The 57671-nt window shown below is 68.6% G+C and carries 42 protein-coding genes, 1 tRNA gene and 2 pseudogenes (2 of these 45 only partly in view); 16 read left to right on the top strand and 29 right to left on the bottom strand.

Going from position 1 to position 57671, the window contains the following annotated elements; genetic code table 11:
- Positions 1-209: the final stretch of a hypothetical protein gene (locus tag AQJ67_RS47925; RefSeq protein ID WP_159058890.1), read on the top strand. The gene continues 688 nt to the left of window position 1, outside the view; 209 of the gene's 897 nt are visible here — the last part of the coding sequence; its start codon lies off the left edge, out of view; it ends in the stop codon at positions 207-209.
- Positions 210-440: 231 nt separating this feature from the next.
- On the opposite strand, the pseudogene AQJ67_RS35610 reads toward AQJ67_RS47925, so the two are convergent.
- The 10 genes and pseudogenes from AQJ67_RS35610 to AQJ67_RS35570 form a co-directional block, all read right to left on the bottom strand.
- Positions 441-2412: pseudogene (locus AQJ67_RS35610) on the bottom strand (ABC transporter ATP-binding protein).
- Complete coding sequence (locus AQJ67_RS50275; protein WP_279616915.1) at positions 2409-2531, bottom strand: hypothetical protein; 123 nt, start codon at positions 2529-2531, stop codon at positions 2409-2411. Before AQJ67_RS50275 ends, AQJ67_RS35610 begins: the two are co-directional and overlap by 4 nt.
- A gap of 81 nt (positions 2532-2612) precedes the next feature.
- Positions 2613-3659 carry a phosphotransferase enzyme family protein gene (locus AQJ67_RS35605; protein ID WP_062723563.1) on the bottom strand — a complete coding sequence of 349 codons (1047 nt, stop codon included), beginning with the start codon at positions 3657-3659 and terminating at the stop codon, positions 2613-2615.
- Between the two features lie 58 nt (positions 3660-3717).
- Positions 3718-4602: an aminoglycoside phosphotransferase family protein gene (locus tag AQJ67_RS35600; protein WP_079056390.1), complete on the bottom strand. Its 885-nt coding sequence runs from the start codon at positions 4600-4602 to the stop codon at positions 3718-3720.
- A 210-nt stretch (positions 4603-4812) separates the two neighbouring features.
- Entirely contained in the window at positions 4813-6240 is a 1428-nt protein-coding gene (locus AQJ67_RS35595; protein WP_079056375.1) for a glutamine synthetase family protein, read from the bottom strand.
- Positions 6240-7679, bottom strand: a complete 1440-nt coding sequence (locus tag AQJ67_RS35590; protein WP_079056389.1) for an amino acid permease — start codon at positions 7677-7679, stop codon at positions 6240-6242. The genes AQJ67_RS35595 and AQJ67_RS35590 overlap by 1 nt, the downstream gene beginning before the upstream one ends.
- A gap of 177 nt (positions 7680-7856) precedes the next feature.
- Positions 7857-8858, bottom strand: coding sequence for a hypothetical protein (locus tag AQJ67_RS35585; protein WP_062723558.1), 1002 nt, complete (start codon positions 8856-8858; stop codon positions 7857-7859).
- 207 nt (positions 8859-9065) lie between these two features.
- Positions 9066-9260 carry a hypothetical protein gene (locus tag AQJ67_RS35580; protein WP_062723556.1) on the bottom strand — a complete coding sequence of 65 codons (195 nt, stop codon included), beginning with the start codon at positions 9258-9260 and terminating at the stop codon, positions 9066-9068.
- Positions 9260-9700: a hypothetical protein gene (locus AQJ67_RS35575; protein ID WP_062723554.1), complete on the bottom strand. Its 441-nt coding sequence runs from the start codon at positions 9698-9700 to the stop codon at positions 9260-9262. Before AQJ67_RS35575 ends, AQJ67_RS35580 begins: the two co-directional genes overlap by 1 nt.
- 109 nt (positions 9701-9809) lie before the next feature.
- The gene (locus AQJ67_RS35570; protein WP_062723553.1) at positions 9810-11048 is read right to left on the bottom strand and encodes a helix-turn-helix domain-containing protein; all 1239 of its coding nucleotides are present in this window, start codon (positions 11046-11048) and stop codon (positions 9810-9812) included.
- Positions 11049-11468: 420 nt separating this feature from the next.
- Here AQJ67_RS35570 and AQJ67_RS35565 point away from each other — a divergent pair, with 420 nt between their 5' ends.
- The gene (locus AQJ67_RS35565; protein ID WP_062723551.1) at positions 11469-12197 is read left to right on the top strand and encodes an HAD family hydrolase; all 729 of its coding nucleotides are present in this window, start codon (positions 11469-11471) and stop codon (positions 12195-12197) included.
- A gap of 39 nt (positions 12198-12236) precedes the next feature.
- On the opposite strand, the gene AQJ67_RS35560 is transcribed toward AQJ67_RS35565, so the two are convergent.
- Both AQJ67_RS35560 and AQJ67_RS35555 read right to left on the bottom strand, forming a co-directional pair.
- Positions 12237-14279 (bottom strand): hypothetical protein, encoded by a 2043-nt coding sequence (locus tag AQJ67_RS35560; protein ID WP_062723548.1) that lies wholly within the window; start codon positions 14277-14279, stop codon positions 12237-12239.
- A 335-nt stretch (positions 14280-14614) separates the two neighbouring features.
- A pseudogene (locus tag AQJ67_RS35555) lies at positions 14615-16036 on the bottom strand (LacI family DNA-binding transcriptional regulator); the annotation flags it as partial.
- 563 nt (positions 16037-16599) lie between these two features.
- Between AQJ67_RS35555 and AQJ67_RS35550 the strand changes: the two are divergent.
- The 8 genes from AQJ67_RS35550 to AQJ67_RS35515 are packed head-to-tail and all read left to right on the top strand — an operon-like array spanning position 16600 to position 25327.
- The gene (locus AQJ67_RS35550) at positions 16600-17961 is read left to right on the top strand and encodes a glycosyltransferase family 4 protein (protein ID WP_079056372.1); all 1362 of its coding nucleotides are present in this window, start codon (positions 16600-16602) and stop codon (positions 17959-17961) included.
- Entirely contained in the window at positions 17958-18953 is a 996-nt protein-coding gene (locus AQJ67_RS35545; RefSeq protein WP_062723546.1) for a D-2-hydroxyacid dehydrogenase, read from the top strand. Before AQJ67_RS35550 ends, AQJ67_RS35545 begins: the two co-directional genes overlap by 4 nt.
- A complete protein-coding gene (locus AQJ67_RS35540) occupies positions 18940-20061 on the top strand; it encodes a radical SAM protein (RefSeq protein WP_062723543.1) in 1122 nt (373 codons plus the stop codon). Before AQJ67_RS35545 ends, AQJ67_RS35540 begins: the two co-directional genes overlap by 14 nt.
- A complete protein-coding gene (locus AQJ67_RS35535) occupies positions 20058-21158 on the top strand; it encodes a hypothetical protein (RefSeq protein WP_062723541.1) in 1101 nt (366 codons plus the stop codon). Before AQJ67_RS35540 ends, AQJ67_RS35535 begins: the two co-directional genes overlap by 4 nt.
- 15 nt (positions 21159-21173) lie before the next feature.
- Complete coding sequence (locus AQJ67_RS35530; RefSeq protein ID WP_062723539.1) at positions 21174-21986, top strand: radical SAM protein; 813 nt, start codon at positions 21174-21176, stop codon at positions 21984-21986.
- Between the two features lie 22 nt (positions 21987-22008).
- Complete coding sequence (locus tag AQJ67_RS35525; protein WP_062723537.1) at positions 22009-23736, top strand: carbamoyltransferase family protein; 1728 nt, start codon at positions 22009-22011, stop codon at positions 23734-23736.
- Positions 23733-24338 carry an HD domain-containing protein gene (locus AQJ67_RS35520; RefSeq protein ID WP_062723535.1) on the top strand — a complete coding sequence of 202 codons (606 nt, stop codon included), beginning with the start codon at positions 23733-23735 and terminating at the stop codon, positions 24336-24338. The genes AQJ67_RS35525 and AQJ67_RS35520 overlap by 4 nt, the downstream gene beginning before the upstream one ends.
- Positions 24335-25327 (top strand): glycosyltransferase, encoded by a 993-nt coding sequence (locus AQJ67_RS35515; RefSeq protein WP_062723533.1) that lies wholly within the window; start codon positions 24335-24337, stop codon positions 25325-25327. The genes AQJ67_RS35520 and AQJ67_RS35515 overlap by 4 nt, the downstream gene beginning before the upstream one ends.
- A gap of 11 nt (positions 25328-25338) precedes the next feature.
- On the opposite strand, the gene gltX is transcribed toward AQJ67_RS35515, so the two are convergent.
- The 3 genes from gltX to AQJ67_RS35505 form a co-directional block, all read right to left on the bottom strand.
- A complete protein-coding gene (gene gltX, locus AQJ67_RS35510; RefSeq protein ID WP_062723531.1) occupies positions 25339-26706 on the bottom strand; it encodes a glutamate--tRNA ligase in 1368 nt (455 codons plus the stop codon).
- 131 nt (positions 26707-26837) lie between these two features.
- Entirely contained in the window at positions 26838-27755 is a 918-nt protein-coding gene (locus AQJ67_RS47920; protein ID WP_159058889.1) for a hypothetical protein, read from the bottom strand.
- 134 nt (positions 27756-27889) lie between these two features.
- Entirely contained in the window at positions 27890-28447 is a 558-nt protein-coding gene (locus AQJ67_RS35505) for an ATP-binding protein (protein ID WP_062723529.1), read from the bottom strand.
- 738 nt (positions 28448-29185) lie between these two features.
- On the opposite strand from AQJ67_RS35505, the gene AQJ67_RS35500 reads away from it, so the two are divergent.
- Complete coding sequence (locus tag AQJ67_RS35500; RefSeq protein ID WP_062723693.1) at positions 29186-31051, top strand: hypothetical protein; 1866 nt, start codon at positions 29186-29188, stop codon at positions 31049-31051.
- 83 nt (positions 31052-31134) lie between these two features.
- On the opposite strand, the gene AQJ67_RS35495 is transcribed toward AQJ67_RS35500, so the two are convergent.
- Positions 31135-31389, bottom strand: coding sequence for an integrase (locus AQJ67_RS35495; protein ID WP_079056369.1), 255 nt, complete (start codon positions 31387-31389; stop codon positions 31135-31137).
- A gap of 90 nt (positions 31390-31479) precedes the next feature.
- Here AQJ67_RS35495 and AQJ67_RS35490 point away from each other — a divergent pair, with 90 nt between their 5' ends.
- From AQJ67_RS35490 to AQJ67_RS35470, 4 genes are all read left to right on the top strand, one after another.
- Positions 31480-32118: a helix-turn-helix transcriptional regulator gene (locus AQJ67_RS35490; RefSeq protein ID WP_062723525.1), complete on the top strand. Its 639-nt coding sequence runs from the start codon at positions 31480-31482 to the stop codon at positions 32116-32118.
- 1 nt (position 32119) lies between these two features.
- Positions 32120-33760: a tyrosine-type recombinase/integrase gene (locus tag AQJ67_RS35485; RefSeq protein ID WP_062723523.1), complete on the top strand. Its 1641-nt coding sequence runs from the start codon at positions 32120-32122 to the stop codon at positions 33758-33760.
- Positions 33761-34827: 1067 nt separating this feature from the next.
- On the top strand, positions 34828-35889 hold the full coding sequence (locus AQJ67_RS35475) for a hypothetical protein (RefSeq protein WP_062723521.1): 1062 nt from the start codon (positions 34828-34830) through the stop codon (positions 35887-35889).
- A 248-nt stretch (positions 35890-36137) separates the two neighbouring features.
- Positions 36138-37004, top strand: a complete 867-nt coding sequence (locus AQJ67_RS35470) for a hypothetical protein (protein ID WP_244190687.1) — start codon at positions 36138-36140, stop codon at positions 37002-37004.
- Between the two features lie 78 nt (positions 37005-37082).
- On the opposite strand, the gene AQJ67_RS35465 is transcribed toward AQJ67_RS35470, so the two are convergent.
- From AQJ67_RS35465 to bldG, 12 genes are all read right to left on the bottom strand, one after another.
- The gene (locus AQJ67_RS35465) at positions 37083-37664 is read right to left on the bottom strand and encodes a hypothetical protein (RefSeq protein WP_159058888.1); all 582 of its coding nucleotides are present in this window, start codon (positions 37662-37664) and stop codon (positions 37083-37085) included.
- Positions 37665-37975: 311 nt separating this feature from the next.
- Positions 37976-38049 (bottom strand) — tRNA-Thr (locus AQJ67_RS35460).
- A 241-nt stretch (positions 38050-38290) separates the two neighbouring features.
- Complete coding sequence (locus AQJ67_RS35455) at positions 38291-39952, bottom strand: alpha/beta hydrolase (RefSeq protein ID WP_079056368.1); 1662 nt, start codon at positions 39950-39952, stop codon at positions 38291-38293.
- 125 nt (positions 39953-40077) lie between these two features.
- On the bottom strand, positions 40078-41283 hold the full coding sequence (locus tag AQJ67_RS35450; RefSeq protein WP_062723517.1) for a DNA polymerase III subunit delta': 1206 nt from the start codon (positions 41281-41283) through the stop codon (positions 40078-40080).
- Positions 41284-41542: 259 nt separating this feature from the next.
- Positions 41543-44833 (bottom strand): dTMP kinase, encoded by a 3291-nt coding sequence (gene tmk / locus AQJ67_RS35445; protein WP_062723515.1) that lies wholly within the window; start codon positions 44831-44833, stop codon positions 41543-41545.
- A 175-nt stretch (positions 44834-45008) separates the two neighbouring features.
- Positions 45009-47840, bottom strand: coding sequence for a type I DNA topoisomerase (gene topA, locus AQJ67_RS35440; protein WP_062723513.1), 2832 nt, complete (start codon positions 47838-47840; stop codon positions 45009-45011).
- Between the two features lie 428 nt (positions 47841-48268).
- On the bottom strand, positions 48269-48466 hold the full coding sequence (locus tag AQJ67_RS49770) for a hypothetical protein (RefSeq protein ID WP_062723511.1): 198 nt from the start codon (positions 48464-48466) through the stop codon (positions 48269-48271).
- A gap of 364 nt (positions 48467-48830) precedes the next feature.
- Positions 48831-50357: a DUF7059 domain-containing protein gene (locus AQJ67_RS35430; protein WP_062723509.1), complete on the bottom strand. Its 1527-nt coding sequence runs from the start codon at positions 50355-50357 to the stop codon at positions 48831-48833.
- Between the two features lie 36 nt (positions 50358-50393).
- Positions 50394-50978 (bottom strand): hypothetical protein, encoded by a 585-nt coding sequence (locus AQJ67_RS35425; protein ID WP_062723508.1) that lies wholly within the window; start codon positions 50976-50978, stop codon positions 50394-50396.
- A 214-nt stretch (positions 50979-51192) separates the two neighbouring features.
- Complete coding sequence (locus tag AQJ67_RS35420; protein ID WP_062723506.1) at positions 51193-53598, bottom strand: sodium-translocating pyrophosphatase; 2406 nt, start codon at positions 53596-53598, stop codon at positions 51193-51195.
- A 309-nt stretch (positions 53599-53907) separates the two neighbouring features.
- On the bottom strand, positions 53908-54345 hold the full coding sequence (locus AQJ67_RS35415) for an ATP-binding protein (RefSeq protein WP_062723504.1): 438 nt from the start codon (positions 54343-54345) through the stop codon (positions 53908-53910).
- A gap of 121 nt (positions 54346-54466) precedes the next feature.
- Complete coding sequence (bldG, locus tag AQJ67_RS35410; protein ID WP_003975386.1) at positions 54467-54808, bottom strand: anti-sigma factor antagonist BldG; 342 nt, start codon at positions 54806-54808, stop codon at positions 54467-54469.
- 83 nt (positions 54809-54891) lie between these two features.
- On the opposite strand from bldG, the gene AQJ67_RS35405 reads away from it, so the two are divergent.
- Positions 54892-57531, top strand: a complete 2640-nt coding sequence (locus AQJ67_RS35405) for a DEAD/DEAH box helicase (protein WP_244190686.1) — start codon at positions 54892-54894, stop codon at positions 57529-57531.
- Here the strand turns inward: AQJ67_RS35405 and AQJ67_RS46030 are convergent.
- A protein-coding gene (locus tag AQJ67_RS46030; RefSeq protein WP_425264203.1) for an Rv3654c family TadE-like protein crosses the window boundary here: on the bottom strand, positions 57452-57671 show its 3' portion. It continues 293 nt past the right edge of the window; 220 of the gene's 513 nt are visible here — the last part of the coding sequence; the start codon falls outside the window, past its right edge — the gene reads right to left on this strand; the stop codon is at positions 57452-57454. The genes AQJ67_RS35405 and AQJ67_RS46030 overlap by 80 nt on opposite strands.

The raw sequence follows: 57671 nt of genomic DNA, 5'->3' as shown, positions 1-57671 counted from the left end.
TTAAGCTCGGTGAAGCAAAGAAGTGGGTTACCTACGAATTTCCCCTGCCGGATCACATGAGCTACTCGGTATCAAGGGGATTCGACGCGACACATATTGGCAAGCGTACGGTCTTCATTGTGAATGACAAGTACATGGCTGAGTTCTTCACGAAGGCGCTTGGCGTACAGGTTTCCGGGCATCCTCCGGTACCAAGTATTGACGGCTGAGCGGAAGGGGCGAGCAGTCAGTACAGCCCCGTACCGCAAGACCCTTAAATCTCGATCCCAGCTACGGTGGGGGTACGGCTACATAGCTGACGCGCCTTACGGAGATCGTTGCGCGCACTCGCCGTCATCGCGACCACTGTCCATCAGAGCAAAAGCGGATTGTGCTGCCACACGTCGGGTACGACGTTGTCTCTGCTCACGTCTGACGCCTTCTCGCTGGTGTCGAGTCGTTCAGAACAAGGCTGGCTGGTTCAACGGCACGTTCTCCTCGGAACCGGCCGGGGCGGGAACGCGACCGGTGCGTTCGTTCTGCAGATCCCACAGTTCTCGGAACAAGCCGCCATGCTGGGCCAACAGCTCGTCGGGGGTGCCGTGCTGGATGACGCGCCCCTTGTCCAAAACAACGATGCGGTCCGCGACGGTCACATTCGTGAGCCGATGGGTGACCAAGACGACCGCACGGTCGGCGGCGAGGCGGCGCAGTCCGGTGAAAATGCGGTGCTCGGCCCTTGGGTCGAGAGCTGCGGTCGGTTCGTCCAGGACGAGCAGTCCCGCCGGCCGGTGGAACGCTCGGGCGAGCGCGATCCTCTGCCACTGTCCGCCGGACAGTTCCTGGCCGCCCCACCATTCCTTGGCCAGCAGGGTGTTCAACCCGCTGCGCAGTCCGTCGACGACCTCGTCGGCACCCGCTGCCTGCGCCGCGGCGAGCACGGCGGCGTCTCCCTCCTCGGTGGCCTGACCGAGGGTGATGTTCTCCCGCGCCGAAAGAGGCCAGGCCGCATAGGACTGCGGCACGACGGCGACACGCGCCCAGGTGGCGTGCGCGTCCAGGTGCCTGGTGTCGGTGCCGTCCCAGGAGACGGCGCCTTGGTCGGGTAGGTACAGGGCCGAGAGGATCTTGCTGAGCGTGGTCTTGCCGGAACCGTTCTCGCCCACGAGTGCGACGACTTCGCCACGCCGGACCTCCAAGGAGACGTCGTCAAGGGCGGGCCGGTCGGCGCTCGGGTACTGGAAGGTGATGTTCTCCGCGCATACGACGGCGGGGACGGCCGGCGCCTGGGAGCCCCGGTCGATGCGGTGTCCGCCGGCCTCGTCGATGAAGTCCGCCCAGTCGTCCAAGAACATGCCGGTACGGAAGAGTTGGGCTCCGTAGCCGACGATCCCGTCCAGTCCCGCGCTGACGCGCCCCAGAGCGAGGAACGCGGTGCCGAGGGCGGCGACGGAGATCTGCCCGGCAGACACCAGGAGCGCGAGGGCCACCCACACCACCACGTGGGCGAGGCCTCCCGCGGCCCCACCCACCAGGGAGATCCTGGCGGAGCGCCATGTGGCCTGGTCGGTGGTCCTGTCGATCCGTGCCCCAGCCGTGCGGTACTTGTCGAGGAGGAAGGGTGCCATGGTGCCGGAGCGGACCTGGTCCGCGGTCTGCTTGTCGACCATGTACCAGCGCAGCATGCCCAGGAGCCGCCGGTCCTTCGACGTGGCGAGCGAGGCGATGTAGCTGATGCGCGCTGCGCGGACGCTGGCCAGGCCCTTCGGCAGGGCCGCCAGGACGAGCAGAGGTAGAAGAATCGGGTGCACGGTGGTCAGGACGCACGCCGAGGCGATCAACGATGCCGACGAGGCGAGGATGTACTGAGCTTGAGTGAGAAGGTCCCTGGAGACCTCCACCCCACGGTCGGCCGCGTCCCAGCGGTCGTTGTATCCGGGGTTGTCGTACGCGGCCAGTTCCGCCTTGGTCGCCGCGTCGAGGAGCTTGAGTTCGGCCTCCCGAGCGATACGCGGGGCCAACCGGGCCGACAGCGCAGTGGAGGCGATACCCAGCAGGGCACGGAGACCGATGGCGCCGGACAGGACGACAAGGGAAGGTACGGCGGAACGGAGCTGGTCACCGGTGATGTGCTGCGAGGCGATCAGCGGCTTGATCACCCCGGGTGGTGGCCATCAGTCCGAACGCCTCCAGGACCCCCGAGAGGAGCTGGACGCCGAGCAACGCGATGACTGCGGCGCGGTCGACCTGCCAGCCCAACGCGAGGGAGCGGCGGATCAGTTGGGGTAGACGCTTGGCCATCGAGCGGGTCGTGATCGCGTTGGCGGCCTCGATGCGGCGATCGCCGGGGATGACGAACTTCAGTTCCTCGTCCGAGACCTCCGCCTCGTCGGTCGGCCGGGTCGACTCTGTGGGCTTCGGGATCGTTGTCATCGGCTCCAGCCCTCCGTCGGCACCCAGTGCCCGGCCGGGGAGGCCGTACGGAACCCCAGCAGCGCGCGCTGTGCGCGGATGAGTACCGCGTGCGGACCGATCACGGTTTGATACGCCAAGACGTCCCCTTGTATGCCGTATGTGGTTGAGGCTGTCGTTCGTCAGCCGGTTCGTTCAGTGGGGCCGGAAGCCGCTGGAGGTCACGCCACACCTCCGCTCGTTCCGAGGGTGGCGAGTTCGTCTTCGAGGCCCTCCAAGTCATCGAACAGGCGTCGGATAGCGATCTGGCGCTCGTCCCAGTGCCGCTGTAGATCCGCCTCCGCCTCCCGCGGCAGGTCGTACTCCGCGGTGGTGGCGCGGTAGAAGCTGAACAGCATGTACAGCAGCGCGACCCGCGCGCAGGCCCGCACTTCCCGCATCGGGAGGCTGGGGTGCTCCGAGCGGTAGGCCCTGACCATGGCCAGGGCGCAAGTGGCCCACTCGGTGCTGGTGGCGACGGTGCGAGGGTCGAACGCCGCGCGCCCCAGCTCCCAGGCCGGCGTCGCGCTGGCGCAGCGGAAGTCGATGACGCCGGTGACGGCGTCGGCGAGGATGATCAGGTTGGTGCGGGTGAGGTCCGCGTGCAGCGCCTGTTCCACCAGCGTGTCGGGGACATGCTCCCGCAACTGGAGGATGTGGGCCCGCAGGTCCGCACGCCGCTGGTCGAGGTCGGCTCGCAGTTGATCCAGCCGGTCGTGGCCGTGGCGCGTGGCCCTGGCCATCACGATGTCGCACTTCGCCACGGCGTCCTCAACGGGCTCGGTCCGCCAGCGGGTGTGCTGCACGCGCCTGGGGAGCGGGTACGCGGCGAGCACACGGTGCATGCGCCCCATGACGACGCCGATGTGCTCGGCGAGGGGGATCGTCATCGCCGATGCCGTCACCCGGCCGGGAGCCTCGTCGACCACGGCCCATGCGCTGCCTCCGGCGATGGTGACCAGGTTGTCGTCGGCGTCAGGCCACACCCGTGGAACGGGAAGCCTCGCGGCTCGGCAGTACTCCGACATGTCCCACGCACTGCGTGCCGGGTCCAGGTCGGCCATCGAGCGGTACTGCTTGACGAACAGCCTCAGCCCGTCGTCCGTCAGGACTCGCCGGTTGATGGTGTCCGTGCCCATGTGCACCGGTTCCACGACGTCGGCGACCAGCCCGTACCGGTCTTCCAGCACTTCGGCGGTCAGCGTGTCGCCCCAGCCTGCTTCGTCCATACGGATCACCGGTCTCCGCGTGCGGACGGACGGGGAGCCGTGAGGACGGCGAAGGCGTTCACGCGCGCCACCCGCCCCACACGCTCCTGCCGGTCTCCCGGCGCAGGTTCTCCAACATGGTCTGCGCCTCGTCGACCAGGCCGATGTCGCGGTGCTTGATCCCCCAGTCCAGAGAGTCCAGGGCATCCAGTGCCGCGTATGCCTGGCACGCGCTCTGTTCCTCCTCGGTGAGGGGGCGGCCGTATCCGTGGTGGAAAGCAGCGTCGAGGTCGGGGCGGTGGCACAGGATCCGGTAGCGCAGCCGACTCATGTCGCGGTAGGCGGCGGACCGGAGTTCGGCCCGCTCGAAGTCGATGACCCGCAGGCGCTGCTCGGTCTCGTCCCACATCCAGTTCTTGGGCATGTAGTCGCCGTGCTGGGACACCTGGGGCAGGCGTGGAGGAGCTTCCTTGGCGAGCATGCGCACCATCGCGACGTCGTGCTCTGGCGCGTGCCCCGCCGTACGGTCCATCAGCCGGGCGACCTCCTCGTCCCATGACTCCTCGGTCGCTTCCGGCATCGGCTCGTCGGCTGCCGCGGTGTGGAACCGGGCGAGCAGTTCGCCGGCCTGCTCGTAGGCCACCCGTTCCTGCTCGGCCGGCAGGCGCAGCGTGTCGAGGCTGCGTCCTGGAACGGCGGTGACCAGGACGGTGCGCGTCTGCGTGTCCGCGGAGACCAACTCGGGTGCGCTGCCCGGGCCCAGCGCGACGGTCCAGTTCTGGTACGCGGTCACCTCGCGTCGGTGGAGCATCGGACCCGCGTGGACCTTCCCGAACCACCTTTCGCCACCAGGCCCGTTGACCTCCCAGACGGAAGGCCGGATGTCTCCGGGCCGAGGGTGCTCGGCGACCACCGCGTACGTGTCGGTCACCGACTCCACCAGGTGGTGGAGCGCGCTGGGCATGTCGGTCACGGTGTGCCCTTCCGCTCGCCGGGCCGCCCGAGCGCGCCACGATAAGTGACGCCCCGGACGCGCTCGGTGTCATGTTGTGGGTGAGTAGCTTGCCAAGGGCCACAGACAATGCGGCCTGAACTGGTCATCCTTTGTTGGGGACACGGTGGTCGGGTCGAGCGGGCACTCACGGGAACCAGAGATCCTTCCGGGAGGAGCAGGTCACGCACGCGCCAGCCACCGCTGCCGCTCAGCGTCAGTGACCAGGCCGTGATGGTGTTCGATCTCCAACTGGGCAAGGTGGGCGTAGTGGGCGACCACCTCGGCTCCGAGGGCGCCCTCCGCGAGCGCGCTGTTCCGGAAGGCGTGGAGCGCCTCCTGGAGAGTGGAGGGCACCTCTACGCCGTCCGCGTCGTGGGCGTTCCCGGTTGTGGCCGCGCCGAGGGCGAGCTGCTGCTCGACGCCGTGGTCGATGGCCGCCAGGGCCGCCGATAGGGCCAGGTACGGGTTGGCGTCCGCTCCCGGCACGCGGATCTCCAGGTGCAGGCGCTCGCCATGTCCGACGACACGGACCGCGCAAGTGCGGTTGTCGTAGCCCCACGTCATGGTGGTGGGCGCGCACGTGCCTGACACGAACCGCTTATAGGAGTTGATGTTCGGCGCGTACAGCGGGGCTAGCTCCGGCAGGGCGTCGACGAGTCCGGCGACGGCCTGGCGCGCGATTCGCGAAAGCCCGCCATCGCCGGGCTCGTTGAACTGGCTGATGCCGCCCCTCCACAGCGACACGTGCAGGTGGAGGCCGCTCTGTATGCCGGTCTCCGGAGACGCCATGAACGTGGGCGCCAGCCCCGCTCCTGCCCCCAGGACTCGGACCGCGTGCTTGAAAAGCAGGTGCCCGTCGCAGGCGGCGAGCGCCCCGCCGTACGGGAAGGTGACCTCCACCTGGCCCGGGGCACCCTCGGTCTTGATCGCCTCCAGAGGAAGGCCGGCCCCGGCGAGCGCGCGCTGTAGGCGGCGGAAGAACCGGTGGGCACCAGGCGGGTGATCAAGCGCGTAGTCGAGGTTCTCCGTCGTAAGAGGCCTCAGCCCTTGGTTCCCGGCCCCGGCGACCTCCGCGTACGTGCCCTGGTAGAGCACGAACTCGGTCTCTAGGCCCGCCTTGACATGCAGGCCGTGCCGGGCCAGCCGCGTAAGCTGCCCCTGGAGTATCTGGCGGGGTGCGACCTCGATCGGTGTGCCGTCATGGTGCACCGCGTCGCCCAGCACGACGGCGGTCCCCTCCATCCAGGGCAGTGTCCGCAGCGTCGACAGCGCCGGACTGACGGCCAGGTCCTGGTAGCCGGTCTCCCACGAGGCCAGCGCGAAGCCGGGTACGGGGTTCATGTCGACGTCCGTGGCGAGCAGGTACGCGCAGAACTCGGCCCCGTCGTGGGCGACGTTCCTGAGGAAGTGCCGAGCGTCGTACCACTTCCCCTTCAGCCTCCCCTGGAGGTCGGGGAGGGCCAGCAGTACCGTCCGTATCCGGCCCGCCTTGACCAGGTTCCGAAGGTCAGTCAGGGAGAGCTGACCTTCGGGGCGGCCGTGCGGCGAGGAGGTGCGCTTGGTAGCGAGGCGGGGGACGGACCCGTTACTCGAAGAGGCCTCGGTCATCAGACGACCTCGTCCTCGTACGCGCTCGCCGACCGGTCGAAGCTCTGGGCGGGCACCTCGTACGACCGCTTCCCCTTGAATCGCCATGAGATCCAGGCCAGGACGAGGACGGATACCAGCGCGATCGGCGCGTAGTTGAAGGAGTCGGCGCTCACCAACGCCTCTCCCTCGGGGCGGGTCTGCGGCAGGCAGAAGAGCACGGTCACGAACCCGACCCAGACGACGGCGGCCGTGCCGACCGTCACGCCCCACCGGCCGAGGTTCCATGGGCCGGGCCTGAACAAGTGCCGGTTCTTGATCCGGAGGTAGATCGGTATCGCGTAGGCCGGCGTGATGCCGATGACGTTGATGCTCGTGATCGCCGTGTACGCGGTCGTGCTGTACAGGCTCGGCAGGGCAAGTACGAAGGGCACCGCGACCGCGAGCCATACGGCGTGGACAGGAGTCTGGGTGCGGCGGCTCAGGCGACGCCAAGTGTTGGAGAAGGGCAGGGCGCCGTCCCGGGAGAACGCGAACACCATGCGGCTGGCGGAGGCGAGGCCCGCGTTCGCGCAGAAGAGCTGCGCCACGATGATCACCAGCAGGAGAGCCTTGGCGGCCGTCGGCCCGAGGGCGTCGAGGAAGATCTGGGCGGGCGGGACGCCGGTGGCGCTGCCCATGGTTCCGGCGTAGTCCTGGATCGCGAACAGCATCCCGGCGAGCAGTACGAAACCAACGACCCATGACCAGAAGATCGAGCGGACGATACCCCGGGCCGCGCTGACCTGCGCGTGCTCGGTCTCCTCGGAGAGGTGGGCGGAGGCGTCGTAGCCGCTGAAGGTGTACTGGGCGAGCAGGAGTCCCAACAGCCCGACGTAGAGGGGGTTGCTCCAGCCCGTGTGGTTGGTGAACTCGCCGAACACGAAGCTCGCCGGCTGGTGGTGGGAGGGGACGAGCGCCAGCGCCCCGACGATGACCGCGACACCGCCGAGGTGCCACCAGACGCTGATCGAGTTGAGGATGCTGACGAGTCGTACGCCGAACAGGTTGAGCGTGGCAAGCAGGAGCAGGATGATCGCGAAAATCATCAGCGTCCGCTCCGGGGTGGGGGTGAAGCCCCATTGGAGGTTGAGCCAGGCGCCGGTGAACAGGGCGGTGCCGTAGCAGCCGCCGGCCATTCCTCCCATCAGACCGAGGAGGTTGAGCCAGCCGGTGCCGTAGCCCCAGCGGGGACCGCCGAGCTTGTTGGCCATGAAGTACAGGGCGCCGGACACCGGGTAGGCGGAGGTGACCTCGGCGAGCGCGGCACCGACGACCAGCACCATCAGACCCACCAGGGCCCAGCCCCACAGCATGACGGCCGGGCCGCCCGTGACGAGGCCGAAGCCGAAGAGCGTCATGCACCCGGACAGGACGCTGATGATCGAGAAGCTGAGCGCGAAGTTCCCGAACGGCCCCATGCGTCGGGTCAGCACGGGCTCGTAACCGAGTTCCCTCAGGTAGGCCTCATCGGCCTTCTGTCGCTGGGCACGGTGGTGCGGAGTTGGGCGAGACACAGGTCAACCTCCGTAGGGAGCGAGAAACAACCGATTAGACAGGTGCATGCCAATTGACATTGAGCGGGCGTCAGCGGACGACTACGGGTGCGGCCCAGCGCGAGGCCTGCGCTTGCGGGAGAAGGAGAGAGACTCAGCGCGCGCCCGAAGCAGCAGCGCTTCCCCGGGGTCTGCCGCTGCCGCACCGTCATGCACGGAGGCCCAGGGCTCACGCGTCGCGTACGGGCCCATCGCCTCGAAGACCTCGGACGCTTCGAGGTACTGGTGACCAGCCCACAAGGCGTAAGCGAGATGGTTCAGGTCGGACACCGAGCACAGCCCGGGAGGCGCCTTGCGAAACCAGTCGTGGAAGGCGTTCAGTGTGTAGCCGAGCGCTGGATCCTCCGCCCACTGCCGCCTCCAGAGCGGATCCGTCCGGGCACGACGCTGCTCGATCTGCGCGTACGCGGGCAGAAGCAGCAGGGGCGAGCCGACCGGCCTCTGCCCCGCCACCGACCAGGCGAAGTCGACGACCGCCGCCAATGAGGAAGCCCGCAGACCATCGAGGGAAAGCAGGAACTGCAGTACGCGATGGTAGGCCTCGCGGTTGTACGGATCACGCTGGTTGACCTCGTAGAGGAGCCCCCAGGGTCCACTGGGGAGCATCGGCTCGGCGGACCGCATCCGGTGCTCCTGCCGTAGTTGCTGTGCGTCTACCTGGGCCAGGGCCAACAGGCACACCCACGGCACGGGATCGTACGGAGTACGACGAGCCGCCAGCAGCGCCGCACGCCGCGCCCGCGTCTCGAACTCCAGGGTTCTCGGGTGCTGTTGACGGTGAGCACGCAGCGTCCTCTCGACCGCGACACGTACAGCCATCAGCTGCGCGTCGTAGCTGTCGGGCTCCTCGGCGAGCCAGACGTCGACCACGTCGGACCGAGCGGCGGCCACGGCCAGTAACTGGGTGCGGGACGTTCGCAGTGTCCAGTGCGTGCCCGTCTTCCCCAGCAGTTCGCGTGCCGACTTCCAACGCCCCGCCTGAAGTTCGACCAGGGCCACACGTAGGTCGTCGTCGTGGCCGGCGGGATGGTAGACGAGACGCATCAGAGTCCCTCGCCGCGGACCAAGAGCGGCTGGCGATCGGGATCGGGACCCTTCGTCCGATGCGGACGGGCTGTGCGAGCGGACGCGCTCTCCGAGTTGGACGTGAATGTCATCAGGGCCTCAGGCAGGTTGGGGGAAGGGCCGCCACGTGGATGGGGCGGGCCGCCGGCCGAGCGGGGAAGAGGAATCCGAAGCCGAGTCGGGCCCCTAGAAGCGAATCTGTCCGATCATGTCGGCGACGCCGGTCATGAACCGGTTGATGCTCGGGGCCACGGAAGTGCTCGCCAGAAAGAACCCGAACAGCACGCACACGATCGCGGGTCCGGGTTTTACGGACTTGCCGCGGACCAGAACGATCACCAGGATGCCGAGCAGCAGCACGAGGGAGATACTCAGAGCCATCAGGAAGCCGCCTCCTCGGCGATCCCTCGCCGCTCCCGCCGAGCCTGGCTCAGCGCCCGGCGCAGAGCTTCGGGCCGTGTGAGAGTCCGCGGGCCGCGGGGGAAGACGTGCCAGTGCATCCCTGGAGGTGTCGTGCTCTCGGCGGAGGGTACGACGACGTGGCACTTCTGGCCCAGCGCGACGGTTCCCGGCTCCTCCCAGCGGGCCGCGGTGCCCACGGGAACCAGGAAGTACAGCCGGGGCTCCGGACCGCCGTGATCCAGGATCACCGGACCGACCGGCTCGTCACCCTCCTCAAGGATCTCGATCGCGCGCTGGCCCACGGCCTCCACGGCGCGTACGGCATCCCACCACTCCCCCGCCGAGCACAGCTCGGGCTCCTCGCCGATGGGCATCCAGCGCGGCGGGTTCGCGCGAGCCGCGGGATTGTCGTCGGACATGGAAAAGGCCTCCTCACCACTGCGTGTGAAGAGACCATTCCATTCCGCAAGCTGCCCTGCGCGGACAGCTTGTCCGTGGGCTCCGCTTACCAAAGCCCTTGACACAACCTCAGGTTGTGCTAATGCCCGTCCAACTACCGAACGCGGACAGCTCGTTGGAGGGATGGGCGTCCATCCTGAGCAGCGCCGCCGTGGTCTCACGAACGGAGGGGTGGAACCGCGTGTGGTTGGGCGCGACCTTCCGTGCGCGCTTGAGGTCCGCGAAGGCACCGTCCCGGTCGTTCTCCGCGAGCTTCGCGGAGGCCACGTCGATGAAGTGGTGGCTCGACCGCTCACCGACGGTCGTAGCGGGCGGCGCCCACTCACCGCCGGAAGTCGGAGACCATTCGACGAGACGGGCGAGGGCCTGCTCGGTGTCGCCCGTGTCGATCATCGCGTGCACCTCGTGGATGCGGATGTTCGTCGGGCCGAACGACATCTCGTACGCGAGCGAGTCGCGGTTACCCGCCATGGCCGCGACCTGCTCCGCCTCCCTCAGGTAGTCATCGGCGCGGTCGGCGTTGTTCTCGCGGGCTTCGAGAACTGCCAGTTTCAGCAGCAGGGCGCCGTCGACGGCGAGCGCGTCCTGGGTGAAAGAGCGTTCGGGCTGGACCCGCTCCAACTCGGTCCGCAGCCCGAGAAGTTTGCGGCGGGCTGGCGAGTACGCTCCCTGGCGCAGCATCGCACCGGCGACGAGGTAGCCGGCCGTGAACTGCATCAGCGGGTCGCCGGAGTTGTCGGCCGCCCAACGGACGCGTTCCAGCGCCGTGTTCGAGAGGTCGTGGTGGCCCATCTTGTGGGCCAGGGAGTTCACCGCGCGATAGGCACGTGCCAGATGCCAGAACGCCTTGGCTCGATCGCCGTTGTCGCCGGCGAGGGCCACGTGCGTCAGCTCGGTGATGATCGGCGGCAGCAGGGGGCCCATGGGCGCATAGCGGGCGTCGCGGCGCAGGGCCGCCACCTGGTCGACCTCCGAGGCGAGCACGGGAAGCGCCCGCGGGGCGATCTCCAGGTCGTCGGGGCTGTCGTAGCAGAGCAGGAGACGGCGGAGCTCGGGTATGACGGCGTGGACGCCGTCCTCCGCCTCCGGCTCGCCGTAGTACGGCTGGCCGGTCAGGACCTCGGGACCGAAGCGCAGCGCCTTGGCGAGAGCCAGTACCAGCGACGGTGAAGCCTTGCGCGCGCCCGACTCCAACTTCTGCACGTAGCTCGGGGAGACCGCGACCTTCTGTGCCAGTTGGGCGGCAGACAGTTTCCGTGTCCTACGAGCGATACGGAGACGGTCTCCCAGCGTCAGGTTTTCACTCATCGGTGGACCTGTCCCTTCGCGATGAAGCACTTCGATCAGAGTACGGATAATGTCCAAGCCTGCGCCCTTGGTCGCCAACTGTTAACAGAGCCGATGGCCCCGCGCCCATGACGTGGATCCGTGGCAGTGACCCGAAGCGGCTTGCGGTCGCTTCCTGAACCACCGATCACGTGAACGAAGCAGGGCATGTCGGGATGAAGTGGGCGCGAGATGAGTAGAGTCATCGCCCCGCGGTCAAGGGGTCGGCGTCGAAGTACCTACGGACAGATTGTCCGCGCGAATCCCGCACGTGCCGGAAGCCCGCCCTCGCCATCCGGCCGCGGACAGTAGCCAGGCGCTCACGGCGGCAGGATGGGCGCGGCTGCATCCCCGTACTCTCGCAGCCACAGTGTGGTCCCGGTCAAGGGCAAGGAGTCGGGAGTGGCTGAAGTCGAACGGTTACTCGTGTTGTGGGACATCGACCGCACGCTGCTGTACGTCGGTGAGATCGATCGGCAGGTCTACCGCGAGGCCTTCACCGAGATCGTCGGGCGCCCCGCAGAGCGGCTTCCGGCCCGGGGCACTGGCGTCACGATGCCCCTCGCGATCCGATCCCTGCTCCTGGACAACGGCGTGCCGGCATCGGACATCCCCCGGCTGCTGCCGCGCATGGTCGAACTCCTGCCGCAGCGGCTCGCCGCGCATGGGGAAGACCTGCGCGAGCAGGGCGTCCTCATGCCCGGCTCCGTGTCGGCCCTGAAGGCAGTGCGCGAGCAGACGCTCTGCGTGCCGACCGTCGTCACGGGGAACCTCAAGCCCAACGCGCTGTTGAAGCTCGAAGCCTTCGGCCTCGACGCCTTCCTGGACACCGAGATCGGCGGATACTCCTCCGACGACGAGCACCGGCCTGCCCTCGTCGCCGTCGCGCAGAAGCGAGCTCAGGCCAAGCTCGGTACAGCCTTCGCGAGCTCCAACACCGTCATCGTCGGAGACTCCCTCGAAGATGTCCGCACCGGTATCGAAGGCGGGGCTTCGGTGATCGGCATCGCGTCCGGCAAGACCACCGCCCGCGGACTGGCCGCAGCGGGAGCCGACGCGGTACTCGACAGCCTTCAGGACTCACCGCGGCTCTTGGAAGAGATCATGAAATTGGCCTGCTCCAAGAGCTGACGACTAATCAATCGTCGTCCAAAAAGGCAAGGCCATCGCTCAACTGGACGGCAGTCCCAATTTGTCGAAGAACGCTCGGTTCCGCTCGGTGGCCGCGTTGACCAGACGGTTGAAGTTTATGACCTCGATGTAGGCCTTGTTCGGTTCGTTGAAGCCGAAGTAGCCCATTCCGTCGTGAGTCGCCCGCAGGTTCGCGTACTCACAACGGCTCACCATCTTCGGCGTGAGGTCGGCGACGATATAGCAGAACGCGGGCGGCTCTTTGGACGGGGGGATTGGACGACCGAACGCGGTCCGCACTCCGCCCTCCCGTACCCGTTTCACGTAGTCAAGGCATTGCTGGATCGGGTCCTTGTCCTCTGACGCGTCGTTCCGCATCGGCCTCTTGATCTCGACTACGACGATGGACGGTAGCGGTAGCCTCTCGCCCTCCGCGGCCAGCAGCGGGTGGTCAACGAGCCGAGTCGCGAGTACGTCGGGCTCCCTGGTCGACTCGGATCCGGTGATGGGCATGCTCTTGAGCGTCTTGTCGGAGGCAAGGTATTCGTGGAACGCAAGCCGCTCGTCGATGATCCAAAGATTCGAGGCGTCGGTGCCGATCTTGTTGGAGTCGGTCCGCATCGGGATGAGCAGTGAGTGGATGGCGTCCTCCCTGCTGTAGTTTCCCTGGTCGTCGGACCTGATCAGTCTGTCGAGGTGATCAAGGATCACTCGTCGGCGGGAGACGTACGCGGCCAGGTCTGACTGGTTGATGTCGGTCACTGTGTCGAGATATCGGGCGAGCCGTTCGGCATAGTCCTCCGGCGGGGTGGAGCCGTCTTCGGCGAACACGGCTTGGCCCTCGGCGATCGCGTCGGCTTCGAGCTTCTGCAGCTTGCCATGCAGCAACAACTCAAGGTCCTGGTCCTTGATGGACGGATCCACGGTCACGTCCAGCGACTCCAGCCGCGACAGAACAGGCCGGTACCTCGGCGCACGGTTGCTCACGAAATCGTTGACCCGGGCCTTGCCCTCCTCGCGCGCCGCGCTGAGCGGGACGGCCAGGATCCTCTCGACTTCCTCCAGCACGCCCGCGCGAATGTCGTCCAGCGATACGTCTTCGGTTAGCGTCGCGCCCTGCACGTGCTCGGCGATGTCGAAGGCCGTGCGGTCAGCGCGGACGTGGTCGTCAAGGAAGTTGGAGGACAGGTAGCAGGCATATGTGAACTCCGCGGACGCTTCGTCCTTGAGCTTCCCGTAGAGCCCCGGCACCTTGCTCGTGAGGTTCTCCTCCATGACCACGCGGCTCGCGGCGCACCAGTGCAACCGTGGAGCGGGATTGCGCGTTGAGGACTTGAGGCAGAGGTTGACCATGTCGAACTTCTCGCCCTTGACGTCGATCGTGGTCGCCGGCATCTCGGAGTACACGAACTCGGCCATGAGGTTGTTGAGTGAGACGGTCTCGTCGCCGTCGGTCACCGTAACGTCAGGCGCGCCGCCTGGGCGAAGGAAGTACCAGATGCAGTGCTCGAACATCTCGCGAGCGATGGCGTCGACGGTCTTCAGCGCACTTTTCTGGAACGGCTCCTTGAACCCGTCGAGGCTCACAATCGTGCCGACGCCGCCGAGGCCGTCCGCTTCCCCGTCCGGCTCAACGTCCCGCTCGACCGAGAACCGGAACTGCTGTCCGTGGAGGGCTCCAGCGTCATCCTCATACGTGCTGCGGATCGAGACCCTGTCGAACGCCTTGAGCCAGAGGAGGCGTCCCACACCGCGGCAGCCGATGGTGGCCTTGTGGTCGCTGTCCAGTGTCTCGAACGACGTCATGTTCTCCGGGGTGAAGCCCTCCCCGTTGTCCTCGACGAGGAAGCCGACGATAGGCTTCAGCGCCACCCGACCGGGGCCAACGGGGCCAAGGTCTAGTTCCTCCTGCGGGCTGCGCTGGATCCTGACGCTCAGACGGCCATGCTCGACGTCGTCGCCGAATCGGGCGTCGATCGCCTGAATGCCGTTGACGACAGCCTCAAGGAGCGGCAAGAGGGCATGGCTCTTAGGCAGGCTCGTGTTTCGGACCCGGCCAGCCAGCGACGTGGTCAGCGCCATGGTTTTCCTCCTCGCTCCGGCGCCGCCAACCCTATCCGTGGGCGCGTTGCGGAGCGCGCTCGGCGACGAAGATGCTCACGGAGTGACCTCCTCGTGGTCCTCGCCTTGGGACCAGAGGACAGCAGGCTGCCCCGATGTGCGCCGGGCGCAGCTGGGACGCATCCTGGCCGTTCTCCGAGCGCGATGGCCAGTGAAACGGCTAGTGCCCGGGCAGCACGGCGAGGGAACGGCGCGCTACTCGGACTCGGCGGCGCCTTCCTCGATAACGGTGCAGACGATGCGCGCACCATCGTGGGTCCTCGATGGTGACGGGCCACGAGCCGTCTCAAAGATCCTCATCGCCATCGCGATCGGCAGCAGGATACGGGTCGCCGGCGAGGAGATCGCACCATGGAGGCCCGGACGCACAGGAGATCGTTGAGCACCCGCACCGGAGACGTCGGAGACAGGGCCAGCCGCGCGTCGAGCGCTGTCTCCCACTGTTGGGTCAACCCGAGCATCAGACGCTGGCGCATGCCCGGGGTGACGTGGGCGTAGCGCGCCGAGACGGAGCCGTCGATGTGGCCCATCCTTTGGTCCATGAGGACCCTCTCCGTGCCGAGGTCCTCCATCACGGTCCGGTGGGTGTGGCGGAGGCCATGGGGCGTAAGGCCCTTGGCGATCGGGAGCCAGCAGGCCTCGGCCCGGTCGGCGGCCGCCCGCCCTCGGGCCGGAACGCCAGGCCACGGCTCGCCGAGCAGCGGGACGGGGCGGGATTCTTGTGGTGCCTTCTTCGGGTACCAGCCCGAAACCGCCGGGGTGAACAGCCACGTCGCGAAGCCGTTTCGGCGCCAGTGGGCCGCATACTCCGACGCCACGCCGCCCCGCACGAACCGCAGGTCGGAAATGGCCTGCTCGACCCTCAACCGCTTGGCTTCGGTGACGCGGTCGGGATGGTTGAGGACGTTGGACACGGTGCCCGTGGAGACTTCGGCACAGCGTGCGACGTCGACGAGCTTCGCGCCCTGGTGGCCGCCGGTTCGGGTAGTGCCCTGGCCACGGAAGACGTAGGTCTTGCCGTGACAGAGGCAGGGTTTCGGCTTCGTTCGGGCGACGTGCTTGGCGACCAGTGCCGCAAGCCAGTCCATCGAGTCGATGGTGCGGTAGCTGTCGTCCTTGGGCGGGCAGCGCACCAACTCACCGGTGTCGAGTTCGTACAGCTGCCACTCGACACGGACGGAGCTCGGACGGGCGAATTCCGTTTCCAGGCCGACGATTTCGCCCCACCGCATGCCGGTGTACCCCTTCAGGACGACGGCGACGAACTCGTCATCGCGGCCGGAGAGGAGAGCGGCCCGTTCGGCGGTCAGCAGGATGCCGAGTGCGTCGGTGACGACCTTCTCCGGGCCGCGGTTGCGGGAGCGGCCGGCTCGCTTGCCGCGTCCGCGCCGTCTGGCGGCAGGGTTGGTCGTGATCAGACCCTCGTAGATCGCGTCTTCGAAGATCACGTGGAGCGTCGCGCGCCACGTTCTGACGCTGGAAGCCGCGTAGACGGCGTTCTCCTTCTTTTCCCACAGGTCGACGTCCGTACGCAGGATGCTGGCGAGCGCCTTGTCCGCAAACTCGGGGAGCAGGTGCCCCTCGATGTGGCGCTTGTAGTTCTGCATGGTCGAGGCGGCCAGGTCCTGTGCCTCGCACCAACGGTTCGCGTATTCACCGAAGGTCTCCTGACCGAGTGATGGCTCGGGCCGGCCACCGCCCCGGTCCTTGCTCTCGGCCACGGCCGTAGTCCGTCGCACTTCGCCCTCGTCCCTGACGATTCCGAGCGCGGGCATCTACGTCCTCCTCCCGCGCGAACTCATGGCTCACGCAGGCTCCCCGCGGAACTCGAAGGCCACCTCGACACACCGTAGAAGATCACGCGAAGAGACCGAACAAGGTCACACGAAGGGTGTGGAGATCAGCGGAGCGGGTTTGCGACGGTCCCAACACGCTCCGCCATTGACTCCCAACCGCCGTTCGCCAGGCCGCCCGGCAAAACCTCGTCGCGTCTCCAGGGCGCATCTGTAAGGGGGCAGCGAATGTACGGCCCGAGCAACCTCCACCAGCCTGACGCCCACGCCCCTCAACTCGCCTTCAAACAAAGCCTGTTGCTGTCAATAGGTCGGCGGCGAATTCCTGCGGACACTTTGTCCGCTCGTCGCACTCGCGTAGTGGAATCGTCTCTTCACGCTCCGTTGCACGAGTTCCCGACGGACCGCGCCACTTATGCGCGACCCAGGTGTCTCACCGTCCGAGTCAGCGTTCTCCCCCGCCCATCCCGTACTGGAGGAGTGTTCCCATGGCAGCGCGCATACGCAGCTCAGAGGACGTGGCCCCCGTTCCGGCCAGCGAACCGGTCCCCCTCCCGCGGCAGAAAGGTGCGGAAGGAACCGCCGGGCTGTCCACGACCGCTCTCTCGCCGACGATCGCCGTCGCGCTGCATGACGGCTACTACGGGTGCACATCGGGCACGGGCTTCAGCAACAGGGCCTTCCTTGAGGTACTCGCGCGAGCACTTCCGCGTGGACGCCTCCTGGTCATGCCCGTTCACATCCCACGCTCCGACCCCAGTTACGACCCCGTGTGGGTGGCCGAGACGGAGGGAATGCTGCGGCAGGCCGGGGCCGAGGTCGTTCCGGTTCCAGGTGGCCGAGCGGCGACCGCCGCCCTCGCGGGCTGCGAGGCACTGTGCGAGCGGGTCGCGGATACCGCCCGGGCGCGCCTTGCCGATGCGCCGATGGCCCAACTGACCTGCCTGGACATCCCCTTCCTCGGGCTCGGACTCCATCAAGGCGCCGACGATCCGTTCAGCCTCCTTCTCCTGCCCCGGTCGACGAGCGAACTCGCCTCGCCGGAGGACCGGCGACGCATCCGCTGGGAGCACGAGGGCCTGACAGCGGCGGTGCGTGGCGGTGCGCTCGTCGGCGCCATCTCGCACCACATGCGCGGCCATCTTGAGCAGGTCTACGGCGTCCCGCGACGTGTGGTGGTCGACCTCCCCAACGGCCTGCTCCTGAGCGACCACGAGGACGTGGTGCCCGCCCCGCTGCCGCCGCGAGCCGAAGCGGGATTCCTGCTGGCCATGGGCCGGGCGGTGGAGAGCAAGGGCTTCGAGGACCTGCTGGAAGCTGTCCGCATCCTCGGTACGCGGGGCGATCGGGTGCCGCACCTCCTGCTCGCACCCACGACGCACACGGAGACCCTGACCAGCTACCAGCAACGACTCCAGGCGATGGTCCGGGACTACGCGATCGACGCGACGTTCCTGCCCCGGTTCTCCCCGCAGTACCGCTCGTGGTTGCGGAGCCCGGCCCTCCGGGGAGTGGTGGTGCCTTCCCGAGCCGAACCGTTCGGAAGGATCCCCCTCGAAGCCTTCGCCTCGGGTGCCGCGCCGGTGGTCGCGACTCGGGCCGGCGGGCTCACGGAGACCGTCGTCGACGGACTCACCGGGTTCACGGCGGAAGCTCGTGACCCCATGGGCCTCGCTCACGCGATCAGGCGGGCGCTCCACATCAGTGTCCAAGAGCGTGAGCGGATGCGTGCGCGCGGCCGAGCACTGCTCACGGCCCGGCACGACTACGAAGGCACGATCCGCTCCTACCTGCGCCAGCACGTCCCTTGGGCGATGGCACCCAGCACCTCCCTGGGGAGCGGAGCGTGACAACAACCACGGCGCTGCTCGCCCTCAACTCCCATTACCCCTTCTGGCGGTTATCCGACCGACACGCCGGACAGTTACAGTCCGCCTTTCCCGACGTCCGCTTCCGGGTCGCCCACGAGCACGACATCCCTGTCGAGATCCGCACCGCTGACGTCTATTTCGGCTGGTCCTTCGGCCAGGAGTGGCTCGATGCCTCCCCAAGGCTCCGCTGGACGGCCACCCCGTCCGCCGGTATCGATCACTGGCCGGTCGCCGCGCTCGATGCCGCGGGCGTCACGGTCACCCGCGGGTACGGTTACCACGGAAGGCCGATGGCCGAGCACGCGATCGGCCTGCTTCTCGGCTTCTCGCGGGGCCTGTTCACGAGTGCACGGCTCCAGACCAGGTCCACCTGGTGGAAGGACGACCTCGCCAGCAGCTTCTTCGACCTGTACGGCGAGACACTCACGATCGTCGGCTGCGGCTCCGTCGGCCTCCGCCTCGCCGAGGTGGCGCAGGTCGTCGGCATGCACGTCATAGGCGTACGGCGTAGGCCCCCGCGCTCCGAACCCGGCGGGATCGAATGGGTGCCGGCACACCGCGTTGATGAAGCACTCCCGCGCTCACGCGCCGTCGTCAACCTGCTTCCCGCGACCGCCGAGACGCACGGCTTCTTCGACGAGAGCGCCTTCAAGGCGTGCCGCCCCGGCACGATCTTCATCAACCTCGGACGGGCCAGCACCGTCGACCACGACGCGCTCCTCGACGCCCTCGACCAGGGCCCGCTGGCCGGTGCCGCCCTCGACGTGCAGCCGCGCAAGCCACCGGCGCTCGACGACCCACTCCGCCACCACCCGCGGATCCTGCTCACGCCGAAGAGCGCCGTCTTCAGCCACACCTACATGGACGAGGCGGTCGCCTTCTTCGTCGACAACCTCCGGCGTTTCCTCGCCGGCCAGCCCCTCAACGGTGCTGTCACCCCAACCCACGGAGGGACACATGCCCCCCACTGACCAGCAGTCCGCCAGGACCGACCTGCTCCGGCGGTTCGCCGAGTCGGGTCGGAACCACCCCTACCTGGCGTTCACGCTCAACTCCATCTGCAACCTCGACTGCGTCTTCTGCAAGCCCCGGTGCATGCCCGACTACGGGCACAAGGACAAGACGCTCACGGTCTCCGACTACGCGGGCATCGCGAACGAGGCCGGCCTCTGGGGCATCCGGAAGGCTCACTGCTCGGGCGGGGAACCGACACTGCGTGCCGACATCCTCGACATCATCAGCGCGCTCTCCGAGGGGCTCGGCGACAAGGCGACCGTCGGCATGACCAGCCACGGCAACCTGCGCCGCGGCCTGACCGTGGACGCGCTGCACGATGCCGGGCTCACGTACCTGAACATCAGCCTGCACAGCCTCGATCCCGCGCGGTCCACCGAGATCATGGGCGGCGGTGACCCACGAGTCTCCCGGGCCACGATCGACCGTGCACTCGAACTCGGCCTCAAGGTCAAGATCAACTGTGTGCTCCAGCGGTCGTACCTGGACGACGCCTTCGGTGTCGCCGAACTCGCCAAGCGACTCCCCATCGCCGTACGGCTGATCGAACTGCAGCGCATCGGGCCGGCGGAGGCCCTGTTCCCCACCGAGTTCGTGCCCGAGGCGGAGGTCCGCGAACGCCTCCACGCCTGGTTCGAGGAGGCCGGCGAGATCTCCCGTACCGAGCTCGGAGTGCGAAGCCCGGGACGGTACCTGCAGCCGACCGGCTGGGCAGGTTCCATCGGATTCATCTCCAACTCTTCCTGTGCAACCTGCTCCGACGCCAACCGCATCAAGGTCACTCCCACCGGCATCGCCCGGCCCTGCATCCTGCACAACCGTGACATCCCCCTGAAGCCGCACCTCGCGAACGGCACCATGGCCGACGCCTACGCCCACCTCTTCAACGCCATGCTCGAACGGGACAGCAACGATGCCTGGCAGGGCTTTCACTACGTCGACTACGACCTGCGCTGGGACCGCATGGAACGGCCGGAAGGCGTGCCCGTGCTTCCCCTGCTGCCTGTGGCCAGCGGTACGGCTGGGGGCTGCTCGCTTCGCCGACCCGGCGGTGAGTCCGAGTGACCACGGTCCGTTCCACCACGTCGTACACGCGGCTCGGTGCCATCTACGCCGAGCAGTTAGCCACCCAAGGCGTCACCGCGAGCATGCTCACGCACAAGTGGCAGGCCGGCGATCTCATCGCACCGCACTCGGACATCGACATCCGCGTCATCCTCGACCAGGCCCCCGGCTCGTGGTGGGAGTGGAACGAGCAACTTGCCGCCGCCCATCACCGGGCGGTGCTCCTGGACCCGGCTCACAGCCGGCTGCTCGAACATCCGCCTGGGTTCGCGTTCACCGTCGGTGAGCTCGACCGGAACCAGGTGTCACCGGCCGAGATCTCCACCTGGAGCCTGGTCACGGGGGACGCGGCCATTCTCGGGCGGTGGCAGTCCCGTGCGCGGACGATGCCGTGGAGCCGCGCGGACGAGAGGTTCTACCGAGGAATCCTCGACGCACGGATCGGAGGCCGCTACGAACTCGACAAGGACAGCACCGACAACGTCCACCACGATCTCGACGGCTACCGAAGACACTGCGTCGCCTGGCACTACGTCGCGCCGTGCTGGTTCGCGTCGGCGGCCCTGGCCACGCGCACCCGCTGCCCCGGGAAGACCGCGGCCCTCGACCAATGGCACCCCGGCGAACTCGAAGTCCTGGCCAAGGAGTTCCTTCGCCTGTCCGCCACGTGCTCGGATACGGAATCGCCTCCCGCGGACCTGCTGCACTCGGCCCACGTAGCCGTGGACGCCGTACTGCGCCGCACACCGCGCCCCAGGTCTCTGCCGGAGGCATCGGAGGCGGAGGCGGCAGCGTGGACCACGACCGCCGGCATGCTCCGCGTGCGCGTCGCACGCTGGATCTACTACCTGGATCCTCCGCCGGAGACCGTGACCGGTTACCTGATAGCGCGCGAGGAGAAAGAACTCCGTTCCGCTCGGAACACCTTGACCCGCCTCGCCGACCGAACCTCCGGGGACGACGCGCTGCTAGTGAAGGCCATGACGGAGCTGCTGCCACCGGGTCCGACCACCGCGAGCACTCTTCACGACCTCCTCGCCCTGTGGAGTCGTCACCGCTCCGTCGTCGAGGACTTCCTCTCCGCCAACTCCGCGTGACCAAAGGGGCTCTCTATGACCTCCTCCGTGCTGTCCGGCGCGCCCAGGACCCTCAAGACCGCGAAAATCAAGATCACGACCAAGTGCAACCGCCACTGCGACTTCTGCATCTTCGCCGAAGGCGGCCAGGGCGAGAACATGCCTCTGGACACGTTCAGGCAGGTCCTCGACCGCCTCGGACAGATCCCGTTCCGGCAACTGCACATCAACGGCGGAGAACCCACCGTCCACCGCGACTTCGCCGAGCTCAGCGGCCTGGCCCGCGACCGTTTCCCGGATCAGGTCATGGTGCTCGGCTCCAACGCGATCACCCTGGCCCGCAACGAGCGTCTCCTCCAGGCGACCCTCGCGCACTACGACCAGGTCCTGATCGGCTGCGACGAGGAGCACGACAACTACGACGAGGTCAGCGCAGTCATTCCCGTGCTCCGGGAGGCCGGAAAGACCGTCGTCATCAACAGCGTGCTGGAAGCCATAGCCCCGGACCGCCTGAGTCAACTGGCCGCCCTGTGCGACAAGTACGGCGCCATCCACGTCACCAACCACGTCCACCACATCGACGTCGGCCAACCCGCCAACGACCTCGGTGGACTCTGCGACCGCAACGTCGACCAACACCTCATGATCGAGGTCGACGGCGACTGCTACCGGTGCTTCAACGCCATGGCCAAGAACGACAGCGAGTTCACGGTCTGGGACGACGACTTCGCCACCAAGGTCTTCGCACCGCGCCGCGAGCACTACGACTTCTGCCTGAAGTGCCATGAGTACAGGGACTCGGGCCTTCAGGTCGTCCCCTCCCTCACCCGTCGCACGGCTTCCCTCTGACCACTCCCTTCCGGAGGTCCCCATGCCCGCAGCGCTCGGTCTGAACTTCCACCACGACACCTCCGCCTGCCTCGTCGTCGACGGCCGTATCTACGCGGCCGAGGAGGAGCGGTGGAGCGGCGTGAAACACAACCGCACCACACGCAAGGGCGTCCTCACCGCCCCCACCCATGCCCTCGACTGGTGCCTGCGGTCCGCCGGCGTCACCGTCGAGGACATCGACCACGTGTGGACACCGTCCATGCGTCCCAGCCCTCGGCACGGATCGTGGGCGTCCACCGAGCAGGGCGAACTCGCCGCCCTGCTCCCCGGGGTGCTCGGGCGGCGGCTGAAGCTCATCTCACACCACACCGCGCACGTCCTGTCCGGCTATCTGCTCTCCGGCGAGGAACACGCCGCCGGACTGGTCATCGACGCGGGCGGCTCCGCCCTCGGCACGGACATCGCGTCGGGACGCGAACGGATCACCGGCTACGACCTGACGCCGGACAGCATCGACCGAATCCACCAGGTCACACCAGCCATCGCCCCCGGCCCGTCCGGGCCGGTGCGCACCCATCCGTCCCTCGGCCACTTCTACCGCAACCTGGCGCTGCGGGTGATTCCGCCGGGCAACGAGGCCGAGGGCAGCATGATGGCCCTGGCCGCCTTCGGTGACCCGGACCGCTACTACAAAGAGCTCCGCGACCTCGTCCATCTGGGCGAGAACGGGGGCGTACACATCGCGGCGCCGTGGGGGTCGTACGACGCCGAGACCCCGCTCGGGATCGAAGGCGCGGTCTGGACCGCGCGGTCCGCCGACTCGAAGCCGCTGGAGGCCCGGGTCGACCTGGCCGCGGCGGCGCAGCGGGTCTTCGCCGAGGCGGTCGTCCACGTGGCCCGCCACCTGCGTCATCTCACGACCGCCCGCACACTGGTGTTCTCCGGCGGCTGCGCGCTGAACTCCCACGTCAACGGCACGCTCGCCGAGGAGTCCGGCTTCGAGAACCTGTTCGTCGCCCCGGCGCCGCACGACGCCGGCACCGCGGTCGGCGCCGCGCTGTACGCCTGGAACTACGTCCTCGGACAACCCCTCCTGCCGACACCCGAGGACGCCGACTGGGGCCCGCTCGCCGGCGCCCTGCCTGACGGAGGGCTCGCGGGCGGCTACCGCGCTGTCTCCGGCCTCGGTGAGCGGCTGATACCCACCGTCGCCGCGCTCCTCGCGGACCACCACGTCGTCGGCTGGGTACGGGGCGGCATGGAGTTCGGGCCGAGGGCCCTCGGTCACCGCTCGATCCTCGCCCACCCCGGCAAGGCGGAGACCAGGACCCGCTTGAACGCCCTCAAACAGCGAGCTGACTACCGCCCGTTGGCGCCCCTGGCCCTGGCCGAGGAAGCCGACGCGTGGTTCCTCGGAGAAGGCGACCCGTTCATGAATCGCGTCGTACGCGCCCGCCACTGCAAGTCCGACCGGATGCCCGCGGTGGTCCACCACGACGGAACCGCCCGTCTCCAGACCGTGAGCCGAGGGCACTCCGGCGTTCGCCCGCTTCTGGAGGAGTTCCACCGGCTCACCGGCGTTCCCGTCCTCCTCAACACCTCCCTGAACTTCAAGGGAACCCCCATCCTCCGCACCGCCGAACAGGCTGTCACCGCCGCGGTCGAGCTCGGCCTCGATGCCCTGGCCGTCGAGGACACGTTGGTCCTCGCCCCACACGTGCGGCTCGACACAGTCCTGACGGTCCCCGACCGAACGGACCGCGCATGACAAGCACTCCCACCCTGACGGACGAACTCGGCTTCAAGGACTGGCCGGAGCCGGAACGAGCCCGCGGCCGGCTCGCCGCGACCCTCGCCACGACGATCTACGCCGGTCACGTCCGTGACCAGGGATCGCCCTATATCAACCACCCAGTGCGCGTCGTGACCGTCCTCAAGAACGAGCTGAACGTCACCGATCCCGAACTGCTCATCCTCGGCCTGCTGCACGACTCGCTGGAGATCTCGCCGGCGGCGGAGCGCCTCATAGCATCCAACCTGGGCCCAGCCCTCACCCAACGCCTGCGTTCCATGACCCCCGACCACCGTCTCGAACAGCGCCCCAGGCAGCCGTGGGACTCCGACGTCTGGCACAACAAGATCAGGTGCCTCGGCCCTGAGGAACTGCTGGTCCGTCTCGCCGACCGCATCGACAACCTGCGCGACCTTCGGCACTCACCGGACCCCGCCCGTCGGGCGCGCTTCCTCGACGGCCTGACCAACACCTACCTGCCGCTCGCCGAGGAGTCCCGGGACGTGAGTGCATCCCTACGAGCCGCGTACGAGGTACTCCACACCGAGTACCGACAGCAAGCGGAGGCGGGCAGGTGAAACCGGTCGTCCACTCCATGTCGCCGCAGGGCCGCACCGGAGGCCGCGTCTACCTCCGCATGATCCACGAGGTAACAGCAGGCTCGATCGAATGGCGCACGGTGCCGGACTACAAGCGCGCCTACACCGTCCGCCGAGGCCGGAAGGTGCGCCACCTCTCCCGCCTCGCGCCTCAGATCCGCGAACTCAGAGACGAGCGGGGCGCGTTCCTCTGGGACGACCTCAGCATCTTGTTCTTCACCCCGGAGATGCGGGCCCGGACCGTCTTCGTCTTCCACCACTACGAGCCGCTCCAGTTCGACTCCTGGCCCCTCGAACCGCTGCTGTGGCGCAGGCTGTTCGCGGTTCTGCCCCAGTGCCGCGCGGTCGTATGTGTCGCCCCGTCCTGGGCGGCGTTCCTGCGGGAGCACGGGGTGGACAACGCCCAGGTGATCTACAACGCCTTCGATCTCGCCGAGATCGACAGAGTCCGCGGTATGGACCCGGCCGAATGCAAGGACCGCCTCGGTCTCCCCCAGAACGAGATCACGGTGTACGCGGGCAAAGCCGTGCACTGGAAGGGCGTCGAGACGGTCGCCACGGCCGTCGAGGGCGAACCCGGGCTCCGTCTCGTGACCACCGGGAGCAACACCATCGGCTCCACGGGACTCCACTTCGACCTGCCCCGTCCCAGATACCTCGAACTGCTGAGAGCCTGCGACGTCGGGGTCTTCACTCCGCGCATGCGGGAAGGGTGGAGCCGATGTGCCGCGGAGGCGCTGCTCCTGGGCATGCCTTGCCTCATCCAGCCAATCGCCGGACTCGGCGACCTCGCGCGTCTGACCGAACAGCCGCACCCTGATCCGTGCCGGCTGGCCCAGCAGATCAGGGAACGGGCGGATGCGGCGCCCGACGAGCGGAAGGCGGTGTACGAGACGCTGGCTCGCTTCGACACCGCGTATTTCGGCGACGCCTGGTCCCGCCTCCTCGCACAGGTGACGGGACCATGATCACGGAGTGATCAGCCGGCGAGCTTCGCCAGCGCGGCGTCGATCCGGGCGAGCGTGCGGTCCTTGCCGAGGACCTCCAGGGACTCGAAGAGGGGCAGACCGACCGTGCGGCCGGTGACCGCGACGCGCACCGGGGCCTGGGCCTTGCCCAGCTTCAGGCCGTGCTCCTCACCGGCGGCCAGGACGGCCTCCTTGAGGGACTGGGGGCTGGTCCAGTCGGCCGTCTCCAGCTTGGCGCGGGCCGTCGTGAGGAGGGCCACCGGGTCGCCCTTCATCGCCTTGTCCCAGGACGCCTCGTCCTCCACCGGCTCCTTCAGGAACAGGAAGTCGACGTTGGCCGTGATGTCCGAGAGGACGGCCACACGGGTCTGTGCGTGGGGGGCGATCGCCTCCCACGCGGCCTGGTCGAAGTCCTCGGGCGCCCAGTTGGCGTACGGGGCACGCAGCCACGGCTCGCAGGCCGCGACGAAGGTCTCCAGCGGCAGGGCGCGGATGTACTCGCCGTTGAAGGCGGTCAGCTTCTTGATGTCGAAGAACGCCGGCGAGGTGTTCACATCCTCGACGCGGAACTTCTGCTCCAGCTCCTCGTACGGGCGGATCTCGACGTCGTCCCCGGGGCCCCAGCCGAGCAGCATCAGGTAGTTGGTCATCGCCTCCGGCAGGAAGCCCTCGGCGAGGTAGTCCTCAAGAGCGACCTTGTCCCGGCGCTTGGACAGTTTCTGCCGCTTCTCGTTCACGATCACCGGCAGGTGCGCCCACACAGGGGCCTTCGCGCCGAGCGCCTCCCACAGCAACTGCTGCTTCGGCGTGTTCGACAGGTGCTCGTCGCCACGGATGACCAGGGTGATGCCCTCGTCGAGGTCGTCGACCACGTTGGCGATCAGGAAGACCGGGGAGCCGTCACCGCGGGCGATGACGAAGTCCTCGATCGCCGAGTTCGGGAAGGACGGCTCCCCCCGGATGAGGTCCACGACGACCGTCTCGCCCTCGGTGGGCGTACGGAACCGCAGCGCCCGGCCCTCGACGTACTCCAACCCCCGGTCCCGGCAGAAGCCGTCGTAGCCGAGGTGCTGCGAGCCGGTCCGCTCCTGGAGCTGCTCACGGGTGCAGTCGCAGTAGTACGCGCGGCCCTGCGCGTAGAGCTGCTGGGCGGCCTCGGTGTGACGGCTGGCGTTCTGCGACTGGAAGTACGGCCCCTCGAAGGCGGGATCGTCCTTGGAGATCCCGATCGACGCGAGCGCACTGATGATCCCGTCGATCCACTCCGGCTTGTTGCGGGCCGCGTCGGTGTCCTCGATACGCAGGACGAACTTGCCCCCCGACTGTCGTGCGACGGCCCAGTTGTAGAGAGCCGACCGGGCCCCGCCAACATGGAACATTCCAGTCGGGGACGGGGCGAAACGCACGCGTGTGGAGGCTGTAGACATGCGCGTAAGCCTACCGATTCCAGAAGGCCGCTCGACCGCACCTGCCGGAGCGTCCCGCCCCTCCTGCTCTGGGATCCCGTGCGTCACAAGGCTTCCACAGAGCGGTCCTCCTCAGCCCGGGCAGTGCGGCGACGATTGCAGACGTGCCAGGCCGTGGCCTCACTGACCCCGAACTCGGCGCCGAGTCGGGCGTACGTGGCCCCACTCTGCTCCCGCATCCGCACGAGATCATCTTCCTGTTCGCTGGTGAGTGCATTCCGTCCGCCTCGTCCGGTGGCCGGCACAGGAGGCGGATCAGTGAGATGGCGCCAGGTCACCCCTTGTACGGCGGCTCGAACCGTCGCGTACTCCAGATGGAACTTGTCAGCGAGTGACCGCAGGGAAGCACCATCGGCATGCGCACGCCGCATCTCTCCGACGGTCGCGGCGGTCAGGAGCACGCCTGGCCGGCGAAGCTCCCTGGCGCACTCCTCGGGCGTCTGATCGTCGACATGCGCCCAGGTAACTCCTCGAACAGCATCGTGAACGGTGTTATAGGGGAGGCCGTTCCTCGTCGCGAGATAGCGCACAGAAGCTCCAGCGGCGTGCTCGCGCCTCAGCCTGCGCACATGATCTTCGTTCAGAACGGTGGTACTGGGCTGATCCGGATCAGCTGGTCGGGGCCGGCTGATCGGCGGTGGATCGTCCACCTGTCGCCAGGTGGCGCCGTAGACCGCCTTGGAAAGCGCCCTGCCGCTCACGCCGATCACGCGTGCGAGGTGCTCTATCGATGCCCCGTTTCCCACCTGCCGCCGGGCGTCACGCACCAGTTCCGCCGTGAGCACTCTTCGACCGCCACGGTGCTCGCGTGTCGGATCGCTGGAAGGCGTTCCCGAACCACGTGACGACACGCAGACCTCTCCACTCTCAGCACCTGAGCCGGGCAGGCCGACCTCGGTCCACAACAGCATCACCTTGGAGAGCAATGTACGGGGCGCCGTCCCCGCCGCGATCAGATGCACGCGCAGACAACGTCCACAGCTGGCTGCACCCGCGTCCGTGTCCTACCCACGGTCAGCCACCCTGCTCGCGGTGGGCGCGTTTGCCGACGCTTCTTCCAAGGTCGTAGTGGGGTCGGTCGTTGCGACCCAGGGCCTCAGGCGGCTCGCTGCCGTTCCTCGGCACCCGCCTGGACGGACGGTGTCCGCGACTTGGCCTGCGGTTCTATGCCGTCCTGTCGATCAGTCCGTCGCATGGCAGCCGCGCCCGAGGACTGAGCACATGTGGAGTCGTGACGCAGGTTCTCGGTCAAAGACTCTGGTGCGATCTCGAACCACGTCGTCTTGCCTGGAGGCTCCGGCTGCACTCCCCAGGCGTCCGCCAAAGCGTCAACGAGCAGTAGGCCCCGGCCGCACTCGTCGTTCGGCCCAGCCTCGACAACGCTCGGCAGCGACGGGGCGATGTCCGTGACTTCGACACGGAGCCGTTCGTCGATCCGCGTCACGGTGACGTCGCACGGAGCATCTGAGTACAGGACGGCGTTGGCGATCACCTCGCTCGCCAACAACTCAACGGTTTCCAACATCTCTTCCGAGACAGAGAAGCCCAATTTCCCGACCACTACGGCGACTTGGCGACGCGCGGACGGGACGGCCTCGGCAGCAGACGCGACCGTGAATTCGTGCCTCGGACGTTCGGGATCGCAACGCTCCATGACGACACCTCACCTTGGTAGCGACCTCAGTGAACGGAAGCCTTCCATCCGACAAGTGCCGTGTGAGGACAGTCTGTCCGTAGGCAAAGCCTGGCAAGGTGCTTGACATAGCGGTCAGTTGCAGCACGAATCAGCAGTTGAGCCTCTCCCCACAGGCCAGTGGAGTACCAGTGCTCGGGAGTCCCTCGGTACCCATACCCTGTGAGTCCTTGTGTCAGGCGCCATCCTCTCGAATCACGACTGCAATTTCAGCGTCGTCCTCCTTCCGCCGACACACAGGTGGCGTCCTCGCAGTGGAAGCGCGCGGTGTGCGCCCTGCCAGCGCTGGGACCTCCGAGCACGTCGAATTTCGTGAGCAGTGAGCAGTCGGCATTCCGGCGAGATCAGGGCCGCCATCCCGAGCGACGTACTGATGGCCTTCGCTCAGCCTCCCTGACGGGCCTTCGATGCCTGTACGAAGCGTTCCGGTAGGTGTTGGAGACCGGCAGGGCCCTAACCCCGTCCACCAATCGAGTGATCAGCGCGTCGTGCAGCTGGAGCCCGACGGGCAGATGGGCTAACTTGCTCTCGCCTGGCCTCGGACGCGGCCAGTTCTGGATGCCTGCCCCGACCTCAGAGGGCATTGCCCGGAGAACCTACGTCGCTTGACCCTCATCTCGCTTTCTGTCTGCTGTCGCTGTGTTGACACGCGCCTTCGCTGCCCAGGTCGGGGGGCGGCTTCTGCGGAGGGAGCGCGTCATGTACAACCTCGACCAAATCAGTAACGCCGCCGCCCAGCTCACCGGTGAATCTCTGGAAGGCGCGCGGCAGCGCCTCGGCGCACTTCAACGTTTCGACCAGTTGATCCCTGCTGCTTGGGCGGGACAGGCCCTGTTGGAGTCCGTGCTCGTCTCCGCACTGAGCTCCGTGACTGGGCAGAGCCGGCCGTTCGGGGTGCGCGAGGCAAAGCCCGTGAACGAGGGCCTGGTGCTCCGCGTGGAGCGACCCGAGGATGTGCAAGCCCTGTTCGAGCTGCTGCCGTACCAGCCGAAGAGGGGGCCATGGCGCGGGGTGCGCGGACTGGTCGTCCAGACCGACGTCAAGCGGCTGCGGTTCGGATTTCGTACCTGGGTGTACGAGCGGTCGTGGCGGGCTGCCGAGCCAGCGGTGTGGGTGACCGGACCACACGGGGTGGACCTACCCGCGCTGATGGCCGCCCACGAAGAGCGAATCCGGACGGCTGGGCACAGCGCACAGTGGGATCCTCAGCGTCCGGAACCTGGGCCCCAGCGGAGAGAACCGGCTACGCGCAGTCTGGTGCGCCAGCTCAGCGCCTCCTCCGCGATGGGCAGTGCCCTTCTGCGGCGTCCGCGCCTGTGGGACAGCCTGGCGGGCTACGCCGGGGTGCGGATGGCCACCCAGATGACCGACTACGGACTCGACTGGATCCTGGAACGCCAGGTGGCCGGACCGCAGTTCGACGACGCTCGGCTCATCGAAGTGCTGACGGACAGCATCGTGGGCTGCGGCCTACGAATCCTGGACCACGCCTGCGGCACCGAAGAGTGCACGGTACGACTGGCCCCGCGGCCCGGGACGTGGGACTGGAGGGGTGTATTCACCGTACGCAGCCATAGGGCCGCGTCCCTGCCACACGTTCAGGCGCCCGGTCCGCGGCCCCTGACCGCGATCGGTGATCGCCTCAGCGTTAGCCGTCCGGTCACCAACCTCGACGGTCCAGATCGCGGCGTCCAGGACCGCGACGGTGTCACCATCCAGCTCACAGGGGTGCCGCACACCGGCGGCCTGCACCGAGATGACCTGTCCTGGGTGGCGGAGCAGATCGCGGCCGTATGGACAACGCAGGGACTGGTCACCGCCATCATCCTGGCCCGGGACCGGGACGGCTGGATCGGCTTCCGTGACCATGGGAAGCCGGCATGGGCCACGGCCCCGGTCCCAGGCGCAGTCGAGGGGTGGCGGCGACTTCGTATCGCCCCGCCACCTGGAGAACTCTGGTCGCTGAACGTCTCCGATGATGATGAAGAAATCGTCGGCGCGCTTGCGGAGGCTCGACGCCGCTTCGACCGCGTCTTCCTGATCAAAAGGAACGACGACTGGCGCTGGGAAGAACACTCCCTCGGCCGGCTCACCGACGTACGCATCCTCGTGCACCGGGCAGAGCCCTACGAGCGGCGTCTCCTGCTCCCCGCCGAATCCGGACAGGACACCGACGCCGTGATGCTGACACCCGCAGAATCGGCAATGCAGTGGCGACAGCAGGAACTGGGCCGCTGGACCTCGAAACGCCCCCTGTCCGGGATGCTGCTCGTCAACCCCGCCTCCCAGGACGTACAGCCCGACAACTTCGACGTGGCCGTCGAGAACGAGCTCGCCCGTTACGGGACACCTATTCTCGGGCGCTTCCCCGCCAACCGGCCAATCGCTCACGGCCCCGGGCTTAGCCCGCACCCGCCCACCGTCCTGGATCCACAGACCGATCAGCCCACCCACGCCCAGATGGTCACTGCGGCGAACGCTCTCGCCCGCCGCCTGTGGCCTGACTCCCGTCTTGCCAGTGAGCCGCCCAAAGCCCCGACTACTCCCGTGACTTCACCCAGTTGACGATCCATACGACAGCGGGGCCAAGGAAGGCATCCGGCTCCGCTGCCGCCCCGTCCATCGACTTCCCGTTGGAGCGCGCCAGGCTAGGCACACAGCTGCCCGCGCTCGGCCTCCTGCTCCTGGTCTACGCCGAGAATCCGATGCAGCTCCGCCGTGACCACGCGATACGCGTTGCCCAGCCTGAGGACGGAGACCGGGTACTCACCCCTCTTCGCCAGGGCGTATCCCGTGCTGCGGCCGATGGTCAGCGCCTTGTTGGCCGTATCGAGGTCGACGGCAACAGGCAGAGCGAGCAGTTCGTCGCGGGTCATCCCCCGGGCGGCCATAGATGTTGCCATGATGCATTCCGATCGCCGGTGCGTGCAGTAACAGCAGAACGTGTACCACAGATGTTGCAGCCACTCATTTTCACAACGTAAGTTGTAGCCATGACGAATCGAGGCTGGTCGCCAAGCTTCACCGCCCGCGTAGCCGAGCAGATGCGCCAAGCCCGCAAGGCGGCCAGCCTCACCGTGGTGGAGGCCGCACAGGCGTGCGCCGATCTGGGCCTGGCGGTCCCCAAAACGACGATCACGAATCTGGAGACCGGGCGCCGCACCTCGATCGATCTGGCGGAGTTCCTCGTGCTCGCCGAGGTCTACAAGGTGCCGCCGATCAGCCTGCTGTTCCCTTTGGGCACGGACAACGCCGTCGCCGTGCTTCCCGATCGGGAGGTCCCGACCTGGGAGGCCGTCGCCTGGTTCACCGGTGAGACACCGTTGACCGAGCCCGCGCCGCAGGGCTCCGCCCGGGAAGTGCTGGACACATTCCGCACCCACAGCGATGCCGTGGCCACGGCTGCCGCGTCCACCCGCCTTGCGAAGGACCGGCGGCGGAAGGCCAGCATCACGCTTGACTCCGGTCGGCGCGAGACTCTCCTGGAAGCTGCTGCCTCGTACGAGCAACTCGCCTTTGACGACTGCAGAGAGCTACGGGAGTTCCGCCAGGTGATGCGGGAACGCGGGCTGGTTCCGCCCGCCCTCCCCGCCGATCTCTCGTTCGTCGACGATTCCGACCCACAGGACTAGCGTGACCAGCACCACCTCCTCCGGCGGCGCAACCACCCGACGCTGCTCGTGCCGCAACCCTGAAACCGGCAAGAACTACGGCAAGTCGTGCCCCAAGCTCGCCAACCGACGTCACGGCACCTGGGCGATACGACACGAGCTGACGAACCGGTCCGACGGCACCCGCCGGGAGTTCCGTCGCAGCGGTTTCGAATCCTCGGCTGAGGCGACCAAGGAACTGAACAAGGTTCGTGCACTGCTCGCCATACCCGAAGAAGACGATCCAGCAGGCCATCTCACGATCAGCGACATGCTGGAAACCTGCTCCAAGAACAAGGAGCCGCTGCCGGACTACGACGAGACGCGTCGGCGGCTCGCCGCCGGGCAGGCCCTCAACCCGAGGATGTCGGTGTCCGAATGGCTCGACCTCTGGTTGGGCGGCAAGAAGCGCCTCCGCGTGGGCGGCCAGAAGCGGTACGAGAGCGACATCCGGGTCCACCTGAAGCCCCACCTCGGGGAAGTACGACTCGACAAGCTCAACGTCCCGCACCTGGACCGGATGTTCGACGCCATCAACGAGGCGAACATCGAGATCCAGGAGCAGAACGCCCAGAGGCGTGCGGCTCTCGACGAGCTCAAGGCCATCCCCTGGAAGGGCGCCGAGAACCGCGCCCACCGTAAGTGGCTCAAGGCCGCCATCGACCAGATGCCGCCCTTCCGTCGGGTGACCAGCGTCAACACCCAGCACCACATCAGGGCCACGCTTCGCGCCGCACTCAACACCGCTATCGCCCAGCGGATCATCCCGAACTACAACGCGGCCGAGCACGTCGAGATGAAGCCCGGGACCAAGCCCAAGGCTCTCGTCTGGACCGAGGAGCGGGTGGCCCACTGGCTGGCTACTGGCGAGAAGCCCAGCCCGGTGATGGTCTGGACTCCGGAGCAGACCGGCCAGTTCCTGGATCACGTCGAGGGTGACCGTCTGGACGCCATGTGGCGTCTGATCGCATTCCGCGGCCTGCGCCGAGGCGAAGGATGCAGCCCTCGCTGGATGGACTTCTCCAAGAGGACGCGCTCCTTGGAAATCGCCACTCAGCTCGTCCAGGACGGCTGGGAGGTCCTCGAAGGTCTTCCCAAGACCAACAGCGGCATCCGGTCCGTCGCCCTCGACGAGGAAACGGTAGACGCGTTGGAGCGACGCAAGCTCCTCCAGCAAGAAGAAAAGTGCAAATGGGGCGACGCGTGGAAGGACACGGGTCGCATCTTCACCGAGGAGGACGGCTCCCTCCTCCACCCGGGCAAGATCTCCGACCTCTTCGAGCGACTCGTGGCGGAAGCCGGACTCCCGCCCATCCGCCTCCACGACCTGCGTCACGGCGCCGCGACCCTCATGCTCGCCGCCGGCGTCGACATCAAGGTGGTCTCGGAGACGCTGGGCCACAGCGACAGCCGTATCACGCGCGACATCTACCAGTCCGTCCTCGACGACCTCGCACGGGCGGCGGCAGAGGCCGTCGTCAAGCTTGTGCCTCGCGCCCCCCGCGCAATCCGCTCGGTGATCGAACAGCGTGCAGCCCGGCCTGCTCTCGCCATCGCCGTCTCTCCCCGCTGTACGTGCGAGTGCACGTGCGGTGCCGATGACGGCGAAGCGCTCAAGGCATAGCCAGGCGCCCGTTTTTCCGTCCCGGGGTACAAGGTCTCTACTTCCTACGCCCGGGGCTCCACCGAGGCCGCATCACTTTCGAGGCGAGCCGGAACCACCAGCTCTCCTACCGCAATCGGGCGGCTACTACTTAGTACGAACGCAAGCCCGAGCCTGGGGGAGCAGTCCGCGACTGTCCTAGCCATGACGAACCACAAAAAGGATCTTGGGCTGTCTTGAGCGCCCAGCCGTTGCTCCGGGGCGGCCATGATGGCCGCCCCGGAGCAACGGCTACTGCTGACGCTTACTCACGTGCGACGCGGCGGTCATGCCAGCGCCGTAGGTGAAAGCAAGGACGGCTCCGCCAGACGCTACGGCGGTGAGGGGAGTCTGGCCAAAAACGACGCAGCCGATCCCCGCAACCAGCCCGGTGATGACAGAGACCAGAGCAACGACGACCACGTGATACACGCGGTGGTCGCAGGTAGAAGTGGTGGCAGACAAGTAGGGCCCTCCCATACTCCGTCGGAGCGCCGTCACCTGAATCAGGGCAGGATGCAGCACCTGCGCTGGAATCACGTCACAGCGTCGCCGCCCAGCGGGCGTCGCAACAGGAGAGCGCCGGCCAGGCGCGCCTATTGCTCTTGGACTGGAGCGCTGTAGCGGTTGGCCACCATCACCGAAGCACCATGCCTTTCAACTATCTCGTCGACCACGTTCATAGTAGCCAACACCACTGACATCCAGATGAGTTGGTGCATCCCGCGACGGCAACAGGGAGCGCTGACGTCGCTCTGGTCACGGACGTGCAGCCCTTCTCCATGGACCATGTCCCATCCGCATCACTGCACGGGACACGGCCCGATGGGTGATTGCGCTGGCGTGTCACGCGACACCGGCTGACCGCTCAGGCATCGTCAGCAATGCCTTACGGGAGGCCTCTCCTGGCACCGCCCGACCGCGGTGTCACCCGCGGAGAAAGTAGTCGAAGTCTGCTCCACCCGTGGCAGTTCCCACAGCACCGTGCCGAAGCAGTCTGCTCTCGTATCTGCCGTGCTGGGTCGGCAGCTCGTGCGAGAAGGACAGACATGCCGCACGGATACGCCGGCCGCAACGCCAGGCAGCTTCACCACTACACAGGCCTCACCCATGCGCAGGCACGCCAGTTCCTGGCGAGCGAGCCCGTCAGTCGGCCGCGCATCGCAGAAGCCGCTGGCGCCCAACACCTCCTCGAAGCCCTGGTGTTCGAGCACCTGCGGGGAGACGTCGACTACTTCGCGCATCCCATCGGAATCGGTTCAGTCATCCCACGCCACGACAGCATCGTCCTCTCACTCGATGCCTCCTCGACCCGACACGGCTATCCCCTGGTGGCACATGCCCTGGAAGGGTTGTTGCCAGCAGAACTTCCCGAGGCGGAACAAACGGATGCCGACGTACGGGTGCTCGGTGTACCGGGTGTTCGGATCACGAGGGCCAGCGGAGAAGGCTTGCATCTGTCACTGGCCGGAACAAAGGCGAGCGTGATCCTCACATGCGACGGCATCAGCGACTGGGCGTCCCTGGTTGCTGGTCGCCGGGCAATGCTGGAAGCGGACGGGTACAGGCCATGCTGGCACGAAGCTGAGCTGACTGAGCCAGAGAGGGCCTTCCACCAAGAGCATGCCGAAATGTCCCAGGCTGTCGCAGAGGCGTCTTGGCTGCCAAGCGGCCTGCTGCGCCGGGCCGGGCTGTTCCACGAGGTGAGTAACGCGTACTGCACGCGTTACTGGGTGACGTGGAACGACTGGCGGGTCGAACTCAAGCACGATCCGGGAGTCAGGCCTGCACACGACGCGTTCGTCGACCACCTGACGGACCCGAAATGGGGCATGGGCCTGGCAGTCGACAAGCTTCACTGCGAATGCGACGCGCCGTGGGCAGATCCCCGCTACGACCGGCAGTGCACCGTCGAACTCAGCGGTCCCGCAGGCCAGCCTGGTTCGCTCCAGGTGCGGTTCCGAGCCATGGGCACCTGGTGCGACTCACAGGACACCTATCGGGCCCTACAACGTGCCGGTGCCGATCCGATCTGGCTGGGCCGCGTGATGCCGCAACACCACAGCAGGTACCGATCAGACCACCGAACTGGACTCCCTCAGGGGAACTGACGGTCCGTTAGCCTGAAAGGGTTGCTCTATCCGCGGCAAAGGCCGACTGCGGCCGACGATCGGTTAGATTCTTCTCTACGGGCTGGGACAGCCCACAGGCTGGCGGTCTGCCCGGGCGGACCTGCGGATAGGTCTCTAGGGTGCGATGCCCAGTCCCGCGCTTATGCGCTTCCTCCATCTTGTCCTGTACGGCCCTGTGACCAGCGGTCGAGTTCAGCCCGGGTGATCGGCCGCGGAACGGGTTTTCCGTGTCCCCGCACAAGAATGACCGCGCCCTGCGCAAGGTCCTTGAGGACTACCTCTATTTGGACCAGCGCGCGATCGAGCGCGATGTCGCCGGCCGCCCGGTGCTCGACAGCGCCGGGTCCGGTCAGCAGGTCTTCCAGGCCATGCTGGCCACGTGTCTGATGAGCAACTCCAGGGCGCGACACCCGTTCGACTCGCTCCCAGGGGTGTGCCTTTCCGGCGTCTGTAGTTACGCGAACGCAATCGTGTCGCGTCCCGATCAACTCGACGTCCACACCAACACCGCCTGTCGCATCGCCTCGAAGCTGATGCCGCTGCTCCACGGCGAGGGGCAGGTGTCCGGGATCCCCGGGCTCCGGCTGGAAGACTTGAACAAGCGCCGACTGCGCTTCGTGCATCTCCCCACCGGTGGCCGTCTGGATCTCATCGACTCCCACGCTTCCAACGGCCGCACGCGCCGAGACTTCCGGCAACGATTCAGGGGCGAGACGCGATGGCACACCGACCCAGAGGTGAAGGAGATCCTGTGGACTCGCACCGAGATTTCCTGCGAAGAAGCCGCCTTCGCCGCTCACTGGGCAGCCCGGCGGTGTGCTCCGTTGCGTAGCGCGTTGATGACCCGCGCGATGGTGCTCTGGTACAAACTCGGCATCCGGCCAGCGTGGAACGAACCAGTCCCCGGCCGGAAGTGGCCGCAATTGACGTGGCAGGCGAAGCGAGACCAGACCGACGCCTCTGACTTGGCAAGCATCCTGACTCGATCACCGGTACGGATTCCGGGAGCCGATTACGAACCCCACGGAGCATCCGCCGGCCTGCTGGTCCTCAATGACGCGGCGGTGCTGCTGAAGTCATCACCCTTCTCGTAGCGAGTCCAGCACCTTCTCAGGCGCCGGTTCTGACCCATGCAGGCTCTGCGCTGGCCCCGTCGCCGCTCGCTCGCGAGGCTAGCGACCTGCCTGCTCCCGGAGGCCACGGGCCAGAGCGGCATGGTGACGCATGACCCGGACCGTGCCGACATCCACGCGACGTTGGTCGTGGTCCTCGCCGCAGGGACAGATGCTCCAACCACTTGTCTCGACATGGTCAGCCACGGTGTCCACCAACTCGGCCAGTTCATCGAGCACACCTACCGAGATCTCCGCTGCCCCGTCGGCGTGGTTCTTCACGAGGGCCGCGCCGATCTCAGTAGCGAGATCCAGGAGGTGGGCCGAAGCTGCTCCGTCGTCGTTGAGGCCGGCGTACTTGCCGGCCTGCGAAGCAGCCATGACCAAGTGGCCCAGCGACTCGACGGGTGCACTGACCGTACGGTCATCGATCCGCACCGGCCGCACCGCGTGCGGGCCAGAGGCCCCTTGGTCGTCTTCGCTCGCCGCCTTCATGATGATCTCCGCGACAGCCTCTGGGGTCACCAGATGGACGGCTTCCTCGTGGTCCATGCCCACCTGCTGGGCCATGACCTCGACGAGGTGCTCCGCAACGCCCCGCACCGATGTCGGCTCGACCTCGACTCCGTGCGTCAGCAACACGGCACTCGCCTGCGTCACAAGGGTCTTGAGCGGGAGGGTGCCCGATCGATCTGCCACGGGCCCAGCCTAGAAGTTCGGACTGGAGTATCTCCACAAAACCGGTCTGCCCGCCGAGAGTCCTCGCCCCGCCTTTCGACGGCGCCCTCGTGTCGGCCCTTGCGCACCCCCGCGCACAAGCTCTGCGCTGATGCGCTCCCCTCGCGCACCCCTTGGATTTGGCGGCACAGACCGCCGGGTCCGCCCAGACCAGAACCGCACTCTAAAACGCGAGAAAGCCCAGGTCAGCGGCGTCTGACCCGGGCTTTCACAAGAGCCGCCTTCGGGATTCGAACCCGAGACCTACGCATTACGAGTGCGTTGCTCTGGCCATCTGAGCTAAGGCGGCGCGCTGTCCGCACTATGGTGCGATCAGCAACGTCGGTAAGTCTACACAGTTTCGAAGGCGCTCCGTACCAACCCCTCCCGGGCTCTCCAGGGCGCACTCCCAGCGCCGCCGGCCTCGCCCCGGAGCCCCGGAGCGAGGTGCTCCGGGGCAGTTCAGGGGCGCTGCCGGCGCCGCGGTCAGGGCCCGCCGTCAGGGGCCGCCGTCAGGGCCCACCGTCAGTGTCCGCGGGCAGCCACAGCCCTCAGCACCGCTTGTCCCGCGTCGGCGGCGTCCCCCGCAGGAGGTAGGTGTTGATCGTCCTGTCGATGCAGGTGCTCCCCCGCCCGTACGCGGTGTGGCCGTCGCCCTCGTAGGTGAGGAGGCGGGCGGAGGTGAGCTGGCGGGAGAGGGCCTGGGCCCAGCGGTAGGGGGTCGCCGGGTCCCGGGTGGTGCCGACCACGACGATCGGGGCCGCGCCCGCCGCCTCGATGCGGTGCGGCCCGCCGGTGGGCGCCACGGGCCAGTACGCGCAGTTCAGGGTGGCCCAGGCGAGGCCCTCGCCGAAGACGGGGGATGCCTTCTCGAAGGCGGGGAGGGACCTGCGGACCTCGTCGGGCGTGGAGAAGGCCGGCGGCAGGTCCAGGCAGTTCACCGCCGCGTTGGCGAACATCAGGTTCGTGTAGCGGCCCTCGGCGTCGCGCTCGTAGTAGCTGTCGGAGAGGACGAGGAGGCCCTCCCCGTCGTTCTCCCGCATCGCCGCGGACAGCGCGTCACGCAGATGCGGCCAGGCGCCCTCGTCGTACATGGCCGCGATCACGCCGGTGGTGGCGAGGGATTCGCCGAGCCGACGGCCGTCCGCGTCACCGGTCGGGATGGGGCGCGCGTCCAGCTTCTCGAAGAAGGCCTTGAGGTTTCCGCCGACATCGCTCACCTTCGTGCCCAGCGGGCAGTCCCGGTGGTGCACGCAGTCCCGGGCGAACGCCTGGAACGCCGTCTCGAAGCCCGCCGTCTGGTCGAGGTTCAACCGGCGCGCGGGCAGGGAGGGGTCCATCCCGCCGTCCAGGACGAGCCGTCCCACCCGGTCCGGGAAGAGCCCGGCGTACGTCGCCCCGAGCAGCGTGCCGTACGAGGCGCCCACGTACGTCAGCTTCTCGTCGCCGAGCACCGCGCGCAGGATGTCCATGTCCCGGGCCACCTCGGTGGTGGAGACGTGCCGGAGCAGGCCGGCGGCGTCCGTGCCGCAGCCCTCCGCGAACTTCTTGTACGCCTCGACGAGCCGACCCGTCTCCTTGGCGTCGTCGGGCGTGAAGTCCGTCTGCGTGTACGCGTCCATCGCCCGGCCGTCGAGGCATTCGACCGGCTCACTGCGCGCGACGCCGCGCGGGTCGACCGCGACCATGTCGTACTGCGCGCGCACGTCGACCGGGTAGCCGATCCCCGCATACTGCTGGAGGTAGCCGATCGCCGAACCGCCGGGGCCGCCCGGGTTCACGAGCAGCGAACCGAGCCGCTTGCCCGGCCCCGTCGCCTTCTTGCGGGCCACGGCGAGGCGGGTGTCCCCGGCGTCCGGCTTCGCGTAGTCGAGCGGCGCCTTCATCGTGGCGCACTGGAAGCCGGGCACCCCGCAGCTGCGCCAGGTCAGCTTCTGCGCGTAGTACGGCGACAGCGCGGTCGGGGTCGCCCGTGGCAGCGCGGCCAGCGCCGCCCCGGCCGCCGGGCCCCCCGACTTCGTCGCGCCGGTCGTCACACCGCCGGAGGTGCAGGCGGAGACGAGCAGCGCGCCGGCGGCGAGGAGGACACCGATCGTGCCGGTCCGCCGGGCGTGGGAGCGACGGTCGCGTGGGCCCTGTCCACGACGGTTGCGAGGGCCCTGCCCGCTGGAACTCGGGGCTGGGCCGGCTGGAGAGCTGCGCCTGGTGTACATCAGGCGAGCGTAACTCTGTGCAGCCGGTTGGATGCCTTGCGTGCACGCCACGGCTCGTACGTGTTACATGGTCAACCTCCCGTTGATCACCTCTGAGTGCCTGCCGCGCCCGGGTCCCGCCCGGCTCAGCCCGCTCTCAGCGCCATGGTCATCGCCTCCACCGCCAGCAGTGGCGCCACATTGCGGTCGAGGGCGTCACGGCAGGCGGCGATGGCCTCGAGCCGGCGCAGGGTGGACTCCGGGGCGCTGTCGCGGGCCAGACGCTCCAGGGCGTCCTCGGCGTCGGTGTTGGCGAGGGCCACACGGGAGCCGAGTTGGAGGGCGAGGACGTCGCGGTAGAAGGCGGTGAGGTCGGTCAGGGCGAGGTCGAGGCTGTCGCGCTGCGTCCGCGTACGGCGCCGTTTCTGCTTGTCCTCCAGGTCCTTCATCACGCCCGCCGTGCCGCGCGGCATCCGACCGCCCTGGGCCGCGCCCAAGGCCGCCTTCAGCTCCTCGGTCTCCTTGACGTCGATCTCCTCGGCGAGCTGCTTGGCGTCCTCCGCCGCGGCGTCCACGAGTTCCTGCGCGGCCTTGAGGCAGCCGCCGATGTCGCCGAGACGGAGGGGCAGCTTGAGGACGGCGGCCCGGCGCTCGCGGGCGGCCGGGTCGGTGGCTAGGCGGCGGGCCCGGTCGACATGGCCCTGAGTGGCGCGGGCCGCGGCGGCGGCGACCTCGGGCTCGATGCCTTCGCGCCGTACGAGCATGTCGGCTACGGCGTCGACGGAGGGCGTGCTCAGGTTCAGGTGGCGGCAGCGGGAGCGGATGGTCGGCAGGACGTCCTCGATGGAAGGGGCGCAGAGCAGCCAGACCGTGCGGGGAGCGGGCTCCTCGACCGCCTTCAGGACGGCGTTGGCCGACTTCTCGTTCAGCCGTTCGGCGTCCTCGACGAGGATGACCTGCCAGCGGCCGTTCGCCGGCGAGGTGAACGACTTGCGGACGGTGTCCCGCATGTCGTCGGCGAGGATCTGGGTGCCGACGGCAGCGACGGTGGTGACATCGGCGTGCGTGCCGACGAGCGCCGTATGGCATCCGTCACAGAAGCCGCATCCGGGGGCGCCGCCCAGCGCCCGGTCAGGGCTGACGCACTGAAGGGCGGCGGCGAAGGCCCGCGCCGTCTGGTTCCGGCCCGCGCCGGGCGGGCCGGTGAACAGCCAGGCGTGGGTCATCTTGGACGCCTCGGGGGGCGGCGCGCCGACGGCAGCGGCGGTGACGAGGGCGTCGGCGTCCCGCGCGGCAGCATCCAGCTGCTCGCTCACCCTCGCCTGCCCCACCAGGTCGTCCCACACGCTCATGGGTCCCGCCGCCCTTCGTTCACATTTCGCGGTGCGGGATCCATTGTGCGGGGCAGCACTGACAACGGGTGCCGGACCGGGCAACGGGCGTTGTAGCAACAGGCACGGGTGCCGGAGCAGGCGACCCGATTGCGGGAGCAGGCGACCCGATTGCGGGAGCAGACGACCCGACTGCGGGAGCAGACGACCCGAGTGCGGGAGCAGACGGCACGGATGCCGGAGCAGGCAGAGCCGACGAGCGGCTCTGCCGGGCCGGGCGTCAACGCCTGCGGCCCCGCCCCCGGCCCCCGTCCTCGTCGTACTCGTCCTCGTGCGGGCCCAGCAGTTCGTCGGCCAGCGTGGGCAGATCGTCCAGCGGCGTCTCCTCGGCCCAGTCGGAACGAGCCCTGCGCCGCGGCGTCCCCGTCTCGTCGACCTGGGGCATCTCGCGCGTACGTTCCTCGGCACGGACGTCGTCACGGAGGTACCCCGGCGGAACCTGGTCCGCCCGGTCACGATCCGCCCGGTCCTCGCCCGACACGGCAGGCAGCACCGCTGTCTCGTCGGCAGCCCCCGGAGGGACCGGAGGCAGCACCGCCGTCTCGTCGGCGGCACCCGGCACCACCGGCGGCAGCACCGCCGTCTCGTCCGCAGCTCCCGGCACCGGCGGCTGCGGCAGCTTCGCCGTCACCTCGGATTCCGACTCCCCGACAGCACGGCCACCGCGGGCACGGTTGCCTGCAGAAGCGCCGTCGGAAGCGCCGCGTCCGGAGGCGCTGTCCCCGGAAGAGGGCGCACCGCCCGTCTGCCACCGCTCCTCGTCGCGCACCGGCCGCAGCACGGTCGTCTCGTCCGACGCCCCGCCCGGCGCGCTCCCCGGCGTCACCACCGGTGTGGGAACCGTCATGGCGTCCCCGTGGGCGGCCCCGGCGCCGGGCGCCGACGGCCTCGGGCCCGCCTGGGCCTGCGCGGCCGCCTGCTCCGCGAGCCGTCGTGCCTCCTCGGCGCGCAACAGTGCTTCCTCGGCCTTGCGCTGCTTCTCCAGGCGGAGCGCCTCCGCCTCGGCGCGCAGCCGGGCCTCTTCCTCGGCCTGCTTGCGGCGGCGGTCCTCTTCGGCCTTGCGGCGCGCTTCCTCCTCGGCGCGCGCCTTCTCCTCCGCGAGGAGCCGCTGCCGCTCCTCCTCGGCCCGCCGGCGTGCTTCCTCGGCCCGCAGCCGGGCCTCCTCCGCCTGCCGTTCGGCCTCGCGCCGCTGTGCCTCCTCCAGCTCGCGCCGCTTGCGCTCCTCCTCCTCGGCCCGCAGCCGGGCGAGCTGCTCCTGGCGCTCACGCTCCAGCCGCTCCTCCTCGGCCTTGCGGGCGGCCTCTTCCTCGGCCTTGCGGCGGGCTTCCTCCTCGGCCTGGCGCCGAGCCTCCTCCTGGGCCTGGATCTCGGCCTCGGACAGCGGCAGCATCTGGTCGAGCCGGTGCCGCACGACCGTGGTGACCGCTTCGGGTTCCTGACCCGCGTCCACCACCAGGTAGCGCCCGGGGTCGGCGGCGGCCAGCGCCAGGAAACCGGAGCGCACGCGTGCGTGGAACTCCGCCGGCTCCGACTCCAGCCGGTCCGGCGCCTCGGTGAACCGCTCGCGGGCGATCTCCGGCGAGACGTCCAGCAGCACGGTCAGGTGGGGTGCCAGTCCGTTCGTCGCCCAGCGGTTGATCCGGGCGATCTCCGTCGGGGACAGGTCACGGCCCGCCCCCTGGTAGGCGACCGAGGAGTCGACGTAGCGGTCCGAGACGACGACCGCGCCGCGCTCCAGGGCGGGCCGGACCACCGTGTCGACGTGCTCCGCGCGGTCCGCCGCGTACAGCAGCGCCTCCGCGCGGTGCGACAGGCCCGCGCTCGACACGTCCAGCAGGATCGACCGCAGCCGCTTGCCGACCGGCGTCGCGCCCGGCTCGCGCGTGACGACGACCTCGTGGCCCTTGCTGCGGATCCACTCGGCGAGCGCCTCGGCCTGCGTGGACTTCCCGGCGCCGTCGCCGCCCTCCAGGGCGATGAAGAAACCGGACGTCGCGGGCACCTGGTCCGGGTCGTCCCCGCCGAGGACCGCGTCCCGCAGGTCCTGCCGCAGCGGTACGCCGGAACGGTCGTCGACCTTGGCCAGCACCAGCGCGGCCACGGGCAGCAGCAGCGCCCCGGCCAGCATCAGCGTGAACGCCGCGCCGCCGTGCGCGAAGACGAACTTGCCGCTCTCCAGCCGGTGCGGCCCGATCAGCGCGGCCACCAGCGGCGCGATCACGGCGCCGAGCGCCACACACACGCGTACGACCGCGTGGAGGTGCTCCGTCGTGCGCGGGCGCCGGAATTCCTCGGCCTCCTGGTCGAGCAGGGTGTGCCCGGTGTTGGCGGCCATGCCCGCGCCGATCCCGGCCAGGGCGATGATCAGCAGCACGGTGGTGACGTCCGGGACGAGTCCCGCGGCCAGCAGGGCTACGCCGGTGAAGGCGATGGCCAGGGCCAGCAGCCGGCGCCGCGACAGCGAGGGCAGCACGGAGGGAGCCGTACGGATGCCGACGACCACGCCGCCGGTCAGCGCGAGCACCAGCAGGCCGTACAGCACCGGGCCGCCGCCCAGGTCCTTGGCGTGCAGCACGGCCACGGCGACCCCGGCGGACACGGCCCCGGCGACGGCCGCGCAAGCCGTCACCAGCAGCGGGATCGCACCGGTACGCCCCTTGTCGACGCCCGAGCCTGTCTTGGGCCGGCGCAGCCCTTCGAGCGGCGACCGCGCGCGCGGGGTGCGCGTGTCGGGCAGCTCCAGGAAGGTCAGCACGGACAGGGAGGCGGCGAACAGACCGGCCGCGACATAGGACGCGAGGGCCGCCTGGTGCTGGTCGAACCAGTCGAGTCCGGTACCGAGCAGGTTGTTGAGCAGCGCGGCGGCGACGAGTGCGGCGGCGGCCACGGGGACCGCCACGAAGCCCGTACGCAGCGACAGGCGGCGCAGGGCGTCCATGTGGTCCGGCAGCGGTCGCACGGTCGCGCCCTCGGGCGGCGGGGGCGGCAGCAGCGCGGGCGCCGCGCTCTCCCGGCACACCGTCCAGAAGCGCTCGGCCACGCCGGAGACGAAGCCGGTGACCAGCAGGATGGCCAGCGCGTTGTCCGGCGTCCAGTCGATCCACAGGGGCGCGACGATCAGCAAGGCGGCTCGCAGGCCGTCGGCGCCGACCATGGTCCAGCGCCGGTCGAGCGGGCCTTCCTGGGAGGTGAGCGACGTCAGCGGGCCGAGGAGTACGGCCCCGAAGAGCAGCGTCGCGAGGATGCGCACCCCGAAGACGGTCGCCACTGCGAACGCCACGCCCCGGTACCCACCGCCGAACGACCCTTCGGTGATCGCCGCCTGTAGGGCCAGCAGGACCAGCACCAGGAGGGCGAGGATGTCGCCGACACCCCCCACCAACTGCGCGCTCCACAGCCGCTTGAGCTGCGGTCGCCGCAGCAGGGCGCGGACGGCGCGCTCGCGGGAGTCCGCGACCAGGGCGTCGTCGGGGGCGGGGTGGTGGGCCGTTGGCTGCTCGGCTCGCGTCATGCTTTCAGCCTATCGGGACGCACTGACAGCCCGGCGCGCACGCCCGAACGTACGCGCGCCTCGACACCAAACTGATGCCGAGGCGTTCGTTTTGCGAACCGAAAGTGAAGAACCGTGCCCTCAACCGGACCCCGAAAGAGCCCGGTTGGACGACTCGGCGCAGAAAGAGTCCGACTCAGTCCTCGCTCGCCGACTTCGAAGCCGCCGTCTTCTTCGCGGTGGTCTTCTTCGCCGTCGTCTTCTTCGCGGCCGTCGTCTTCGCCGCGGTCTTCTTGGCCGCCGTCTTCTTGGCCGGGGCAGCCTTCTTGGCGGTCGTCTTCTTCGCCGGGGCCTTCTTCGCCGTCTTCTTGGCGGGCCCCTTCGCCCGCTTCTCGGCGAGCAGCTCGAAACCGCGCTCCGGGGTGATCGTCTCGACGCTGTCGCCGGAGCGCAGGGTCGCGTTGGTCTCCCCGTCGGTGACGTACGGTCCGAAGCGACCGTCCTTGACGACGACCGGCTTCTCGCTCACCGGGTCGGTGCCCAGCTCCTTCAGCGGCGGCTTGGCGGCCGCGCGGCCACGCTGCTTGGGCTGGGCGTAGATCGCCTGCGCCTCCTCCAGCGTGATCGTGAAGAGCTGCTCCTCGGTCTGGAGCGACCGCGAGTCCGTGCCCTTCTTCAGATACGGGCCGTAGCGGCCGTTCTGCGCGGTGATCTCCACGCCCTCCGCGTCCTTGCCGACGACGCGGGGCAGCGACATGAGCTTGAGCGCGTCCTCAAGGGTCACGGTGTCGAGCGACATCGACTTGAACAGCGAGGCCGTGCGCGGCTTGACGGCGTTCTTGCCGGTCTTCGGGGTGCCCTCGGGGAGCACCTCGGTGACGTACGGGCCGTAGCGGCCGTCCTTGGCGACGATCGCGTGGCCGGTCTGCGGGTCGTTGCCCAGCTCGAAGTCGCCGCTCGGCTTGGCCAGCAGTTCCTCGGCCATCTCCACGGACAGCTCGTCCGGCGCCAGGTCCTCCGGGATGTCGGCGCGCTGGTGCTGCTCGGTGTCCTTCTCGCCGCGCTCGATGTACGGGCCGTAGCGGCCGACCCGCAGCACGATGTCGTTGCCCACCGGGAACGACGACACCTCGCGCGCGTCGATCGCGCCCAGGTCGGTCACCAGCTCCTTGAGCCCACCGAGGTGGTCCCCGTCGCCGTTGCCGGCGTCGGCGGCGCCGCCTTCTCCTGTGCCCTCGCCGAAGTAGAACCGCTTCAGCCACGGCACGGACTGGGCCTCGCCGCGGGCGATGCGGTCGAGGTCGTCCTCCATCTTGGCGGTGAAGTCGTAGTCGACGAGCCGCCCGAAGTGCTTCTCCAGGAGGTTGACCACGGCGAAGGACAGGAAGGACGGCACGAGTGCCGTGCCCTTCTTGAACACATAGCCGCGGTCGAGGATCGTGCCGATGATCGACGCGTATGTCGACGGGCGGCCGATCTCGCGCTCTTCGAGCTCCTTGACCAGCGACGCCTCGGTGTAGCGGGCCGGGGCCTTGGTGGCGTGCCCGTCGACCGTGATCTCCTCGGCGGAGAGCCGGTCGCCCTCGTTTACCTGCGGCAGCCGGCGCTCGCGGTCGTCCAGCTCGGCGTTCGGGTCGTCGGCGCCCTCGACGTAGGCCTTCAGGAAGCCGTGGAAGGTGATCGTCTTGCCGGACGCGCTGAACTCGACGTCCCGGCCGTCGGCCGACGTGCCGCCGATCTTGACCGTGACCGAGTTACCGGTCGCGTCCTTCATCTGGGAGGCGACGGTCCGCTTCCAGATCAGCTCGTAGAGCTTGAACTGGTCGCCGGTCAGTCCGGTCTCGGCAGGCGTGCGGAAGCGGTCGCCGGAGGGGCGGATCGCCTCGTGCGCCTCCTGCGCGTTCTTGACCTTGCCGGCGTACGTCCGCGGGGACGGCGGCAGGTAGTCGGCGCCGTACAGCTGCGTGACCTGGGCGCGGGCGGCCGCGACGGCGGTGTCGCTCAGCGTCGTGGAGTCCGTACGCATGTACGTGATGTAGCCGTTCTCGTACAGCTTCTGCGCGACCTGCATGGTGGCCTTCGCGCCGAAGCCGAGCTTGCGGCTCGCCTCCTGCTGCAGCGTCGTCGTACGGAACGGGGCGTACGGCGAGCGGCGGTAGGGCTTGGACTCGACGGACCGGACGGCGAACTGCGTCTGCTCCAGGGCGGCGGCCAGCGCGCGGGCGTTGGCCTCGTCGAGGTGGAGGGTGTTCGCGCTCTTGAGTTGTCCCAGGGAGTCGAAGTCACGGCCCTGCGCGACTCGCCTGCCGTCGACGGTCTGGAGGCGGGCGACCAGCGACGACGGGTCCGACGAGTCCCCCGCGCGGCCGGTCGCGAAGGTGCCCGTCAGGTCCCAGTACTCAGCAGAACGAAACGCGATGCGCTCGCGTTCCCGCTCCACGACAAGACGTGTGGCGACGGACTGGACACGGCCGGCCGACAGCCGCGGCATGACCTTCTTCCACAGGACCGGCGAGACCTCGTAGCCGTAGAGGCGGTCGAGGATGCGGCGGGTCTCCTGGGCGTCGACCAGCTTCTGGTTCAGCTCGCGCGGGTTGGCGACGGCGGCCTGGATCGCGGCCTTGGTGATCTCGTGGAAGACCATCCGCTTGACCGGGACCTTGGGCTTGAGCACTTCCTGCAGGTGCCACGCGATGGCCTCGCCCTCGCGGTCCTCATCGGTGGCGAGGAAGAGCTCGTCGGACTCCTTCAGCAGGTCCTTGAGCTTCTTGACCTGGGCCCTCTTGTCGGCGTTGACGACATAGATCGGCTCGAAGTCGTGCTCGACGTCGACGCCGAGGCGGCGGACCTCGCCGGTGTACTTCTCCGGCACCTCCGCGGCGCCGTTGGGAAGGTCGCGGATGTGCCCGACGCTCGCTTCGACTACGTAGCCGGGGCCCAGGTAGCCCTTGATCGTCTTCGCCTTGGCAGGCGACTCGACGATGACGAGTCGGCGGCCGCCCTGTGCGGTCTCGCTGGTCGGGGACAACTTCGCTCTTCTCTCCGGTCGACGCTTGGGCCTTCCCAGGGTCAAACGGCTCCGGGGAGGTGCAGGTGCGGTCCCGCGCCCGCCGCGGCGGCTGTGTTCACAGCCGGTGCGTGCTCTCGGTGCCGGATGAAGGCTCTCGTAGCGGAGCTACCAGGGCCTTCGGCCGGTGCGGCGAGAGTGCGTGCCGGGCGGCGCGAGGTCGTGCCTGCACCTCCCCGGGGTCGCTTGGGCCCGGGGTCGGGTGGTGGTGACGCTGCGGAGTGTGACGGTACATCCCGCCCCGTTGTCAAACGGGAAAAGCCCGCAACGGCCACTCGAACGGTAACCCGACTTCCGCCATTCCTGCCGCCCGGAGTCCCCACCGGCCTTTTCGAGCCTTTCCGGAAGAGGCCCTCCCAAATATCGGCCGCGCAGCTCGCGGGCGGTTCTCAGAGTCGGGTGAAGCACCACGTTCCGAGGATCAGAGCGATCACCGAGACAAGGCCCGCGGCGGTTGCCGATGCGACGGGACTCACACCCTGGGCCACGGGCAAGCGTTGCCGGACCCGTACCGCGGTCCACGTCAGCAGCCCGCCTCCGAACAGGGCGAACACGACCCCCGCGAAGATCGCCGGTCCACTTTCCATGGTTCCGCTTGCCCCTTTTCTCCCGTCCGCGAGCGCCCAGCCCGGCGAGGCTGTCACGCGCGGGCGGCGCCCAGGCGAACCTCGGGTGAACGCGGGACCGACGCGGGGCCGACGCGGCTGTGGACCCTCCGGGTACCGGGGCCCAGCCGCCACCAGCGGCCACAGCAGCCCCACAGGGCTCGGCGCCCTCACGGGCCTCCGTAGCCGGTCCACGCCACACCCGCCGCCGGAGATCGTCTGAATTTGTCGCCCCCGGCCCGGCGACGTACTCGAACCGGTGGCCCGACACATTCCTTTCCGACGGATCTTTCCGACGGATCTTTCCGACGGAAGCACGATCCTCAGCGGCGGATCCCCGGCAAAGTCACCGTGCCGGCTCGAGGAACCCCTGCTCCACCAGCAGCCGAATCTGCGCGGGCGTACGGTCGCGCAGCAACACCGGATCCTCACCCATCAGCTGGGCAATCGCGTCCAGAATCCGTCCCGCGCTCAGCGAGCCGTCGCAGACGCCCGCGAAGCCCGCGCCGACCGTGTCCACCTGGGTGGCCCGGCGCATGCCGCGATGCTGGCGGAGCGCCACATGCTCCGGATCCTCGGCACCGGGCAGCCCGACCTGCTCCTGCACGACCTCGCCGACGAGCCTGAAGTGGTCCTCCAGCAGGGCCGCGTCGTCGAGGGCACGCAGATAGTCGAGCCGGCCGAAGTGCGCCAGGACCGTGTCGCCGAGCGGCTGCTCGACCGGATGCGGCCACTCCTCCACCGTGATCGAGGGCACGGCGGCCGACGCCTTGCGCAGGGTGATCCACCCGAAGCCCACGGCCTTGACCTTGCGCGCCTCGAACTCGTCCAGCCACGCGTCGTACCGCGCCTGGTACTCGGCCACGTCGCCCCGGTGGTCACCGGCGTCCCGGAGCCACAACTCGGCGTACTGCGTGACGTCCTGGACCTCGCGCTGCACGATCCACGCGTCGCACCCGCGCGGTACCCATGAGCGCAGCCTGTCCTGCCAGTCCTCCCCTTCCACGTGCTGCCAGTTGGCGAGGAACTGCGCGAACCCGCCCTCGTTCAGCCGCTCCCCCGCCCCCTGAACGATCGAGCGGCACAGATCGTCCCCGCCCATCCCGCCGTCGCGGTACGTCAGTCGGGCGCCCGGCGAGATGACGAAGGGCGGGTTCGACACGATCAGGTCGTACGTCTCGCCGTTCCTGAGCGGCTCGAACAGCGAGCCCTCGCGCAGATCCGCGGCCGGGGCGCCGGACAGCGCGAGGGTGAGCGCGGTGATGTGCAAGGCGCGCGGGTTGAGGTCGGTCGCGGTCACGCGCGTGGCGTGCTGCGCGGCGTGCAGCGCCTGGATGCCGGAACCGGTGCCGAGGTCGAGGGCGGCGGCGACGGGCGTACGGACGGTGATGCCGGCGAGGGTCGTGGAGGCGCCGCCGACGCCGAGGACGACCCCTTCGTCCTTGCTGCCGATGCCGCCCGCTCCTCCGACCGCGCATCCGAGGTCGGACACGATGAACCAGTCCTCGCCGTCGGGCCCGCCGTACGGCCGTACGTCCACGGTCGCGGCGACGTCTTCGGAGTCCTGGCCGGCCCGGACCAGCCACCCGCTCTCCAGGCAGGCGTCGACGGGCAGAACGTCCGCCACGCGCGCGTGCGGCACGGGTTGCTGCAGCAGAAAGAGGCGTACGAGCGCCTGAAGCGGGGTGTCTCCCCGGGTTGCCCGGAGCGCGGGCACGGTCTCGCTCCGGGCGAGCGCCGCGTACGCGGGCGCACCGAGCAGTTCGAGCAACCCGTCCGCGGTGAAAGAGGCCGCTAGCAGGGCCTTCCGCAGCCGGGCGGCGACATCGGGGCGGTCGGAGGCGGGCAGGGCAGACAGGCTGGAGTCACTCACGCCCTTATTGTGACCCGCGCCCGCCCCGAAGGTGGGTCAGCTGTCGGTGGCCGACGTGGAGGCGGCTGCCTGCTTGCAGCCCTCCTGCTTGAGCAGCGCCTGCTTGGTGTCGCCGCTCGATTCCAGCTTCTTCAGCGCGTCCAGCGCGCTCTTGCGCTGGCTCACGACGTCCTTCATCTCCTTGCCGACCTCGCTCAACCCGGACGCGAACTTCCCCTGGTCCTTGGTGTTGAGCTCGTCCATCTGCTTCTTCAGGTCGGCGTAGCTCGCGGAGAGCGCGGTGAGCTTCTTGATGGCGTCCTGCTGCTTCTGCGCGCCGTCCTCGACCCCGGGGGGCGCCCCGGCGCTGTCGAGGAGGGTCGCGCGCGCCTTGAAGCCTTCGGCGAGGTCCTGGAACGCCTGGGCGTCGACCTTCTGGAGCTCCGCGGGCGGACTGTCCTTGGCGGCCTTGGTGATCGCGGCGTCGGCCGCCGCGATCTTCGCGTTCTGCGTCGGCGCCGTGTCACAGATCTTCTTGGCCCAGGCGTCCAGCTCCGGGTTGCCCTCGTCGCTCGTGCATCCCGTCAGCGCCAGCACCAGCACCGCACCGCCGGACAGTGCGGCCGTGAGCTTCTTGTTCACCGGTTCGGTCCCTTCCGTGGCTCTCGGCCAACGGACCTTACACGCCGTACGGAGGACAACCATGCACCGAATGCAGCATTAGTGACGTTATAAGACTCTTTACACCATGTGAGAGAAGGGTCACGGCTGGGGCGTGCACACGCACAAGGCGGGCGGGCGGCACGTCAACGCGCGCCGCCCGCCCGCCTCTTGAGCTGGGCCGTCCTGAGACCGCCTACGAAACCACCGCGGGATCGGCCGGTTTGGCCACCCTGTCGGCGTTGCCTTCGTCACCCATGGCGATGCCTCGCCGCTTGGAGACGTAGACCGAGCCGACGATCACGAGGAGCGACACCACGGCGATCACGACCCGTACGCCGATGTTCTTGTCCTCGCCGTAGCTGAACTGGATGACCGCGGGCGCGATGAGCAGCGATACCAGGTTCATCACCTTCAGCAGCGGGTTGATCGCGGGTCCGGCGGTGTCCTTGAAGGGGTCGCCGACCGTGTCGCCGATCACCGTGGCGGCGTGGGCCTCGCTGCCCTTGCCTCCGTGGTGACCGTCCTCGACGAGCTTCTTGGCGTTGTCCCAGGCACCGCCGGAGTTGGCGAGGAAGACCGCCATCAGCGTGCCGGCGCCGATCGCGCCCGCCAGGAACGCGCCCAGCGCGCCGACGCCGAGCGTGAACCCGATGAAGATGGGCGCCATCACGGCGAGCAGACCGGGCGTGGCGAGCTCGCGCAGGGCGTCCCGGGTGCAGATGTCGACGACCTTGCCGTACTCCGGCTTCTCCGTGTAGTCCATGATCCCGGGCCGCTCACGGAACTGCCGCCGCACCTCGTAGACCACGGCACCCGCCGACCGCGACACGGCGTTGATGGCGAGCCCCGAGAAGAGGAAGACGACCGCCGCGCCCGCGATGAGGCCGACGAGGTTGTTGGGCTGCGAGATGTCCATCATCAGGTTCATCGGCGCGCCTTCGCCGCTGAGTTTCTCTCCCACGTCCCGCGCGCCGGTGGTGATGGCGTCGCGGTACGACCCGAAGAGCGCCGCTGCCGCCAGGACGGCGGTGGCGATGGCGATGCCCTTGGTGATGGCCTTGGTGGTGTTGCCGACCGCGTCCAGGTTGGTGAGCACCTGGGCGCCCGCGCCCTCGACGTCGCCGGACATCTCGGCGATGCCCTGCGCGTTGTCGGAGACCGGCCCGAAGGTGTCCATGGCGACGATCACGCCGACCGTGGTGAGCAGGCCGGTGCCGGCCAGCGCCACCGCGAACAGCGCGAGCATGATCGACGTGCCGCCGAGCAGGAACGCCCCGTACACGCCGAGCCCGATCAGCAGGGCGGTGTAGACGGCCGATTCGAGACCGACCGAGATACCGGCGAGTACGACGGTGGCGGGGCCGGTGAGCGAGGTCTTGCCGATGTCCAGGACCGGGCGCCGGTTGGTCTCCGTGAAGTAGCCGGTCAGCTGCTGGATGACGGCGGCCAGCAGGATGCCGATCGCCACGGCGACGAGGGCGAGGATCCGCGGGTCGCCGTCCTTGGCCGCGATGGCGGCGTCGGTGACGCCGTCGAGGTCGGCGTACGACGACGGCAGGTAGGCGAACACGGCGATGGCGACCAGCACGATCGAGATCACCGCGGAGATGAAGAACCCGCGGTTGATCGCGGTCATGCCGCTGCGGTCGGTCCGGCGCGGGGCCACCGCGAAGATGCCGATCATCGCGGTGATCACGCCGATCGCGGGCACGATCAGCGGGAAGGCGAGCCCGGAGTCACCGAACGCCGCCGACCCGAGGATCAGCGCCGCGACCAGGGTCACGGCGTACGACTCGAAGAGGTCGGCCGCCATGCCCGCGCAGTCGCCGACGTTGTCGCCCACGTTGTCGGCGATGGTCGCGGCATTGCGCGGATCGTCCTCCGGAATGCCCTGCTCGACCTTTCCGACCAGGTCGGCGCCGACGTCGGCGGCCTTGGTGAAGATGCCGCCGCCGACACGCATGAACATCGCGATCAGCGCGGCACCGAGTCCGAATCCTTCGAGCACCTTCGGCGCGTCGGCCGCGTACACCAGCACCACACAGGAGGCGCCCAGCAGACCGAGCCCCACCGTGAACATGCCGACGACGCCGCCCGTGCGGAAAGCGATCTTCATTGCTTTGTGCGATACGGCGGTGAGATCCTTTTCTGGTTCACCCTCCGCCGGGGTCGCTTCCCGTGCGGCCGCCGCGACGCGCACATTGCTGCGCACGGCGAGCCACATGCCGATATAGCCGGTGGCCGCCGAGAACCCGGCACCGATCAAGAAGAACACCGATCGGCCGATGCGCTGATTCCAGTCGTCCGCGGGCAGCAGCATGAGCAGGAAGAACACGACGACGGCGAATACGCCGAGCGTGCGCAACTGCCGGGCCAGATAGGCGTTGGCGCCTTCCTGGACAGCGGCCGCGATCTTCTTCATGCTGTCGGTGCCCTCGCCGGCCGCGAGTACCTGGCGCACCAGGACACCGGCGACCACGAGCGCTGCCAGTGCGACAACGCCGATGACCGTGATGATGATCCGGTTGTCGTCGGTGAGCACCGCGGCCGCGAGGGTTGTGGGGTGGTCGAGCTGATGAGGGGTAGAAAGCCCCGCCATTCGTCCTCCTTGACGCTTGGGCTGAGCTCAAGATGTGGACGGATTCTAGGTACCGGAACCTGATCAAAACAGAGCGCGGCAAACGGAATTAGCCTTCACATGCCGTTCAGCAAATGATCGACATCACGCCACTGAACCCGAAAGTGCTAATGCCTCAAAACCATTGACGCGCACATTTACTTGATCAAATTATCGGCGGATTGATCGTGAATTCATTCACGAATTCCCCGGCGGCGATGACAAAAACGCGAAGGGGCCCTGCTCAGCAGGGCCCCTTCGCGTCGAGCTCGGTTCGGGTCGGGCGGTTCGTCAGGTGAGCACCGCGGCCGGCGGTGTGGTCGGCCAGGTCATACGGATCAACCCGCCGTGCTCCCCTGCGGAGACCTCCACGTCGTCGACGAGGCCGCTGATGACCGCGAGGCCCATCTCGTCCTCCTCGGCGTCCACTTCGGCGTCGTCACCCGCGGCGCCGTTTGCCCGCTCACCGGGGACGGAGTGCGGTGCCTCGTCGCCGACCTCGATGGAGAACTGTTTCTCCTCCTCGATCAGCGACACCTTCACCGGCGCCGTGATGCCGACGCTCTGGTGCAGTCCGACGGCACGGGTGCAGGCCTCGCCGACGGCGAGCCTGACCTCGTCCAGGACGGCCTCGTCCACTCCGGCCCTGCGCGCCACCGCTGCCGCCACCAGACGGGCGGTCCTGACGTGCTCGGGCAGCGCGCTGAAGCGGAGTTCAACGGTGGCCATGCATCCCCCTCCGAACTACGGGCGTGCTGTCCAGAGGACCGGGCTGCCGAAAGCCCGGTCCCCCTTCTCCTTCAACTTCTGCCGCCCCGGCCCCGCCTTGCGGCGGGCCCGGGTCCGGTGGTCAGTCGGTCGCCGCCACCGCTTCCTCGACCGAGGTGTGGATCGGGAACACCTTGGTGAGGCCGGTGATACGGAAGATCTTGAGAATGCGCTCCTGGTTGCAGACCAGGCGCAGGGAGCCCTCATGGGCACGCACACGCTTCAGGCCGCCGACCAGCACGCCGAGCCCGGTGGAGTCGAGGAAGTCCACGCCCTCCATGTCGACGACGAGGTGGAAACTCCCGTCGTTCACCAGCTCGACCAGCTGCTCGCGCAGCTTGGGCGCGGTATATACGTCGATTTCGCCACCGACCTCGACGACCGTACGATCGCCGACGGTACGGGTCGACAGGGACAGGTCCACGGATCCTCCAGCACCTTGCTAATCGAGCGGTCGCCCCTCGGGACACCTCGGCTTGCAACCCCAAGGACGGTTCGCCAGCCGCGATGGCATTCAATCACTTACCGGCAGGCGTGCACGACGCCTTGGTCCCATTGTCCGTCACGCCAGTGACACACTCGGTGCCGATGGCCAAGAATCACCGATCCGATCGATCCCCGACGGGCCCCGTTTCCCGGGTGGACCCGGGCACGGTGCTGGGCCGACTCGCCTCGGGTCCGAGCCGAGCTGCGCGCATCACTCATACGGAGCATGTGCCCCCGCGGGCGGGTCGCCATGCCGTCTGGCCCGACCGGATCCGCGCGGAGGTCATCGCCGCGGTGCAGACCGCGGGAATCGAACATCCCTGGGCCCACCAGGCACGCGCCGCCGAGCACGCCCTGGACGGCGACTCGGTGGTCGTCGCCACGGGCACGGCGTCCGGGAAGTCGCTGGCCTACCTCGTACCGGTCCTCTCGACGATTCTGGAGGGCTCAGAGGCGCCGAACGGCCGCGGCGCCACCGCCCTCTACCTGGCCCCGACCAAGGCCCTTGCGGCGGACCAGTGCCGTTCGGTGAAGGAACTTTCACATCCCCTGGGCAATTCCGTACGGCCGGCTGTGTACGACGGCGATACTCCGTTCGAGGAACGCGAGTGGGTCCGGCAGTACGCCAACTACGTCCTCACCAACCCCGACATGCTGCACCGGGGCATACTCCCGTCCCACCCCCGCTGGTCCTCCTTCCTGAAGTCGCTGAAGTACGTCGTCATCGACGAGTGCCACACCTACCGCGGCGTCTTCGGCTCCCACGTCGCCCAGGTACTGCGCCGTCTGCGCCGCCTCTGCGCCCGCTACGGCGCCTCTCCCGTCTTCCTGCTGGCCTCCGCGACCTCCGCCGAGCCGGCGGTGTCCGCCCGCCGGCTCACCGGCCTCCCGGTGGTCGAGGTCGCCGACGACGCCTCCCCGCGCGGCGAACTGGTCTTCGCCCTCTGGGAGCCCCCGCTCACCGAGCTCCAGGGCGAGAAGGGCGCACCCGTCCGGCGTACGGCCACCGCCGAGACGGCCGACCTGCTGACCGACCTGGCCGTGCAGGGCATCCGCTCGGTCGCCTTCGTCCGCTCCCGGCGTGGCGCCGAGCTGATCTCGGTCATCGCCCAGGAACGTCTCGCCGAGGTCGACCGCTCCCTCGCCGGGCGTGTCGCGGCCTACCGCGGCGGCTACCTCCCGGAGGAACGCCGCGCCCTGGAACAGGCCCTCCACTCCGGCGAGCTCCTCGGTCTCGCCGCCACCACCGCCCTGGAACTCGGCATCGACGTCTCCGGACTGGACGCCGTACTGATCGCCGGCTACCCGGGCACCCGAGCGTCCCTGTGGCAGCAGGCGGGCCGGGCCGGCCGCTCCGGACAGGGCGCGCTGGCCGTCCTGGTCGCCCGCGACGACCCGCTGGACACCTACCTCGTCCACCATCCCGAGGCCCTGTTCGACCGTCCGGTGGAGTCGACGGTCCTCGACCCCGACAACCCGTACGTCCTCGCCCCGCACCTGTGCGCGGCGGCCGCGGAGATCCCGCTGACCGACGAGGACCTGGCGCTGTTCGGTCCCGAGGCCGAGGGGCTGCTGCCGCAACTGGAGGCCGCGAAGCTGCTGCGTCGCCGTACGAAGGCCTGGCACTGGACGCGCCGGGAGCGGGCCGCCGACCTGACCGACATCCGCGGCGAGGGCGGCCGTCCCGTCCAGGTCGTCGAGGCCGGGACGGGACGGCTGCTCGGCACCGTCGACGCGGGCGCGGCACACGGCACGGTGCACGAGGGCGCGGTCCATCTGCACCAGGGCCGTACCTACCTCGTGCGCTCCCTCGACCTGGAGGACTCGGTCGCCCTGGTCGAGGAGGCCGCCCCGCCGTACTCGACGGTGGCCCGGGACACGACGGCCATCTCCGTCCTGGAGACGGACATCGAGATCCCGTGGGGCGACGGCCGCCTGTGCTACGGCTCCGTCGAGGTCACCAACCAGGTGGTCTCCTTCCTGCGGCGCCGGCTGATCACCGGCGAGGTCCTGGGCGAGACGAAACTCGACCTCCCTCCTCGTACGCTGCGCACCCGCGCGGTGTGGTGGACGGTCACCGAGGACCAGCTGGACGAGGCCCGGATCGACCCGGAGATCCTCGGCGGCGCCCTGCACGCCGCCGAGCACGCCTCGATCGGTCTGCTGCCCCTCTTCGCGACCTGCGACCGCTGGGACATCGGCGGCGTGTCGATCCCGCTGCACCCCGACACGCTGCTCCCCACGGTCTTCGTCTACGACGGCCACCCCGGCGGCGCGGGCTTCGCGGAACGCGCCTTCCACACCGCCCACAGCTGGCTCACCGCCACCCGCCAGGCCATCGCCTCCTGCGAGTGCGACGCCGGCTGCCCGTCCTGCATCCAGTCCCCCAAGTGCGGCAACGGCAACGATCCGCTGCACAAGCGGGGGGCGGTGCGGCTGCTGACGGTGTTGTTGCGAGGGGCGCCGCAGGAAGAGCAGGAGGAGGAGACGAAGGAGGCTGCCGGCCTGGACGGGGAAGGAGAGCGGGAGCTCGTCCAGGAACCTGAGCGGCCGGAGCGGCCGGCGGGGGCCGCGCAACCGGTCAAGGACCCGGCGCCGAACGGTTCGTCGCCGCTGGGCCGAACGGTGGACTCCCCGTCGGCGGGGCGTCCTTCCCCGTAGGGCCGGAGAGCGGAGGCACTATCGGCATGGTCGGCTCCGTCGTCCCCACAGGCCCCGCAGGCCCAGCAGGCCCCGCTCGCGCCCTGACCTCCGCTGCGAACGGCCCCCGGCCCGACGCCGCCGTCACGTCCGACACCTCC

This window comes from Streptomyces caeruleatus (genome assembly GCF_001514235.1).
In the GTDB taxonomy this organism is placed as follows: domain Bacteria; phylum Actinomycetota; class Actinomycetes; order Streptomycetales; family Streptomycetaceae; genus Streptomyces; species Streptomyces caeruleatus.
Note: the sequence above shows the minus strand (reverse complement) of the source record. Positions and strands in the feature narration are given on the sequence as shown.

Bases quoted from the DNA above. Each gene is read 5' to 3' on its own strand.
- AQJ67_RS35605 (WP_062723563.1), bottom strand. From the start codon at position 3,659: ATGGACGAAGCAGGCTGGGGCGACACGCTGACCGCCGAAGTGCTGGAA.
- AQJ67_RS35600 (WP_079056390.1), bottom strand. From the start codon at position 4,602: ATGCCCAGCGCGCTCCACCACCTGGTGGAGTCGGTGACCGACACGTAC.
- AQJ67_RS35595 (WP_079056375.1), bottom strand. From the start codon at position 6,240: ATGACCGAGGCCTCTTCGAGTAACGGGTCCGTCCCCCGCCTCGCTACC.
- AQJ67_RS35590 (WP_079056389.1), bottom strand. From the start codon at position 7,679: ATGGGGCCGTTCGGGAACTTCGCGCTCAGCTTCTCGATCATCAGCGTC.
- AQJ67_RS35585 (WP_062723558.1), bottom strand. From the start codon at position 8,858: ATGCGTCTCGTCTACCATCCCGCCGGCCACGACGACGACCTACGTGTG.
- AQJ67_RS35580 (WP_062723556.1), bottom strand. From the start codon at position 9,260: ATGGCTCTGAGTATCTCCCTCGTGCTGCTGCTCGGCATCCTGGTGATC.
- AQJ67_RS35575 (WP_062723554.1), bottom strand. From the start codon at position 9,700: ATGTCCGACGACAATCCCGCGGCTCGCGCGAACCCGCCGCGCTGGATG.
- AQJ67_RS35570 (WP_062723553.1), bottom strand. From the start codon at position 11,048: ATGAGTGAAAACCTGACGCTGGGAGACCGTCTCCGTATCGCTCGTAGG.
- AQJ67_RS35560 (WP_062723548.1), bottom strand. From the start codon at position 14,279: ATGGCGCTGACCACGTCGCTGGCTGGCCGGGTCCGAAACACGAGCCTG.
- AQJ67_RS35550 (WP_079056372.1), top strand. From the start codon at position 16,600: ATGGCAGCGCGCATACGCAGCTCAGAGGACGTGGCCCCCGTTCCGGCC.
- AQJ67_RS35540 (WP_062723543.1), top strand. From the start codon at position 18,940: ATGCCCCCCACTGACCAGCAGTCCGCCAGGACCGACCTGCTCCGGCGG.
- AQJ67_RS35530 (WP_062723539.1), top strand. From the start codon at position 21,174: ATGACCTCCTCCGTGCTGTCCGGCGCGCCCAGGACCCTCAAGACCGCG.
- AQJ67_RS35525 (WP_062723537.1), top strand. From the start codon at position 22,009: ATGCCCGCAGCGCTCGGTCTGAACTTCCACCACGACACCTCCGCCTGC.
- AQJ67_RS35520 (WP_062723535.1), top strand. From the start codon at position 23,733: ATGACAAGCACTCCCACCCTGACGGACGAACTCGGCTTCAAGGACTGG.
- gltX (WP_062723531.1), bottom strand. From the start codon at position 26,706: ATGTTCCATGTTGGCGGGGCCCGGTCGGCTCTCTACAACTGGGCCGTC.
- AQJ67_RS35505 (WP_062723529.1), bottom strand. From the start codon at position 28,447: ATGGAGCGTTGCGATCCCGAACGTCCGAGGCACGAATTCACGGTCGCG.
- AQJ67_RS35500 (WP_062723693.1), top strand. From the start codon at position 29,186: ATGTACAACCTCGACCAAATCAGTAACGCCGCCGCCCAGCTCACCGGT.
- AQJ67_RS35495 (WP_079056369.1), bottom strand. From the start codon at position 31,389: ATGGCAACATCTATGGCCGCCCGGGGGATGACCCGCGACGAACTGCTC.
- AQJ67_RS35490 (WP_062723525.1), top strand. From the start codon at position 31,480: ATGACGAATCGAGGCTGGTCGCCAAGCTTCACCGCCCGCGTAGCCGAG.
- AQJ67_RS35475 (WP_062723521.1), top strand. From the start codon at position 34,828: ATGCCGCACGGATACGCCGGCCGCAACGCCAGGCAGCTTCACCACTAC.
- AQJ67_RS35455 (WP_079056368.1), bottom strand. From the start codon at position 39,952: ATGTACACCAGGCGCAGCTCTCCAGCCGGCCCAGCCCCGAGTTCCAGC.
- AQJ67_RS35450 (WP_062723517.1), bottom strand. From the start codon at position 41,283: ATGAGCGTGTGGGACGACCTGGTGGGGCAGGCGAGGGTGAGCGAGCAG.
- tmk (WP_062723515.1), bottom strand. From the start codon at position 44,833: ATGACGCGAGCCGAGCAGCCAACGGCCCACCACCCCGCCCCCGACGAC.
- AQJ67_RS49770 (WP_062723511.1), bottom strand. From the start codon at position 48,466: ATGGAAAGTGGACCGGCGATCTTCGCGGGGGTCGTGTTCGCCCTGTTC.
- AQJ67_RS35420 (WP_062723506.1), bottom strand. From the start codon at position 53,598: ATGGCGGGGCTTTCTACCCCTCATCAGCTCGACCACCCCACAACCCTC.
- AQJ67_RS35415 (WP_062723504.1), bottom strand. From the start codon at position 54,345: ATGGCCACCGTTGAACTCCGCTTCAGCGCGCTGCCCGAGCACGTCAGG.
- AQJ67_RS35405 (WP_244190686.1), top strand. From the start codon at position 54,892: ATGGCATTCAATCACTTACCGGCAGGCGTGCACGACGCCTTGGTCCCA.